The sequence below is a fragment of the Methylobacterium sp. Leaf118 genome, from assembly GCF_920984675.1.
Classification (GTDB): Bacteria; Pseudomonadota; Alphaproteobacteria; order Rhizobiales; family Beijerinckiaceae; genus Methylobacterium.
This window is the reverse complement of record NZ_CAKLBV010000020.1, coordinates 1-55,792: the sequence shown is the minus strand read 5'-3', so window position 1 is coordinate 55,792 and position 55,792 is coordinate 1. Positions and strand designations below refer to the sequence as shown.

The window sequence follows — 55,792 nt, the reverse complement described above, 5'->3', positions numbered from 1 at the left end:
CTCGGTGAAGGAAGCCATCGGCAAGCTGACGGGCGACGCCCGGATCGAAGCCGAGGGCAAGCGCCAGAAGCGCCAGGAGCCGCCGCCCAAGGCGACGCCGCGCAGCGACTGACGAACCCAACCGGCGCCATCCAAGAGCGCCGCTCCCCAAACCGACACGTCTCAGGAGAACGACATGGTCGATACGGACAGGATCACCGGGGCCGCCAAGGACATCGGCGGCCGGGTACAGAGCGCGGTCGGCGACCTCACCGGCTCGAAGAGCGATTCGGTCGAGGGCCGTTTCCGCGAAGCCCAGGGCACCGCCGAGAACCTCTACGGCCAGGCCAAGGACGCCGTCCGCCACGCCGCGGACGAGGCCTACGACTACGCCGAGGATGCCTACGAGCAGGGCCGCCGCACCCTGCGCGAGGGCCACGAGCGTTCCACCGAGTGGCCGCACACCTCGCTCGTCGTCGCCGGTCTCGTCGGCTTCGGCCTCGGCCTCCTCGTCAGCAAGCTCTGACCCCCGTCCTTCCCCGCCTTGATCATCGGAGTATCAGAGTGACCTCGACTTCCAGCATTTCCCCCATCGCCGCGGGCGACACCCGGGCGGTTCTCCTCAACGAGGTATCCTGGGGCGCCATCTTCGCCGGCGCCGTCACCGCCCTCGTGGCCCAGGTCGTCATCAACCTCGTCGGCGTCGGCGCGGGGCTTGCCAGCGTCGGGGTCAACGCCTCCGACAACCCGGACGCCTCCACGCTCTCGATCGGCGCGGGCGTGTGGTTCGTCGCCTCGGGCATTCTCGCCTCGCTGATCGGCGGTGCCGTCGCGGGCCGTCTGTCGGGCAAGCCGCTTCCGGGCGTCGCCGGCCTGCACGGTCTGGTCTCCTGGGCGGTGACCACCCTGATCGTGCTCTACCTCCTGACCTCCGCCGCCAGCGGCCTCATCGGCGGGACCCTCAACACGGTCTCGGGCGCCCTCGGCGGCGCGGGCAACCTCGTCGGCGGCACGGTCCAGACCGCCGCCCAGGCGGCGGCGCCCTCGCTGTCCAAGATCTCGAACCCGCTCGACGGGATCGAGCAGAAGGTCCGTGAGCAGTCGGCGGGCCAGGACCCGCAGGCCGCCCGTGACGCCGCGGTCGCCGCGGTGCGGGCCCTGCTGTCGGGGGATGCGTCCCAGAACCAGCAGGCCGAGGACCGGGCCGCCGACGCGCTGGCCAAGGCGCAGGGCATCCCGGCCGATCAGGCCCGCCAGCAGCTGAAGGACTACCAGAAGCAGTACGAGCAGGCCGTCGCGACGGCCAAGCAGAAGGCGGAGGCCACGGCCGTCGCCGCGAAGTCGGCCGCCACCCAGGGCGCCCTCTACGCCGCGCTCGCACTGCTCCTCGGGGCGCTCGCCGCCTTCCTCGGCGGCCGCCTCGGCGCCCCGAAGCCGGCGACGCTCCTCGGCGCCTACGACGCCCGCCGCGTCTGATTGCCCCCGGGGCTCCGGCCCCGGGTCACCCAAGGCGCCCGCGCGTCCGCGCGGACGCCGCTCCGGCCGGCACAGGCGCCGACCGGCCTCTCTCAACCTCGCAACAGGAGACACCCGATGAGCAGCACCACCGACAAGATCAAGGGCCTGGCGAACGAAGCCGCCGGCAACGTCAAGCAGGCGGTCGGCAACGCGACCGGCAACGACAAGCTCGTGGCCGAGGGCAAGGCGCAGGAGCTGAAGGGCGAGGCGCAGAAGACCGTCGGCGACGTCAAGGACGGCGCCAAGTCCCTCGCCGACAAGGTCACCGGCAAGCACTGAACCGTTGTCCGGGACCGCGCCCCGCGGTCCCGGATCCCTCGAACACCCAACTGGATTCCCCGCACAACCAAGGAGTAGCGCATGAACCGCGACCAGTTCCGTGGCGCGTCCCGTCACCTCAAGGGCCGCGCCGAGACCGCCCTCGGCGGCATCACCGGCGACCCGGGCCGTCAGCTGCGCGGCGCCGCGAACCAGGTGGCCGGCGGTGCGCAATACGCCTACGGCCGTGCCCGCGACCGCGCCGAGGATCTCGCCCGCGACGGGCGCCACCTCGCCCATGCCGCCCGCGAGCGCGCCGACGACTGGCTCGAGGACGGGCGCGACCTCGCCGACGAGGCCCGGCGCCGGGGCCGCGACGTCGGCCGACGCGCCGTCCGCTACGCCGACGCCAACCGCACCTCGACGCTGCTCGGTGTCGTCGCGGCGGCCTTCGCTCTCGGCTGGCTCGCCCGGCCGTCACGCTGACGCCCTTCAACTCGGGAGACCCGAATGATCCGCAAGCTTCTCACCGCGTTGGTGCTGCCGCGCCTGATCGCCTTCGTCAGCCGCCGCCTCACCGGCCGGACCGCGGCCCCACCGCCCCGCCGTTACTGACCCCCCGCTCTCGCACGGCAGGATCGGACGCCCCGATCCGTCGCGCCGCCCGCCCCCATCCAACGAAGAGGACCACGCCATGAGCAAGGGTTATCCCTCGATGACCGCCCTGCTGGGCCTGCTGGCGGTCGCCGGCTACCAGAACCGGGACAAGATCGCGGAGTTCCTGAAGGGGCATGACGCCCCGCAGGTCGGCCATTCGCCGGTCCCGCCGGTGCCGAACACGGCCTCCGGCACCGCGGGTTCGGGCGGGCTCGGCAACCTGTCGAACCTGCTCGGCGGTGTCGGCGCGGCCGGTGTCGGCGGCCTGATCGCCAGCGGGCTGAGCGAACTCGTGGAGCATTTCACCAAGGGCGGCCACGGCGAGGCGGCCCAGTCCTGGGTCGGATCCGGCGCCAACCGTGATCTCCCGGCGGCCGATCTGGAGCGCGTCATCGGCCCCGAGACGCTCGATCATCTCGCGCAGCAGACGGGCCTGAGCCGCTCGGAGCTGCTCGCCCGGCTCTCCCGCGACCTGCCCTCGGCCATCGACCGCTACACCCCGGACGGCCGCCTGCCGGCCTGATCGTCTCGGGCCGGGCGCACCGTCCGGCCCGCACGCCTTACTGCCCCTTCCCGTGCTGCCCCCTTCCCGCCACGCCATTCCGAACGAGGATCCCGACCCCATGATGCTTCGCCCGCTGTTCTGCGCCGCCCTGCTTCTGGCAAGCGCGCCGGCCCTGGCCCAGGAGCCTGCGCCCATTGCCGCCGCGCCGGCGACGCTGAACGACGACCTGCGGGCGAAATTCGTCGCCCAGGCGCCGGAGGACGTGGTCGCTTCGAAGCTGATCGGGCTGAGCATCCGCAACGGCGCCAACGAGTCCATCGGCTCGGTCGCCGACGTGGTGTTCGACGAGAAGCGGTCGGTGAAATCCTACGTCGTCAGCGTCGGCGGCTTCCTCGGCCTCAACGCGAAATACGTCGCCGTCGCGCCCGAGACCCTGACGCTCGCCCGCAAGGACGGCGGCGGCCTCGACGCGGTCATCGAGACCGATAAGGACCAGCTGCGGGCCGCGCCGGAATACGTGTATCTCGGCTCCGAGCCGAAGAAGTGAGCGGGCGGGCTCGCCCCGCCGCGCCCCGCTCCCTCACCATCCCAATCTCCACAGGAGGATGACAATGGACCGCTCCCGCATGACGGCGCTTCGCGGCGCCCTCCTCGGCCTCACCCTCGTGGCCGCAGCTCCGGCGCTGGCCGACGACACCCCGACGACGGCGGGCGCGGTCGACCGGCTCAAGGGCCTCACCAACGAGGCGGTCGGCAGCGCCAAGCGCGGCGTCGGCAACCTGACCGAGGACGAGTCCCTGAAGGCGGAGGGCCGCGCCCAGAAGCTGAAGGGCGAGGCGCAGCATGATCGCGGCCGGGCCAAGGACACCGTCGAGAACGCCCTCGACAAGTAGTCCGGATACGGGCCCCGACCGCCGGGGCCCGTATCCGCGCTCATGCACTTCCTGCGTGCCCCTGCCGCTGGACGGCGTTCGGCGCGGGGGCCGGACATGCCGCCCGCACCGTAGCGCGCGGCGCCCGGCTTCCGTATATGGCTCGGTCCGTCCCACTGGAGCCGGCCCGCCGATGATCCCCCGCTACTCCCGCCCTGAGATGACCGCGATCTGGTCGCCGGAGAGCCGCTTCCGGATCTGGTTCGAGATCGAGGCGCACGCCACCACGGCGCTGGCCCAGATCGGCGTCGTGCCGAAGGAGGCCGCCGACAAGGTCTGGGAAAAGGGCCGCGACGCCGTGTTCGACGTCGCCCGCATCGACGCGATCGAGGCGGTGACGAAGCACGACGTCATCGCCTTCCTGACGCATCTGGCCGAGATCGTCGGCCCGGAAGCGCGCTTCGTCCACCAGGGCATGACCTCGTCGGACGTGCTGGACACCTGCCTCAACGTGCAGCTGACCCAGGCCGCCGACATCCTCCTCAAGGATCTCGACGCCCTGCTCGCCGCGCTCAAGCGGCGCGCCTTCGAGCACAAGCTGACCCCGACCATCGGCCGCTCGCACGGCATCCACGCCGAGCCCGTCACCTTCGGCCTCAAGCTCGCCCAGGCCTATGCGGAATTCTCCCGCGCCCGGGAGCGGCTGGTCGCGGCGCGCAAGGAAGTCGCGACCTGCGCCATCTCGGGGGCGGTCGGCACCTTCGCCAATATCGACCCGCGGGTGGAGGAATACGTCGCCGAACAGATGGGCCTCCAGCCGGAGCCGGTCTCGACCCAGGTGATCCCGCGCGACCGCCACGCCATGTTTTTCGCGACCCTCGGCGTGATCGCCAGCTCGATGGAGCGCCTCGCCACGGAGGTGCGCCATCTCCAGCGCACGGAGGTCCTGGAAGCGGAGGAATTCTTCTCGGAGGGGCAGAAGGGCTCCTCGGCGATGCCGCACAAGCGCAACCCGGTGCTCACCGAGAACATCACCGGTCTCGCCCGGATGGTGCGCGGCTACGTCACCCCGTCGCTCGAGAATGTCGCGCTCTGGCACGAGCGGGACATCTCGCATTCCTCGGTCGAGCGGATGATCGGCCCCGACGCCACCGTGACCCTCGACTTCGCCCTGGCCCGGCTCACCGGCGTCATCGACAAGCTGCTGATCTACCCCGAGCAGATGCAGAAGAATCTCGACCGGCTCGGCGGCCTCGTCCACTCGCAGCGGGTGCTGCTGGCGTTGACCCAGGGCGGCGTCTCGCGGGAGGATTCCTACCGGCTGGTCCAGCGCAACGCGATGCCGGTCTGGCGCGGCGAGGGCGACTTCTTGACCTTGCTGAAGGCCGATCCCGAAGTGACCGCCGTCCTGAAACCGCAGCAGATCGAGGAATGCTTCGATCTCGGCTACCACCTCAAGCACGTCGACACGATTTTTTCGCGGGTGTTCGGCGCCGCCTGAGCGCCGGACCTTGTGCCTGGCGCCGTGCCGGTCGGGCGCAGCGCTGCTCGTGGGGCAGACCGAGGCTGCCTCGGAGCCCGGTCGCAGGCCGCGCCGTGAGACCGGGCTGCGGACGCGGGTTCGCGGCGCTCAGCCCCTCGGCTTGGGGTAGGAGGGAGCGCTCGCCGGCGAAGGCGGCGCCTCGCCGGCCTCACATGCCATGGGCTTGAGGACGGCGTAACCGGTTGCGCCGAGTGAAAGTGTCCAGACCAATCCGAGCACCGCAGGGATGGCGGAGGCGAGCCGCCGCCCCCTCACCTCCCCGAACAAGGTGCCGCCCCCTGTCAGCCGCGGAAGCCGCGCGGGCGACGGGTGATCGAAACAGTAGAAGAAGCGGTCCCCCTCCGCGGAGGCCGGCCGCATCCGCTCGAACGTCGCCTTCACGGCGCTGACGGCGCTCTCCGCCGCCCGGATCGAGCCGTAGGCACAGACACAGATCGTCACGCCGATGACGCAGAGAAGGACGAGGAAGAGGCCGGCTTGGTTGTGCAACGGGGCCAGGATCGGTATCCGGCCACCGGTTTCCGTGCATCGTTCGATCTCGATCATCTTGTTCAGGACCAACGCATAGGCCGCAAAAAGAAACCCCTGCACCGTCAGGGCCCAGGCGAGCCTCTGGTTGATCAACGTATCTTCATGCTTGATGTAATCTCTATACTCTTTATACAAATTCAAATCATGTTCCATCGCAGCGCAATCTCTCCATACCGACAAGCTCAATCTGCACAAGATTGGATCAGTCAAGAGCGAGTCGCAATACGCAAAGCACACTGACTGAAAGAAATCCCACATGAACGGGATCGACCCGAGTGGGACCGTGCCGGTTCGGGGCGCGCGCGTCCGACACGAGTCCGGGTGTTGGTCCTGAAGGCGCCCGCCCCGCCCGGGCCCTCTCCGGCCACGGCATCGGAGACCGGCACCGCAGACTTGCCCGGGCGTGGACATGCTTGCGCACGAAACCTGCTTGTCGCAGGGGTGACAGCCGACCCCCACGCCGGAACCAGCGTCCCGATCCCATGTCCCGCACCGCCTACCTGAACGGCCGTTTTCTCCCCCTCGACGAGGCCCGCGTGCCGGTGATGGACCGCGGCTTCCTGTTCGCCGACGGGATCTACGAGGTCGCGGCGGTGCTGCACGGGCGGCTCGTCGACAACGCGGCCCATCTCGCCCGTCTCGACCGCTCGCTCGCCGAGATCGGCATCCCCAATCCCCACACGGCCGAGGCGTGGGAGCGGCTGGAGACGGAGTTGGCGGAGCGCAACGGTCTGACCGAGGGGCTCGTCTACATCCAGGTGACGCGGGGCGTGGCCGAGCGCGATTTCTCCTTCCCGAAAGGCGATGTCGCGCCGACCGTGGTGATGTTCACCCAGGCGAAGAGCATCCTCGCCAACCCGCTGGCCGAGACCGGCGCCAGGGCGATCACCGTGCCGGACCTGCGCTGGAAGCGGCGGGACATCAAATCGGTCGCCCTGCTCGCGCAGGTCATCGCCAAGCAGCAGGCGGCGGAGGCCGGCGCGGCGGAAGCCTTCATGATCGAGGACGGCGTGGTGACGGAGGGCTCGTCCTCATCGGTCTTCATCGTGACGAAGGCCGGCGCGCTGGTGACGCGCCCGCTCTCGCACGCGCTCCTGCCCGGCATCACCCGCGCCGCCGTGCTGGCGCTGGCCGAGGAGACCGGGATCACGTTCGAGGAGCGGACCATCGGGGCCCACGAACTGCCCGAGGCGGCGGAAGCCTTCTACACCTCGGCCTCGGCCTTCGTGATGCCGGTGGTGGAGATCGACGGGACGATCCTCGGCGACGGCCGGCCCGGTCCGGTGGCGCGGCGCCTGCGCGAGCTCTACTTCGCCTTCGCCGAGGGGGCTCGGGCCCGGTAGCGGCACCCGATGCGAGAGGCCCATGAGGCCTGTTCCACCCAGGGCCCGGCTTTGGGCGGCCGCTGAATCCAGCCGAGATAGGGCCGTGGGCGGGAGACGAACGGTCGTGAGGCCCCCTCACTTCCTACGAGAGCGAGGCGCATCGGAGCTCGACCCGCGGCCTGACAGGAACGCGAAGCCGCTGGCGCCCGTTGGTTGGGGAAGGACCGACCGAGGATATGATGACGTTTGGAAAGACCATGCTTGTGGCCGCTGCGCTGCTGACGGCCTCCGCCGGCACGGTGGCGTTCGCTCAGGATCCCTCCGTGCCCCAGCGCGGCCAGGACAGCGACCTCAAGCTGCCGGCCCCCAACGACCGGGTACCGGAGAAGGTGCGGCCGGAGGGCGGTACCACCGGCAGCACCCTGAGCGACAAGCTCCAGAAGTCGGACGGCGTCATCAAGCCGCCCTCGGATGTCGACCCCGAGATCAAGACGATCCCGCCGGACCCGAGCCCGAACTCGACGCCGGTGATTCCGCCGCCGAGCAACGCCCGGTAGGGCGAGCGGGCCGCACGCCATGCGGCCCGCGCGGCGGACCGTCCCCAGCGGGTACGGCCGCTTCGCTTGACGGACCTGTCCTGATCGCCGAAGAGGCCCCGTATGCTCGATCCCCGGCGCAATGCCGGGGTTTTCGCGCGTGGCGCAACCGCTTGGCGCCCGCGCCCGCGTTTGCGAGACAGGTCAGACCGCATGGCGAACGTCGTCGTCGTAGGCGCCCAGTGGGGTGACGAGGGCAAGGGCAAGATCGTCGACTGGCTCTCGGAGCAGGCCGACATCGTGGTGCGCTTCCAGGGCGGCCACAACGCTGGCCATACACTGGTGGTCGGCAACGCCGTCTACAAGCTGTCGCTGCTGCCCTCGGGCGTGGTCCGCGAGGGCACGCTCGGCATCATCGGCAACGGCGTCGTGCTCGATCCCTACGCGCTGGCCTCCGAGATCGACCGGCTCGCCGGCCAGGGCGTCGCGATCTCCCGCGCGAACCTCCGGGTGGCCGACAATGCCACGCTGATCCTCTCGCTCCACCGCGAGCTCGACGCCCTGCGCGAGGACGGGGCGCCGGGCACCAAGATCGGCACGACCAAGCGCGGCATCGGACCGGCCTACGAGGACAAGGTCGGCCGCCGGGCCATCCGGGTGATGGACCTCGCCGAGCCCGAGACCCTGCCGCCGAAGATCGAGCGGCTGCTCGCCCACCACAACGCCCTGCGCCGCGGCTTCGGCCTGGCCGAGATCTCCGAACAGGCGGTGCTCGACGAACTGACCGCGATCGCCCACCGGGTGCTGCCCTATCAGGACACCGTCTGGCACCTGCTCGACGAGGCGCGCCGGGGCGGCAAGCGCATCCTGTTCGAGGGCGCGCAGGGCGCGCTGCTCGACGTCGATCACGGCACCTACCCGTTCGTGACCTCGTCCAACACCGTGGCGGGACAGGCCGCGACCGGCTCGGGGCTCGGCCCGCGCGCCATCGGCTACGTGCTCGGCATCGCCAAGGCCTACACCACCCGCGTCGGCGAGGGCCCGTTCCCGACCGAACTGCACGACGCGATCGGCCAGCGCATCGGCGAGCGCGGCCACGAATTCGGCACGGTGACGGGACGCAAGCGCCGCTGCGGCTGGTTCGACGCCTGCCTCGTGCGCCAGACCGTGCAGACCTCCGGCATCGACGGCATCGCCCTGACCAAGCTCGACGTGCTCGACGGCTTCGAGGAGATCCGGGTCTGCACCGCCTACGACATCGACGGGCAGCGCTTCGACCATCTTCCGGCGAGCCAGGCCGCCCAGCAGCGCGCCGTGCCGGTCTACGAGACGATTCCCGGCTGGTCGGGGACCACGGCAGGCGCCCGCTCCTGGGCAGACCTGCCGGCCCAGGCGATCAAGTATGTCCGTCGGATCGAGGAACTGATCGGCGCACCGGTGGCGCTGCTCTCGACCTCGCCCGAGCGCGACGACACCATCCTGATGCACAACCCCTTCGAGGATTGAGCGTCAGGATGGACCGATAGAGCCGGCGGACAGGACAGGCGGATCGGGCACGATGGCCGACTACTATCCGTTGCTGGCGCGCGCGCTCGGCGCCCTGCCGGACCGCACGCCGGCCTTGCGCAAGGCGGTCTACGATCGGGCGCGCAGCGCCCTGATCGCGCAGCTGCGCTCCCTCGACCCACCGGTTCCGGAAGCGGATATCGAGCTGGAGCGCAAGGCCCTCGATAAGGCGATCCAGCGCCTCGAGACCGAGTACGGCGAACCCCCGGCCGCCGCGGAACCCGAGGCCGCGAAGCCGCCGACCCCGGCGGTCTCGATCGCCAAGCCCGAGCCCCCCGTCGCCCCGCCCCCCCCTGCGCCGCCTCCCCCCGCGCCGCCGCCCGCGGCGCCCACGCCCGAGCCGTTCATGCCGCCGGCCTCGCTGCCGGATGACATGCTGCCCGAGCCCGGACCGCCGGTCGATGCGGAGCCCTTCGTGCCGCCGCCCCGGCGCCCGCGACCCGAGGACGGCCGGGAATCGCCGGAGGGCGACGCGCGTCCCGAGGAACCGGGCGCCCTCCCCCCCACGCCGCCCCCCGCCGAGGGGGAGGACGCGACCCTCGGCGAGGCCGCCAACGGCCGCCAGCGGCCCCGCATCGACGTAGTGGCCCCGCCCGCGGAGCGCTCGCGCTTCCTGCGCAACCTGTTCGTCGGGGGCGTCCTCGCCGCCGTGATCGCGCTGATCGCGGTCGCGGCCTTCTTCCTGCGCGATCAACCCGGCGACCTTCAGCGCTCGGCGGCGACCTCGCAGGAGAACCCGCCCGAGGCGCCCGACGCCAAGTTCGCGGATCGGGTCGGCGGCGAGCGCAGCGAGTCCGAGGCACGCCCGAGGACCGTGGCACCGGCTCAGCCGACGCAGCCGGAGGTGACGGTCTCGCAGCGGGCCGTGCTCTACGAAGAGAACACCGCCGATCCGCGCTCCCCGCCGGCGTCCGTGACCGGCCATGCCGTCTGGCGGCTGGAAGCCGTGAACGGCCAGCAGGGCGAACCCCTGCAGAACGCCCTGCGCACCACCATCGAATACCCGGAGGCCGGGCTCACCTTGACGATGACCATGCGCCGGAACCGGGACACGACCCTGCCCGCCTCCCACACGATCGAGCTGGCCTTCACCAATTACGGTCCCGGCGCCAAGCGCGCCGTCCAGAATATCGGCCTGCTCCAGCCCAAGGAGGAGGAATCGAGCCGCGGCGCGCCCGTCTCGGGCCTGCCGGTTCGCGTCCGCGAAAACCTGTTCCTGATCGGCCTGTCGTCGCTGAAGAGCGATGTCGATCGCAACACCGACCTGATGCTGCACCGGAACTGGTTCGATCTGCCGATCTCCTACACGAGCGGCACGCGGGCGATTCTCACCTTCGAGAAGGGCAATGCCGGCGCGAACGCCATGCAGGCGGCCTTCGACCAGTGGCGGGATTAGAGGCCCGGTCGAAGGTTCGGATCCCGTGACGCCTCAACCTTGATCGCGAGCCTGCGTCCCTCCGTCGGGCCGATGCTCCCCGCCGGTCAGACGGTTCATGCGGTCCAGACCATCGGCCGAGGACCGCCGACCCCAATGCCGGTGCCTCGGGCACGAGCCGCCTCCCCGGGACGCGGCCCGCCCGGCGGCACGACATTCGTTACAATTTGAAATCGAGGCGGCTTTCTCCCGGTTGCAGGGACGTGCCATGCTGCGGCGCACCATGGAGAACCGGACGATGATTCCGCCCGTCGCACAAACCCTGGCGAGCCTCGGGACCGTTCAGGCCGAACGCGTCAAGGTTCTGCCGGCCAAGCTCATCAAGAATCCGCTGCGCACCCTCGCGCTCGAGGCCTTCCACAGCCGCAACACCGCCCTCGACGCGGTGTTCTACGACATCGCCCGGGTCACCCCGGACGAGGCCGAGGCGCTGGCCGAAGCCTCGGTCCGCGAGGGCGACATCCTCCTCGTCCCGCCGAGCGGGTCCGGACCGTTGCGGCACTTCGGCAGCGTCGAGGACTTCCTCCGGGACGGGACCGCGGTCGGCGCGCTGGCGGTGGCCGGCGTGGGCAGCTCGTCGGTGGGCGCCGCGGCCTTCGCCCGCAACGTGGCGGATGCCCTGGGCCAGCCCGTGGCGGCCGTCGTCTCGGGCTACGGCCTCGCCGACGTGCTGACCGAGGCCCTGGGCGGCTTCTTCTTCTTCGGGGCGCTCAACAGCCTGCGGCACCTGTTCGAGAATCTCGACGTCGCCTCCCGGGCCCTCGCGGCGGATCTCGAGCGGGGCAGCCGCCTGACCTGGGCGCGGACCAGCCGGGACACGCAGACCGTCCTCGCCCTGCTCAAGGCGCCCACCTTCGCGGCCGGTCTGCTGATCGGCCACTCGAAGGGCAACCTCGTTCTGTCGGAGGCGCTCTACGCCCTCGTCTCGGATGATGCGGCCCGGGCGCAAGAACGGGCGGAGGCGACGCGCATCGTCACGGTCAGCGCCAAGATCGGGATGCCGTTGCCCTTCGCCGACGTCATCGACGTGATGGGACAGTTCGACGGCTTCGGCGCCCTCAATTCCCGCCCGGTTCTGGGAACGGAGCATGTGGTGCCGTTCGCGTGGCACAGCACCAATCCGGATTTCGCCTGGCCCGGCCTCGGGATCGGCATCCGGGTGACGGAGACGCTCAAGCGGGTGCTGGAGCGGCCGCGCTCGGCTCAGGCGGCCGCGCCGCTGCCGCCTTTCTTGCCGCCGCTGGCGCGCCCCGTCGGCGACCTGCCACAGATCCTGACGGCCGCCCTGCACAACCCGGCGGCTTTCGGGCGCCTGACCCCGCCGACCTGAGAAGGTCGCAACGGCCCCGCATCGTCCCGGACAGAAAGCCGGGACGATGGGCCGAGACGACAGCCGGGATCAGACCCGGGCTTCGGCCCGGGGCAGTTCGCGGGTGGCGAGGTTGCGCTTGACCGCCTCCTGCACCTTCTCGAAGGCCCGCACCTCGATCTGTCGGACACGCTCGCGCGAGACGCCGAACTCGCCGGAGAGATCCTCCAGGGTGATCGGGTCGTCGGCGAGGCGCCGCGCCTCGAAGATGCGCCGTTCCCGCGGGTTCAGCACCCCGAGCGCGTCGCGGAGCGCCGAGAGACGGTTGCGCCCCTCTTCGTCGCGGGCCAGCACGGTTTCCTGGCTCGGACTGTTGTCCACGAGCCAATCCTGCCATTCGCCCTCGCCCTCCTCGCGCAGGGGGGCGTTGAGCGAGGTATCGCCCGAGAGGCGGCGGTTCATGTCCACCACGTCCTGCTCGGGCACGCCGAGCGAGGTGGCGATCTGCTTGACCTGATCGGGCCGCAGGTCGCCCTCGTCGAGGGCCGAGATGCGGCCCTTGGCCTTGCGCAGGTTGAAGAACAGCTTCTTCTGGTTGGCGGTGGTGCCCATCTTCACGAGCGACCACGAGCGCAGGATGTATTCCTGGATCGCCGCCTTGATCCACCACATCGCATAGGTGGCGAGGCGGAAGCCCTTGTCCGGATCGAAGCGCTTGACCGCCTGCATCAGGCCGACATTGCCCTCGGACACCACTTCGCTGATCGGCAGGCCGTAGCCGCGATAGCCCATGGCGATCTTCGCGACGAGGCGCAGATGCGAGGTGACGAGACGGTGGGCCGCCTCGCGGTCGCCGTGCTCGCGCCAGCTCTTGGCGAGGGTGAATTCCTCCGTCGGCTCCAGCATCGGGAACTTGCGGATCTCATCGAGGTAGCGCGAAAGGCCTCCCTCGTTGGCAAGCACGGGCAGAGCGCCGGCCATGTGCACCTCCTTCAACAGCCCCCCAGACGGGCGGGCTCCACGCCTGGCCGCTCCTCTTGAGCCGGCCACGCCGCTCCCCATCTTAGGGGGAATCCGCCGTGCCCGGTAGCGACCAACGCTGTCACGCAGGGTCCAACGCGCGAAGCGGAGTCCGGGTTTAACGTGTCACGCGGGCGCACCCGTCGCGGTGCTGAAACGCACGCGTCCGGAACGCCCCGCCCTCACCCTTTCAGCGCGGCGAGCAAGCCGGCGAAATCCTCCGGCATCGGGCTCTCGAAGCGCAGGCGCTCGCTCGTGCGCGGATGCAGGAAGCCAAGTTCGACGGCGTGCAGGGCCTGCCGCCCGAGCGCGCCGAGCGCCGCGCGGGGGGCTTCGGCGAGGCGGGCCGCCTTGGTCTTGAAGGCGCCGCCATAGACGGGGTCGCCCAGCAGCGGATGCCCGCGATGGGCGAGATGCACCCGGATCTGATGGGTCCGCCCGGTCTCGAGGCGGCAGCGCAGCAATGCGGTAAGCCCCGCGGCGTCGGGCACGCCCTCGACCCGGTAATGCGTCACGGCGTGGCGCCCCTCGCCGTCGCGGACCACGGCGATCTTCTCGCGGTTGTGGCGGGAGCGGGCCAAGGCGGCCGTGACGGTGCCGGCCCGGGGCTCCGGCACGCCCCAGACCAGGGCGAGATAGGCCCGCTCCAGGGCTCCGCCGCGGCCGTGATCGGCGAACTGGGCCGAGAGGCCCTGATGGGCCAGGTCGTTCTTGGCGACGACGAGGAGCCCGCTCGTGTCCTTGTCGAGGCGGTGGACGATGCCGGGCCGGCGCACGCCGCCGATGCCCGACAGGCTCGCCCCGCAATGGGCGATCAGCCGGTTGACCAGGGTGCCGTCCTCGTGCCCCGCCGCCGGATGCACGACGAGCCCGGCGGGCTTGTCGATGACGATGAGGTCGTCGTCTTCGTGGACGACGGCGAGGGGCAGCGCCTCACCCTGCGGTTCGGCCGGCTTCGGAGCCGGCACCCGCACCTCGATCCGGCTCCCCCCGGCGACCTTGCGCGAGGGATCGCGGATCGCGACGCCGTCGCAGACCACGAAGCCGTCGCGCGCCAGCGCCTGCAGGCGGGCCCGGGAGAGATCCTCGAAGCCCCTCGCTAGAACGCGGTCGAGCCGCTCCGGCGCCGCCCCCGGCTCCACCACGAGGCTGTGGATGGTCGTCTCGTCCGTCACAGGATGTCTCGCACAGGATGTCTCGCCCCGAACTTTTCGCGCCGCGTCGCCGGAAACGGCTTGCCCGGCCGCGGAGGCCTCGCTATAGCACCCCTCGCCGGCCCGGAAGCTCCCATCGTCTAGCGGTCTAGGACGTCGCCCTCTCACGGCGAAAACAGGGGTTCGATTCCCCTTGGGAGCGCCAGCCGGATCAAGCACTTAGCTTGCGGCAGGCGCCGAGAAATTCTCTTGTACGGAAATTTTACGGAAACCACGGTTGGCCGCTAGCGCGAGCTGACGAGCCTTTCGGTTGCGGCGGACGAGCCCGATAATCCTTTCCGTCAGCCCAGCGTCGAATTGCGATGACCGCCAAACAGCGGCGCAAGCCCGCGGCCGATATCGAACGCGTGATCGCTCGGAAGCCTAGGGCCGACCCTGCATCTGGAAACGTAGGGGACTAGGGTCAAAACCCGATCAGGTTGCTTCTGTGAATGGCCGCAATGGGTGGGAAGCGGATTTATAAGCGGCGGCCACGACATCAATAGGTATGTCTGAGTGCCAGAATACGCGGGGCGGCCTCACCGGATCGCCCCGCCTCTCCAGCGAAGGGCCTCGATCAGGCTTCGCATTGCCGGGGTGACCTGCCGGTCCGGGTAGTAGAGGTGGCAGCCAGGGAACGGCGGGCACCAGGGATCAAGCACCTGAACGAGACGGCCAGCCACGATGTCGTCGGCGACCTCGTCCTCCAGCATGTAGCCGAGCCCGGCCCCGCCCCTGACGGCGGCCGCTGCTAGGTTCCCGTCGTTCGCGATCAACTGCCCGCTCGCGCGGACCCGAACCTCCCGGCCGTCGCGGGCGAACTCCCACGGCAGAAGGCCACCTCCGCCGACCAAACGGTAGTTCACGCAGCGATGCGCCTCCAAGTCTGCCGGCGTGTCCGGTCGTGGGTGACGCACGAAGTAATCCGGGGTCGCAACCACCACCGTGCGCAGGTCGGGCCCGACGCGCACTGCGACCATGTCCCGCTCGACCGTCTCACCGAACCGGATACCGGCGTCGAACCCCGCCGCCACGATGTCGGTCAGCCGGTCATCGACGTTCACCTCCACCGAGACCGCCGGGTTGTCGATAAGGAAGCGGGGCAGCCTCGGTTCGAGGATAGTCCGCGCGGCGTAAGGGAACGTCGTCAGACGCAGGCTGCCCGACGGCTCGCCCCGCCAGTCGGCCAGCGCGTCGAGGCCCCGGACGACTTCGTCGAGGGCGGGGGTGACGGAGCGCAGCAGCCGCTCGCCGGCAGGGGTCGGTGCGACGCTGCGCGTGGTGCGCGCGAGGAGCCGCACGCCGTACCGCTCTTCTAGCGCCCGCATCGCGTGGCTGAGAGCGGAGGCCGAGAGCCCCATCTCGGCCGCCGCCCGGGTGAAGCTGCGATGGCGCGCCACCGCCGCGAATGCCGCCAAATCGTCGAGTGTGCCGCGTCGCATTCCTGAGCCAAGCTCATAACCCCTTGCGATCCATAGCCGCTAATTGCGGTGCCGGTCGCGGATTACCTCTTGCCCTTCAACAGCGAGGCGAGACGATGGACCTGACGCAGTATCGGACCCTGGGACGCTCGGGCTTGGCGGTGAGTCCGCTTGCCCTCGGCACAATGACCTTCGGTGCAGGCCGGTGGGGCTGTGACGCGGCGGCCGCGGGCTCGATCCTCGACTGCTACGTCGAGGCGGGCGGCAACTTCGTCGATACGGCGGACGTCTATTCGGGCGGCACGAGCGAGACGATGCTAGGCGACTTGGTCGCGGAACGCGGGCTGCGCGACCGTCTCGTTGTCGCGACGAAGTCCGGCTTCTCCCGCGAGCAGGGAACGCCCCTCGCCGGTGGCAACAGTGCCCGCAACATCCGCGCAGGGTTGGAAGGCTCGCTGCGCCGCCTCAAGACCGGCTGGATCGATCTCTACTGGACGCATGTCTGGGACCGGACCACGCCGCCCGAAGAGGTGCTGCGCGCCCTGACCGATGCCGTGACGCGTGGCGACATCCTCTACTACGGCTTCTCGAACGCGCCGGCGTGGTACGCGGCGCAGATCGCCACCCTGGCTCGCTCCCACGGCCTGCCGGAGCCGGTCGGCCTGCAATACGCCTACTCGCTGGTCGACCGTGGGGTGGAACTCGACGTGCTGCCCGCTGGCCGGGCGCTCGGCATGGGACTAGTGCCATGGAGTCCCCTGGCGGCAGGTCTGCTGACGGGCAAGTACGGGCGCGACAAGCTCGCCGAAGCCGGCTCAGCGCGGTCGCTCCCGGACCGCGCGGGCGACGCGGCTGCCGGCGGCAGCGACGGGCGGCTGAACGGCGACAACCCATTCGGAAGCATGCTGTTTACGGAGGCCAACTTCGCGGTGGTGGACGTGCTGCGGGCCGTGGCGGAAGAGACCGGCCGCCCAATGGCACAGGTGGCACTCGCCTGGGTCGCGCGTCGACCGGGGGTCTCTTCGGTCCTCGTGGGCGCGAGCCGCCCGGAGCAACTCGTTCAGAACATCGCCGCGCTCGACGTCACGCTGTCCCCCGAGCAGCAGAGCCGCCTGGATGCGGCGGGGCGACCGCCGGGCCTTAACCCCTACTTCATCTTCGACCTGCCGATGCCGATCATCTTCGGCGGGCAGACAGTCGAGGCATGGCGGGGCTCTCCGGTGTCCTGACACACCGGCATTCCTGATGGAATGGGAGTTCCACTCCTTTCCGGACATCCGAGGCGCAGCCGCTCAAGGTCCGGATGGGGTGGAAAGCGCGCATTCAACCAAGCCATCGCAAGAGGCTACTTCTCCTCTGACAGCGGACATTCGGTGATTGAGCGTTATGGAGCGTTCCGCTGAAACAGGCTCATGCCCCTAATGTCCGCTGAACACGAGGGTTTGGATCGGCAGGACGAGCGCCTGGAGCCGCAGGATCATGGCATGCACAATCCCGACGGCATCGACCGCGTGAAGAGCCAATTTTTTGGTGGTGCTGAGCTCGCCCGACTTGATGAGATCGTGATTGCTCGTATAGGCGTTGGCGATGCAGCTGCTTCCCGGCGTCACGCCTTCCAGGCCACCTCGGTAGAGCGGCTCAAGGAAGACCAGGATCGTTCCCGGTCGAACAACCTGCTGCGCGTCGATGAGTTGCTCGCCACCTCGGAATTGGCCGGCGGCAATGAAGTCCTGCACGCTCGTCACCACCATCGGGATGACGGTCCAGGGCTTCGAGATGCAGGTGACTTCCGCCAGCATGCCTACCTTCATCACTTGCGCCTCGATCTGTCCGAAGCCTGCCGCGATTGCCTTGCGTCCGGCACCGTCGGGGATCAGCACGCCGGCCGAGCGCATGAACGGGTTGACGATGTCGCCGGGCCGCAGGGTGAATTGCTCCACCCGCCCCTTCACGCCAGCCCGGATGGTGGTCTTGGCGATCTCTACTTCAGCCTGCGCAAGCGCCGCCTGGGCGCTGGCTTTCTGGGCGGGGAGAAGCGTGCTGACCTGTGCCTCGGCCCTCAGCTTGGCAGCGGTTGCCGCCGCGACGGAGCCCTGCCGGCCCTTCACGACGTTCTGGAGCCGCTCGATCTCGCGAACGGCGACGATGCCAGCGCCACGCCTGTTCAGCTCCTGCTTCGTCTCCAGTTCGTCGATGGCCTGCTGCAGGGCGCTCCGGGCCTCCTGGGCCTTTCCTTCGGAGGCCACGATATCGGATCGTGCCGCCACCATCGCCGCCTCAACCTCGGCGATCTTGCGCCGCGCCGACTCCGCTGCGGCCTCCTGTGTCGAACTGTCCAGCCTGAAGATCGGCTTGCCCTGCTCGACCTCGCCGCTGACGCCTTGCACGTAGACTTCAGCCACACGTCCGTTGATCTCGGGAACGATTGGTACGGTTCTGTAGTATAGCGTCGCGCTGCTCGTAGAAGGATGGTAATAGAATATCATCGTGATCAGCCCAACCGTAAGCATCAGGCATGTAACGATACCCCACCTAAGCTCGAACCACACCGAGTAAAGCGTGATCTCCTTGCCAAATCGTTTGCCCTGGCCGAAGCGTCGGAAAAGATAGTCCGGCAGGATCGTCAGGAGGGAGCAGAGCAGAAGCTCAAGCATGGTCAGCTCCCCGTGCTAGTTGGAACGATCTTCGGTAAAGGCCGTGACAGTGGCTGCGCTTCAGGGAGCGCGACCACTGCAGGGGTCTGTCCTTGCGTGTCACCCGCTGCCTCGCCACGCGGGATGCCTGCCATCCGTTCAAGCGATCCCGCGATCCGGCCGAGCGTCCCCCCGAAGTTGGGGATGTCGATCAACGCCAACAGCAGGCCAATCACCCAGAAGAGATGGATGTGCGTGAAGAGGGCCAGCAGTCCGAGCACGGCGACAATCTCGAACTGGAGCTTGTGGCTCTTATGGGCAATCCGCTCCGGCAGCGTATGCAGGCGCAGGAACAAGAGCCCAATTGCAAGTACGGCGATCCCCAGGATCACGGCCGCTGCCATCAAGAAGACGTCTGTCTCCCCAGAAGCGGCGATGAACGCTGGAAGGTGATGAGGTGCGGCGGGGTTCAGCGAGGCAGTCATGCGGCCCCCAGCAAAAACGACTAAGCCATTCGGACAAGTGTGGCCGGCCCATAGAGGCGGCAGTAGGTGTCACCAGCGTCGCACACGGACCGCCCGCGGCCCGTAGTATCCGCGCCGAACGACCCCTACTGCGCGCGGTCCGTAATATCCGCGTCGCACAACCCCAACCGCACGCGGGCCGTTATATCCGCGCCGGACGGCAACCGCGCCACGAGGGCCGACGCAGCCGCCTCGATAGACGCCGCGAGCGCAGACGAGGGCATTGGCCTCCGTCGGGACGTATGCGAGCAGGCCTGCAAAGAGACCGAAAGCGACCAAGACGTACTTCATGACAGACCCTCCGCGCGTTGCCGGCTGGTTACGTCAAATGTACTATGCCGAATCATGGCAGCCATCACTGTAACACGCTGCCGAAAAAATGTTTGATTATTTATGCCAACGGCCTAGTTGTCGAAGCCGACTGCAATGATCTCAAGCGAAGATGTTACGGTGCCCACCCCATTGCCGGCACCAGCGCGCCGGTACGCTTTCGGCGCTGCTAAAGGGCTTGTCCATGTGGAACGGTCCAGTGGGGGGGCTTAGCCCATCCCAAATGGATGGTTCGACAATCTGGAACGTCCAATCCTCTGAAGCCTATGAACTATTGGAACAGCCGAGGCGCACCTGCCGTCGCTGACGAAGTACCTCGCGAAGGTCCGCTATGCCGCTGCGAGCGGACCTTCGTTGATGCCGTATTGAACGCCTTCTCAGGGTAGGATGCAGACCTACAGCCTCATGGCTTTCCGACCCTCGCGGTTACCGCTATGCGCGTCGCCATGCTGATCCGTGCTGCCCTGTCCGAAGACGCCCCACGTATCTGGTCGATCATCGAGCCGGTCATTCGCGCTGGCGAGACCTACACGCTTGATCGGGACATGACCGAGGAGCAGGCGCTCACCTACTGGATGGGATCGGATAAGGAGACCTTCGTCGCCGAGGAGGACGGGATCATCCTCGGGACCTACTACATGCGTCCGAACCAAGCGGGCGGTGGTCGCCACGTCTGCAACTGCGGTTTCATGGTAAGCGCCGCTGCCACCGGGCGCGGCGTTGCAGGACGCATGGGCGAGCATGCCTTAGCTCACGCCCGGTCTCGCAAATACCGAGGCATGCAGTTCAACTTCGTGGTGAGCACGAACGAGCGGGCGGTGCGCCTCTGGCAAAAGCTTGGGTTCGAGATCGTCGGGCGGTTGCCACTCGCCTTCCACCATCCCGCACACGGCGATGTCGATGCATTGGTGATGTTCCAGGCGCTTTGACAACATGCCGCCAGATTCTGCCATGGGTCGAAAGCGGCTGTCAGGGCCGGTTCGTCAAAGGCGACCCATATCGGACTAACAGCGCCGGTTCTCCTCTCCACACCTAAACCGAACCGAGCGTTCGCAACAGGCAAGGGGTTGAAACCACACCGGCCGGGAGGCGGTCGAAACTCATGATTTCTGGATACTAAAGGGTGGGCAGTAATAGGTTCTGCACAGTCTTTTCACCGACGACTTGGCGCATTGAGACCATCGTGCGGAAGCTGCGCACGTTCGGCTCATCCTGAAAAACGGTGCGACTAAAATCTTCGTAGGCCGCCATATTCGGCAAGCGGAGCTGTAAGAGGTAATCGGCGTCCCCGGTGACATACCACGCGGCGACGACCTCGCTGCGTGCGCGTAACGTCTTTACGAAGGCATCGAGACTGGCCGATGTTTCGCGCTCGAGGGACACCAGAACATGCAGGGTCACGGGCAGCCCAAGCACTTCGGGACTGACCACTGACACATCCGCTAAGATAACCCCCTCCTGCCGCATCCGTCGCAGCCGCCGGAGAACCGCGCTTTCCGACAACCCTACACGCTCCGCCAGCACACGAGCCGGGGTCAGGTTGTCCTGCTGCACGGCCGCAAGCAGAGCACGGTCAAAGCGGTCGAGTGTGGCGGATTTCGTCATTTCGATAGTTTATTTGCCGGAAACAGGGGCTAAGCTGGCGGAGATAGGCGGCAACCGTCAAGGCAATTCGCGCATGATCCGAGCATGCGCTCCTCGATCCAGCTCCCGCAGTCCGGCCCGGCCGCGACCCTCCTCGCCGTGTCGGCCCTGCTTTCGAGCATCATCGCCCTGGGCGTTGGTACGTCGCTCGCCAAAGGTCTTTTTCCGCTAATCGGGGCGGAAGGCACCACGGCGCTGCGGGTGTTTCTGTCGGCCGTGGTCCTCGTCGGGCTGTGGCGGCCGTGGCGGATGCGGTTGCAGCCTGCCGACATCCGCACCTTGCTTGCCTACGGTGTGGCGCTCGGTAGCATGAACCTTCTGTTCTACATGTCGCTGCGCACCCTTCCGCTCGGGATTGCCCTCGCCATCGAGTTCATAGGCCCGTTGGGGGTTGCCCTCTGCGCCTCACGCCGCGTGCTCGATTTCGCTTGGGTTGGGCTGGCCGTGTTGGGTCTCGGCCTGCTGCTGCCCATCGGGCAGGGCGCAACCGCCCTCGATCCGACCGGCGTAGCGTGCGCCTTAGGCGCTGCTGCCTGTTGGGCGCTCTATATCATCTTCGGCCAGCGAGCCGGGCGGCTGCACGGCGGGCAGGCGGTTTCTCTCGGGATGAGCATTGCGGCGTTGACGGTTCTGCCGTTCGGCGTTGCCCATGCAGGCGCGACGCTGTTCAGCCCGTCCCTTCTGCTGATCGGCCTCGGCGTCGCCATCCTGTCGAGTGCGTTGCCCTACTCGCTGGAAATGGTCGCCTTGAAGCGCCTGCCCAAACAGGTGTTCGGCGTACTCCTGAGCATGGAACCGGCCGTGGGCGCTTTGGCCGGGCTGGTGCTCCTGAGCGAACAGCTCAGCGCGGTCGAGTGGCTGGCCGTTGGCTGCATCGTCTTGGCGTCGGTGGGCACGACCCTATCGCAGCCGCGCAAGGCAGCACCGCTAAGCTCTGCCGAGCAGGTTGCCTGACGGCGTGGCGCAAAAGTCTTGATCTATGAACGGCCCGCTTGTGGTCGAAAGCAGCCCCTTGCATGGTCAAGCTGATTGAGTTTTGACCTTAGGGCGAGGCTCCCGCCTACCGGCGGGAGCACCCTGTCATCACCTCCATCGTGTTGGCGATTTCGGCCTACGACAATCAACTACCTTTATGGCCATGCTTGCCCGGTGTGCTCGCACTTGGGCGCGTCACATGTGCATCGAGCGCCTCGGCCGTGACGTATCGGCGCCGGCCGACCTTGATGAATTCGATCCGTCCCGCCGCGCATTCCTCATAGAATTTGGTCCGGCCGAGCGACAGCAAGTTGCAGGCTTCATCGACCGTGTAGCGCATCTTGGCGTGGGTGTACGACGACATAGCGGAGGTCTCCTTGTTGCTCCGCTATGGCTTTACAAACGGCCAAAACTCGTCCTTTCGCATCGGCAACCGCACGTTTACAACCGATGGAAAACGTCGTTTTTCCTCGAGAAATCTCCAAGGGCCAATTCATCCGCGCGTTTACGGCTCGCATGAAGCCGGGCGGGTGTTTCTGAAGGCGAACCGCGATGAAGGCACCCCGAATTCATTCTGCCCCGCATCCGTCACCGCCTACGATCCGTAATCCATCTGTCCAGCGTCACCCTCGACTCTATGGTTACGTTCGAAGCAGGGAGCAGCGCCCACGCAGCCCGAAAGACTCCCTCAAGCAACAGAGTGACGAACTCACCGCTTGGGCCGGACGGCGGGGCCTCGTGTTTTTTGAGGTGATGTTCGAGCAGGGCTCTGACGTACACGTCCCACTTTTCAAGCGCCCGCAAGGGAAGGCGGTGCTCGAACGGATGCAGGATGGCGATTGGCTAGTGGCGGCCCGTTTCGACCGCCTTTTCGGTCTGCCTGAGGATGCCCATGAAAGCCTCACGCTGGCACGAGAGCGGAAGTTTGAGGTTCATGCGCTCGACGTTGATGCAGGACGCTGGTGCCTTGCAAAAAGCCGCGCTCTGAACACTGTCCTGATCGCGTTCGCGGGCTACACTCGGTACGGGCAATCCCTCCAACGGAAAGCCGTGAAGGCCAATGAGGCCACGCTCGGGAAATACCGTGGTGGACGACCGCCTTTTGGATTTCAAGTTGGGCCCGCTGGCGTGCTCGAAGAAGTTGCGGATGAGCAGACATTCATCATGCAACTTCACGAGATGCGCGCTCAAAATTTTTCATATAAGAAATTGCAGCAGTTTGGGGTTGAGCGGGGCTATCACCTCACCGGGCCGGGCATTCGAAAAATTCTCATGCGAGAAAGCCTGCCATGAGCGCGGTGAACGGGCGCATCAATGTGATCAACGGCGCCGTAACCGGCCGATCAATTGCCGGGCGGGGGAATGAAAAGGATTTCAAGATCAACGTCCGGTCGGTAATCGCGGCGTCGAACCTCGAAGGAGGTAGGACCGGTCTTACGCACGCCCGTTGTGCAGAGTGATACGAGCGCATCGGCGCTTCCCTTGTCGATGACGAGAACAAATTCGCCAATCGGACCGCGCCAGGACCGTGCGGTCCGTAAGATATATTCCAGCGGCCGGGCTACGACCTCGCGGCCCCCGTTCATCCGCCGCAATGCGCGCCATGTGCCCTCATCGATGCAATAGCGCGCCAAATCCGTGTCGAACTCGGGCACCCGTCGGTCGGACGGGCCCGTGAGCTTTGCGCTGGGCGTGAGGAAGAACGCTCCCACGGACGGCGTGTAGCGATGCTGTACGCGCTTGATGGCCTTTGCCTCGAACCGCTGCGGTCGGTGGTAGACGACCTCAAGGTTCCAGGCGGGGCCATCACTTCCATCGGTGCAGCTGTCCTCGGTCACCGCTCCGGCTTGCCTCAATCGCTCGCGCGAACTGGGGCTCAATCGCTTCAACGCCGCCGGAAGGTCGTCGCCTGTCGAGGCGAAGGGCAGCTTCAGGTCGCGCAGGAGCGGAGAAATATCGCGTTCACCGACGAAGGCGCGTTCTTGCCTTTCCAGTTGGACTGGTCGCCCATCCACACGGGTTTCAAATCCGACGAAATCGGGTTTGCCTCGGAAAGGGATGCTGACATCTGAGCAGCCAAACACCTTTTTCATGTCGAGGCGCGGTAGAGGAAAGGCAGCGCGCAATTCCACCGGATCGGCCGTCACATTGCGAAAGCGGTATTCAACCTCGATAAGCTCCTGAGATACACGAAGGTCCTCACGCTCCATCGTGACTGCATCCGTGGCTGTAAACTCAAGTCCACCTGCACCGAAATAGGCGGCGCTGTCGTTGGCAGATGCGGTTCCTGTACTGGCTATCGCGATTAGGAAGAGCGCGGCCCGAACGCGCCGTCTACGGCCACCGAACCTTGTTGCTGGGCCTTCCATAAACCCTGGCTTTGGTGCGAAGAGGCGGCGAGTCACGTTCATCGGCATGCAACAAAGGCGCTGACGGATTTGGCGTGGTCGGCCAAGTCTGCGGGTGGCAACGCCGTGGTGTCCGTCCCGACCGCGACGCTCACCCCGTTGCTTTCCAGAAACGTGCCCGCAACCGCACCTTTGATCGCGAAATTGACGTTCTGCGGGATGTCACCGTTTGTCGCGACCATCACCTTTAACGCATTGAGCTTGGCCGTTACCACCCCGATGAGGTTGCCGTTGGTGTCCATCAGTGGGCCACCGGAATTACCCGGCTGCACAGGTGCCGAAATTTGGAAGTAACGCGTGTCATCCCCAATCCCGGTCAACGCCGTGACGTTGCCGAGGGTGAAGTTGCCGGAGGTGGCGAGCACGCCGGACAAAGGATAGCCGAAGACCGCGACGGCCTCGCCGAGGCGTACGCCTGACCGCAGAGCCGCAACCTTCAAAGGGGTGATCTCGGTTTTCAGCAACGCGAGATCGTTGCTCGCATCGCGCGCGGCGACCCGCGCCGGCACCGGACCGTTCGGACCGTTCACCTCGATGCTCGTGCAGTCCTTCACCACATGCGCGTTCGTCAGTAGGTGACCGTCGCGGCTCACGTAAAAGCCTGTGCCGGACGAGGCCCGAGGACGATCTTCCGGCACCTTGGGGGCGACAGCCGACGGCGTCGGGACCACGGGCTCAGGCGGGCGGGCGACGGCGACGGCTGCGGGAGGCGCCGTGAACGTCGGTGGGCTCGTGAACGGCGATCCAGTCATTGCCGCACCGAGCGAGCCGGAGACGAGGACGGCAACGCGCTCCATATGCAGGTCGGATTCAGCCGATTTCCAAATCAGGAAAAAGCCGAGGGCATTCCCGCCGTCGCGATGGAAGCGCAGGTACCAATCGTTGCCGTCTGCGCCCGAGGCCGAGATCGCGAAAAAGTCCGAGCGGATGACCTTGTAATTGACGCGAGCACCGTCCCGCTCGAACCGGGCTAGGGCGCTGCGGTAGCTCGTCTCCAGGCTGTCGGCGACGCTTGTGTAATTTAGGACGACTTTTCCGGCCGGGTCGCTCCACGACACGCTGTCGGCATTTCGACTTTCACGCAAACCGAGGCCGACCGGTATCCAGATCGGCCGACCGCGGCTCGGATGGGGAACCTCACGAAAGCCCCAGCGGCGAAGGAGTGGCGTTGCCTCGTCGAGGAGCGCGGCCGTGCCACCCGCGTCGAGCATACCCGTCACCGGCTGACCGGCCTGCGCTTGGTAGCGCATCAGCGTTTCAAACAGCCGTTTTGAGAATGCCGTGTTCGGAACCGCGACCTGATGGCCGGCGGCCGTGAGCAGTACCTGAAGCCGGAGGCGTTCGTCCAGGCTGAGGTGGTCGAAGCGGGCGGCCGCATTTTCATAAACAGAAGGCCCGGACGGCTCCGCAGGCTCCGGGGGCGGGCGCGATCCGCCGATTGCCGAGCCATAGCCGTTTTCGTCGAGGTGACGTCGGAGGGCTGTCGGAAAATCGATCTTGCGCCGCTTGTTCTCCGGGCATTTGTTCAACGGCAAGGCGACGGTACAAACCTCGTGGGTCCATTCGTCGTTCCGGTCGTAGAGTTGCAACATGCGCACCCAGGCCGCGTCGCCGCGCCCGACAAGGATGCTCTGAGCGACCCAACCGGCCAAAAAGCCGTTGTCGCGCCATCGGTCAGGGTTGAGATCAGCCCCATGCTCCATCATCGCCAATTCCTGGCGAAGATAGGCACCGAAGAACGGATGACGGGTAGCGTCTTCAATGCGACCGCCGCGCACACGCTGGACCTTGCTCGGTGCGTTGGCCGAAGCGTACGGCCCGAAGGCGTACAAAAAGCCTTGATCGCTGCTCAGCAATTCGAGGGCGCCATCCCCGTCGAGGTCCTCGAAGCTGTACCCGCCGTCGCCGTCGAGGGTATCCCCTTCGACCAAGGTCCAGCGGCCGGTTCCACTATCCTCGGTCGCGATCTTCGTGACCGTGCAGCAATGGGCACCACCCCAGAACGACGAGAAAACGAGGCTCGGTCGCGAGGAGGCCGGATCAAGCCGAACGGATTTCATTTCGGCGATCTCGGAGCCGGGCTCGTCCGGGGTTTCGCGTACGGACCGATCCAGGGTCATGCGAAAAATTTGGCGCCCGCCTTGGCGCCCGACCGCGACCGGAAATCGGCCGCCCCCGTCCGGATCAGGCAAGCTGCTGATTGCGACGGCAATGTCGCCCTGGCGCATAAGGCTGTCGCGCCGCCCGTCGTATTTCTCGCTCCCGATCTGAGAAGCAGGCTTCGGCGACCAAGCCTGCTCGACGTAGCTTTCCCCGCGGGAGAAAATGAAATCCTTCGGCAGATTGCCTTCTCGGCCCAACCGCTCGCGCACTGCCCGCGGATTTGCGACGGTCTCCGGGCCGAAAACGACAGCGAACCACCCGTTGGCAGCCCGCATCACTCGGGTGCCTGGGTGTTGCCAGCGATGGTATCGGGCGATGCCGACCGCCTCGTCGAGGTCGGCACGTGAGGCGATCACGACCCAACGCGCGGTGCCGTTCAGCGCGAATTCGGCAGCAACAAGGGGCGTGGGGCCGATCCACGAAATGAGCACTCCGGCGACTGAAGCGCCGACTCGAAGCATTTCAGCCGAAGTCCGGTGCCACGGGCGGCTAGAGAGAGCCATGGAGTTCGGCTCCCCCTTCTGACCCATCACTTAACGCGACGATTTGCACGAGTTTATTGGCCTGACTGTCGGGCACCGCGTGCCAAAAATGACCGGCTGCATTTGGCGTGCCCGCTTCATTGCACCGCTCAACCCGATAAAGCGGTCCGGCCTCGGCAACCACTTGCATTGGAATATGCAACGGCTGTCCATGAGCCGTCATCCAGCTCGGCCATTCTGATTGGCTGGTGTCAGGAGCGGTGCCGGGCGAGCACGTCAGGAAATGCGCCTGAATTGATCCAACCCGGCCATTCTCGTCGAGGATTGATCCGGTAAGGTGCCTCAGCCGGTCAACTTTGTCCCGCAGGCCCTGGCTCGCCCACGAACCAACCCCCTTCGCCTCAATGAGGATAAGGGTGGAGCCTGAGGCTAATACCAGATCGATGTCCTGCTGGCTGCCGGTCACCTGTCCGTCCTCATTTGGCTGAGGCGCCGTCGCGTCCGTCTTCGAATGAAGAACGTGCAACGCTGCTACCAGCCAGTCGATATGAAAATCGGTCGCCCAAAAAGCATCGAGCTTCATCCTAAAATTAGGATCGCGCTGCCGGACCGCGATTTCGACACGGCGCAGGAAATCGCGGTCGAGGTGCCGAGATGCGCTGCCAAGTGCGTCACGCACCAGCCAATGACGCTCTTTTCGGTTGAACCGCTGCAAAACCTCGGTAAGCGTCATGCGCCGATGCCCACACCCTGCGTTGTAACAAAGGGTACTGTTTGTTTCGTCAAAAGGCGAGAGGCCACATTGGGACACGCACAGTATGACTAACGCGTTGCCGCTCTCATAAAACCCTTTGACCAGCACTCGGACCGTCCTGACAAAAAATCCTAGATTAGCCTACGGCTAAATCCGCAATATAAATTAGCATTGGACTTGAAGTCGCAATGCAAGTGCAGCACTGTTGCGCTCTAATTCAAGATGATCCGCCGTCCAGAGTGTTGCTGGATTACTTTTGTAATGCCAAATCGATATGTAACAAGCCGGCTCAATGATGGGCGGCGGTGATTGTCACCGCCGCCGAATGTTTAGCGAAAAAAGAGTGATTCAACGCCCTTCTTATAAGTCCTGGCGAGGCATCGGAATCCGCCGCGCGCCGCGCTCATCCGTTGGGCTGTAGCCCAACATCCGTGGGCCGCCTTCCGCAACCTCAATGAGAACCATGTAAAGCCCGGGGTCGGTCAGGCGCTGCGTCAGCGTTCGATCACGCAACTGCCGCGCACATTGGCGCATCTTCGCGAGACGCTCTCGATCCTGGCGTTCGGCTCGATTGCGCTCAGGACTTGGGTGATTCTCTGCGTCCAAACGAGCGCATCGAACCATACCGCCTTGCTCCGAAATGAAGGTCAAAAAAGCGTCCGCTTGGATATCGCACTCGGCAGCGTATCGAAGAACAGCGGCGCAACGCTGCAATTGCGACTTACCAACTTCCGCAGTGGCGTTCGGTTGCCGTAGCGTCAAACGCGCAAGTCGCATAAACGGATTTCGCCCCAACTCGACCTCAGGCACCTCGTACTGTTTGTAAAGGCGATCCAATACATCTGGAAATTCTTTTGTGTGCCAATATAGACCTAACGCGTTGCCGAGTACGGCATACAGGTGTTTCTGCGCTTGGGCCATATTTTCACGGCCGGTCCGTTCCTGGGCGGCAAACGCGGCGAAGCGCCGAAAACAAGCCAGGAGCAAAGTTTCCGCCTCTGTTTCGTATTCAGCCAACGCTACGGGACGTTGCACCACTGTGGCGGTTTCGGGATTTGGCTTATCCTCGGATGGCGGAGAGTTACCGGAAGCCCCGGCGGCCTCCCGTCCTCGAACCGGTGTGGCGCGTTTGTCGGCAATGTTGAGCTGGGGCGGGCGTGAATCGATGCCTTTTCGCCTGTGCTCGGGGCCATCATTCGCTCCCCTGGTCGGGGCGAAGTGGGGTGTTGGGCTTGGGCGTCGCGGAGGCACGGTTGGCATTGGCACGCTTACGGGCCTGGGACTTTGCGGCCCTGGGTACGGACCGAAGGGCAATAATGACCGTCCCACTTGGGACGGCAACCGCGGCCCAATTGACCGAGGCGTCACTGCGGCCTCAGCAGCAACGCTGGCATTCGAATTCGGGGCGAGTTGGGGATTCTGCGTCGTCATCGGTGCACCTCTCTTCGGTTGCACTCTGACTTTACAGACGCTCGAAATACGACCGTCGTGGCTTTGGACTGGCCATACGAGCGCATTACGCTCCTGGAAATCCCAATTGATGTGGGCGATTGTGGGCCGCACCGCGGTGCGGCCCAACCAGCGTGGCGATCTTGCGATTCGCCACGCTGGTTTTACTCAGGCAGAGCCCAATTCATTGGCTCATAAAACCAAGAGGTCGTCGGCAAACCGTCGATTGCGACCGCCTTCCTTTGTCATGTAGCCCCACACCGTTCCCCAACTCCGGTCCATGGGTCTGAAGTGAATATCACGAAGTATGTCCCGCCGGCCGTCACCGGGGCAAATGTATAGGCGGTGTTTTTCAGCTTCAAAATGCGCAAGGAATCCATCGGGTAGTCGGGAAACGCGGGGTGGCGGCGTCAACAAAACAAAATGCCAGTGTTCGCCGTCGTTGGGGCGAGTTGGAGCAAGTCCGATTTCTCGCAAAACTCCTCGCCACGCCGTTTCAGGCACGCCCAACAAGATCGGTCGCCATTCCCTATTTTTTGGCTTGTTCGGGTACCGCAGGATGTGATGGCATACCTTTTCATGAAATTCCATGATTCGCCGGCACATCTGCTGATTTCGCGCTCGTGGACCGCCAGATAATTGGTTGAACAAGGCTGTGCCGAACAACCCCTGCCATCCAGAGTGCTGGCGGTCCTGAATGAAGTCGGCAAAGCCGCGGTCCACGTCTGTGCGCGGCCCCCATTTCGGTTCCCGGCGCAATTCGCCGAGACCGTAATAGTCGTCCAGAATGTTTCGGAAGTCCTCGCTGTAATTGTGGGAGCCGGGAGTGATGATCGAGCTTGCTTCCGTTATCGTTCGGCTTGGCTGCTGAACTCGGCGATCCGCGCCTTCGTCCGCATATCCACGGGGGAGTATCAGTTTCATGATGCATGATCCCTTGATTTCGACCGCAGGTCGGGGGCAAGGGGACGCTGCTTCGAAATACCCCGCGGCGTTCATCGGGCTCGCGTTCGGGTGACGGCTTGATTCAGGCCAACAAATCCCGATTAGACATAAGAGGGGGATTTAACGGCTGTTATTAACGCCGCCTTTTTAATTCCGAATTACGTCGCCGATGCCCTGGAAACCCACAGGCTCGACGCCGCAAATTAGCGTCCCACCATGATTTTACAGTTCAGTTTTTACAGAGCACCATTTGACATGCGGCGGGCCAAATGATCCTGAAAGTAATCGCAACTAATTTTCAGGTTGCGGACTGGAAACCGCGCGGAAATGAGTGGCGCCCCATTTTTTGTTGAAATTTAGGGCGCTTGTGGCACTGCACGAACGACGTAAAAATTGAAAAATTACCGCATCCGAGGCAGCGCATTTATCGACGATCACCCACTCCTGTAGGCGGCCGCCATTTCCTTCGGCCGACGAAGAATTAAATGAGGCATGGTGGTCTGACATCCCGTTCCCAGACCGACGCACGGTAAAACACTTTCTGAAAGCAGGAAGGTCCAGCTCCATGCATGCGAATTGCGACTGCTGTTCCGACACGGGCGTGCCGCGGATCGGCCGCCGACGTCTCCTGTTCGGGGCAGCAGGCATTTTTGCCGCGACCGCTCTGCCGAACGGTGTTGCACAGGCTGCATCACCAGCGGCGAAAACCTCTCTGTCCCCCGTCGATGCGCTCAAGCTCATGAAGGAAGGCAACGAGAATTTCAGGAACGAAGCTCCGTCCCTCGCCGCAAATGGGCGCGAACGCCGCCTTGAACTCGCCCGCGGTCAAGCTCCGTTTTGTGTGCTGGTGGGTTGCTCCGATAGCCGAGTTTCGCCAGAAATCCTGTTCGGGCGTGGTCTCGGTGAGCTGTTCATTGTCCGGAACGCGGGCAATACGGTTGATACAGCGGCTTTGGGTAGTATCGAATATGGCGTCGGCGTCCTTGGGGTACCGCTCGTCGTCGTGCTGGGTCATCAGTCATGCGGTGCTGTCGCCGCGGCCGTCGATGTCGTTGAGAAAAATGCGACGTTCCCAGGTGTGATCGGCGAGATGGTTCAACCCATTGTCCCCGCCGTTCTTGAGGCCAAAAGCCAAGGGGGTGACCTTCTCGAAGCGTCCGTGCGGAGCAATGCGCGCCGCGTTGCGAAACGGCTGACAACCCAAAGCTTGGTGATCAAAGATGCGCTCACCGGGGGGAAGGTGAAAGTCGTAGGGGCCCGGTACAGCTTCTCTGACGGTCAGGTCGAATGGATGGAAGATATTTGAGGCACCACGCACCGGGCAATGGTTGGCGAGGCGAATTTCCTGCCGCCAATGCCCGGGTAGATTGCTGCCTTTGTCGAAGTATCAGTACAGAGCCTTTCCCGGCGGACCGACTGTAGCGCCGAGCTTGCGCTGCGAAGTTGACGCGTGGCGAAAGTTGCCTCACCATGTTCGCGATTTGTTCAGGGGGTGCGTGACCGGAACCGAGAGAGGGGCGCCCACATTTAGTTAAATATGGTCATGGTTGGGACAAGATATGGGGGCTAGCACAGCGTCGAGGCACGTCGGGCAACGAGCCTGTCAGACGAATTACTACACCACGCAGCAGGCAGCTCGCCTCGGCTTCCCGCTCTCGCATTTTGTGACGATTAATTTTGCCCACACGGTCGTCGATCCACGCGCAGCTGTGGCCTGTTTTTCGGTGCTCAGACGCAACGACTTCAACAAATGGGCAACGCGCCCTGGCAAGGGCAGCGGCCCGGCATTTCCGCCGACCTACGCCTATGCCTTTGAAAACGCACGAGACGGCATGGCCTTCGAGACCATAGAGCCGGGTGACGATCACAATGTGCATGTGCACTGGAGCGTTCACATCCCTGCGGCACGCGCTTTTGATTTCCAGCACCAGCTTTTCCGGTGGGTTGAGGTACGCGCTGGCGGCGTCCTCGATCCGGCGCGGGTAATCGACATCCGACCGATCAGCACTGGAATGGGTGGCTACCTCATCAAAGGTGCTCGGGCCGCTGTCCTAAAAATCTACGGGCGCGGCCAAGAACCAGAGCCGCAAGGCATCATTATTGGACGACGCGCGGATACGAGCCGCAACCTTGGGCCTACGGCACGGCGCAGACTTGATGTCGAGTTGGGTATTCGTCGGCAAATGCCGAACCGCGAGATGAAGCGTCCGGAGAACCGCGTCACTTTGTAAATTCGGGAATATGCCGGGCCGCTGCCCATGCTATGGTCAAAACTCAGTTGGCTCGACCGTGTGAACGGCCGCTTCCGACCCTTTAGCGGACCGTCCATAGATCATGAGTTCTGAGCGGGCAGAGACATCATCAGCGCGGATTTAAGTCCGTCGATGAATTGCCGGACGCGCGGCGGTATGTGCTGCCGGGTGGGGAGAACGGCCCAGATGGCCAACTGCTCAGGCTCGGCATCCGTGAGGGTAATGCTCTTGAGGGTGCCGCTGGCTAAGTTCTGTGCCACATCCCAGTAGGTGAGCAGGGCAAGTCCCGCTCCGGCGGCGCAAGCGGCATGCACCGTATCAACGCTACTGGCAGCAAGCTGTCCCTCGATGCGCTTGGTAACTGCTTGTCCGTCCTGCCGAAAGCACCAAGCGTCCATCGCATGCAGCGTCAGGCAAGAGTGTGCGTCGAGGTCGGCGAGCTGTTTAGGGTGGCCGTTCGCCGCAAGATAGCTCGGCGCGGCGCAGAGGATGCGCGGATTATCCGCCAACCGCACAGCAACCAGTTCCGAAGCCTGCAAGGTCGCTACCCTAAGAGCTACGTCGATCCCGGCGGCCACAATGTCCACGATCCCATCTGAAAACGTCAGGTCTACTTTGAGCCGTGGGTTTTCAGCCATCAGGCGGACCACCAGCGGCACGACAAGAGCGCGGCCGATGCGGTGAGGCGCGGTCACGCGTAGCACCCCGCTTAGCCCCTCATGCTGTTCGGAGAAGGCCGCTGTGGCGGCTTCTCGCGCCCCGAGCATCGTTTGGGCGAGTGGCAAGAACGTCTCACCGTCCGCTGTCAGAGCAACGGAGCGGGTGGTGCGGTGGAGCAGGCGCACGCCAAGCTCCTGTTCCAGCGCCGCAAGGCGGCGGCTGACCGCCATCGGGGACATGCCGACCTGCCGCCCGGCCGCCGAGAGGCTGCCGGTCGTGACGATTGCACTGAACAAGCCCACGTCCGCGAGATTCATCGGTATAACACTGAGTGATAAAATCCTTATCGTTCATCTCAGCTAATGCACAAGCCGCCTGCCCGCTACCTTGGTGCCCATAGACAGGTAACGGCAGTTTGGAGGCCAAGCATGAACACGGACGCGAAGAACCTTTTCACGGCCACCGAGATACATGGCCTGACGCTCCGCAACCGTTTCGCGGTGGCACCGATGACGCGCGTGAGTGCGGCCGAGGACGGCACCCCCACGGAGACGATGGCACGCTACTATGAGCGGTTCGCCCGTGGCGGCTTCGGCCTGCTGATTACCGAAGGCATCTACACCGATCAGACGTTTGCGCAGGGCTACATCCACCAGCCCGGCATCACCGACGAGGCGCAGGCGCAGGCGTGGCGGCCGGTGGTCGACGCCGTACACCGGCACGGTGCGCGTATCTTCGCGCAATTGATGCACGCCGGAGCAATCAGCCAAGGCAACCGCTTCCGCGATACCTCCGTCGGACCTTCGGCCGTGCAGCCCAAAGGGAACCAAATGGAGTTCTATTACGGCAAGGGCGCTTACCCGATGCCTGCCGCTATCACCGAGGAGCAGGTTGCCGAGGCCATCGAGGGCTTTGCCTCATCGGCCGCACGGGCCGTCGCGGCTGGGTTCGACGGCATCGAAATCCACGGCGCGAATGGCTACCTCATCGACCAGTTTCTGACCGACTACGCCAACCAGCGCAGCGACCGTTGGGGCGGCGACACCCGCCAGCGCACGGCGTTCGTGCGGGCTGTGTTCGAGGCGGTGCGGGCCAAGGTGGAGGTGCCGGTCGGCGTGCGTATCTCGCAGGGCAAGGTCAACGACTTTACCCACAAGTGGGCGGGTCGTGAGCAGGATGCAGAAGCCATTTTCGGCACGCTCGCCGAGGCCGGGGTCAGCTACATCCATGTGACTGAGCACAAGGCGTGGGAGCCTGCGTTCGAGGGCGGCCAGGATAGCCTTGTGGCCTTGGCTCGCCGCTACGCACCCCACGTCCCTCTGATCGCCAACGGCGGCGTGGGGGATGCGGCGCGGGCGCAGGAGGTCTTGTCTGCGGGCGCAGACTTCGTGGCGCTCGGCAAGGCCGCGCTGGCGAACCCCGATTTCCCGAACCGCATCCAGGCCGCCCACGACGTGGCGGCGTTCGATCCCGCCATCCTCGGCCCAATCGCCAACATCAAGCCGATTGAATTGGCGGCCTAGCAGACCATCAGGAGGGAGTGCCCGCTTCGGACATCCCCTGCTTGTGCTTGCACCAGAGCACAAGTCAGCAAGGATCAGCACATCATGTCAAATCACGGTGGAAAGCAATCTTCCGCAACGCTTGCTGCTGCGGCGTTGCTTGCATCAGTTGCGGTAATCACGCCAGCCGTAGCGCAGGAGGCAATCACCCTTGAGGTAATCGGCGCTGTCCGCATGGCTAATACGCCGCCCGAGCAGAAAAATAAAACTCCGGCTGTTGCGCAGCCCAATCAAGCTCCTGAGGTGAGCCGAACGGATGTAGCTCGCAGCAGCGTTTCTGTAGAAAAATAAGGAGGCTTGTGATCCACATGAGTGAAGGTACTCAGCAAACCGTCGCGGCAAGCTCGCGCGCGAACCTCCGCATCTGGATTGATTTTGTCTGCCCCTATTGCCTGCTTGGAAAGCAAGTGGTGCAGACAGCTATCGAGGGCTTGGATTGCGCCATTACCTGGATGCCGTTCGAGCTGCGTCCTTATCCAACCCCGACGTTGCGACCCGAGGACGACTATCTGCCCACGGCGTGGCGACAGGGCGTCTATCCCGCTGCCGAGCGGATGGGCGTTGCCATCCGCCTGCCGACCATCTCACCGCAGCCCTACACCCGTAAGGCGTTCCTGGGACTGCAATACGCAGTCGAGCAGGGGCAGGGAGATGCCTACGTCGATGCCGTCCTGCGCGCCTTCTTCCAAGAGGATCGCGACATCGGGGACATCGATGTGCTAAGAGCCATCACTCAAAGGCTTGGGCTAAATCCTCACGGCCTCGATGCGGTGCTGGCCTCGCCGGTCCACGGCGCACGCCATGATGCAGCGATGCAGCAGGCGCAGGAAGTCGGCATCCGTGCTGTCCCTTCGGTTGCCGTGGGCAACCGGCTGTTTTCGGGCACACCGCAGCCCGAAGCGTTGCGGGCGGAAATTTTGCGTCAGACCGACAGCCTTCCACTCGGGGAACCCGTCTTATAGCCTGTGCACCGTGTAGGCGACGCTGGTGTACGTATCCATTGGATCGCCACCGACGCGACCACTTGGCAGCCGCCGCAGAGCTATGACGTGTGGCATGACCGGGCGACGTTCCACTTTCTGGCCGAGGACGCCGACCGGGCGGCCTACCTGTCCCGGCTGAGCCGCTTCCTCAAACCCGGCGGCTATGCCGTCATCGCCACGTTCGCCTCGGACGGGCCGGAGCGGTGCAGCGGCTTGCCGGTGGTGCGCTACGACGCGAGAGCCTAGCGCAGACCCTCGGACCTAACGTGAAAACGGCGCGCGCAGCAGAGGCCGCGACGCGCCGCAAGTAGGTTCCCGGTCTCAGGAAAGGAACTGGAGCCTCCATAGGCGATCAGGGCACACAAAAGCGTGCTCCTCCGGCCACAATTCACTCCGGGAAGACCGTCATTTGACTGTCATGCTAAACTAGGCTTTCGACCCCCCCCCCGCGCCGCCCAGGCGGTACAAGGGGCAACAGGTGCGATATGGCCTCGATTGAAGTACTCGCGAAGACCCTGCGCGGCGTCGCCGCCAGCGGTATGAAACCCAAGACGCTCCTTGCCGCTGTGCGCGAGCGACACCCTGAGGCGACCAAAAAGGAAGTCGTCCGGGCTGCGTTCTACGCGTTGGCCGAGGGTCAGAGTGGCGACCATGGCGACCTGCACAACTTCGCCCTGACGGAACGGGCCGTAGACGATGAGGAGCCGATGAAGGCGGCCAAGCTGCGCAAAAAGAAAAAGGACCAGAAGGCTTCGCCGGAGAGCAAAGCCGCTCATTGAGAGCGGCACTGCGAGCGCAGTTAGGCGGAGCGTGCCAGCTTCTCCTGGCGGCGCTCGACGCTCCCCCGGATAAACCAGCCAAAGGGTGTGCTGCCGGTCCTGCGGTTGCGGGAGACCTCCTGTAGAACCGTTTCCAGCGCCACGATGCGCTCGCTCGGTCTGCGGTACGCCTGTTCCAGCTCGTCAAGGGCGGCATCGACCCGGCTTGCGGCGGTGCTGTCAGGCACGGCGGAGAGATAATCGACCTTGCGGAGGCAGCGGCTCACGGGTGTCATGCGGACAATCATAAATTTCGAAGTTCAGCCGTCTAGCAAAATTACCCGGCTACATTAACGAGATCGAGGTGCGCGACCGCACACGAGCTTGGCTTTAGGCTGGTGGTTGAGCTACCAAACGTTGCGGGGTGGCATTCATCATGCAGAATGATGCGTATCCTCCCAAGGATTCTCCATCATCACTCGCCTCGTGCCGCAAGCGGCACGGGGCCTTTTGCATGCTAGGTGAGTGCGTCAGGGTGTGGGTACACCGTTCCCTTGAAGCTACGAGGCAGAAGGGGACAGCCATCGTGCAGTTTCCGGTGCTGTAGGCTGATCCTAGACTCGCTCGTGTAGCTGCCGGTCGTTACCACCATGCCGTGACAGCTTGGACACCGTTTCAGGCTGTCTCGATGAGCTTGGTGGGCCTTATCTGCTGGAACCCTCACCCAGGTGCTGTCGATCTTGACCTCACAAGTTGGGGCAGAGCGTTTATTCATTCCTTACCCTGCCATGCGGCGGTGCCTGCACCAAAACAGCACCCGCGTTCGTCCGGTCGAAATTTAAGACCTCCGATTTCACGCTACACCAAGATGATTTAAAGCGGCCACCAAAATCGAAACCGAATTGTTGTGTAGGTAGCCGGCGCCAGAGACGGATTTTTGTTGCCCGGCATCCTGAACGTCGTCATGCTAGGGGTCCAGTCCTCAGCCGCAGCCGGCGTCCACGAGCGCGTGTGATCAGGCGGGGAAAGTGACCGTCGCAAGAGCCGATAAGGCACCGATGGGTCTCGGGTGTTGGGCCTACAAAAAAGGCCGCTTTACCCTGAGAGGGAAGTTTTGCCCAAATTCCTGGGCTTTCGCTAACACCAGTTTCGTTCTGAGGAACGTCAAAGTTCCGCCTCCGGCACTCGACCGGAGCGGACCCGCAGCGGCGCGAGCCGACTGCTTTATGAGCCCGCTCGCTGTGAGCGGGCTTTTCGTTGGGCGAAACGCACCGAACGATGTCCGAGCAGCTTACGGGCTGGCTTCAGGTCGTCATCGGGGTCGTGGCTCTGTTGCTACCTTTCCTTCCGGTCCTGCGGAAATCGAACCAGCGCCACGTGCGCACGGTCCGGCACTCGCACTGGAAGATCGGCGGCATCGAGCGCACGCGCCTCGACCTGACCGACGACAGCCAGTCCTAGCGCGCCGCCCGCCGGCCGGCGGGCCCACCCAGTCGAAGAGAACCGCCGCAGGCACACAGGATGCACGCCGGTCTTATGTATGATAATGTCCTTTATCATACGTAAGGAGGGGGCATGCGGGTCACGTTCGACAGCAACGTATGGGAGTTTATCGTGCGACCTGAGGCGCACCGAAAAAACCCGCATTATGACGATTTTTCCACTGTCCACGGCGCTATTAAGTCGGGACGTATCAAGCCATTTATTTCTGAAACGTTTGCAACAGTTGAGGCAATTAAGCGCAGAGTTCGCTTTGAGTACCTAGAGGACCGTCCTATTCCGATCAAAATTGAACATGAGAAAAGCGACGAGCGTCGCATAAATAGCACCATATCTATTATTGCTGATCCTGATGCCCATCCGGGATTGATGCCTATTCTAAAGGATAGATTATCCGAGGCTTTTGCGCTCGGCTTCAAAATAATACCGTCAACCAGATTGGGAACGTTGCGTCCTCCCGAATTGCAGCGCGAAGAGCATCGCATTGAGCTTACGGATGAACATCGCAAAAATATATGGGTGCTTATGCAAAAGATAGATGATGCCTGTAGCGCCATCGAAAGGCGAGGTGTCGGCATGTCTCAACTTGTTGAGATAGCAAAAAGGATACAAGCCCGTCTCAATATGCAAGATGTAGCTTGGTTTGATGGCTTGAATCGTGCGCGTGACGAAGCTGAAAAGGGAAAGATCGCACTCGCGTTCTCAGAGTGGGCGGATGGTGATAGTGTTGCTTTGCATATAGGCTATGAATTGGATGTGTTCTGTACGCATGATAAGGCAAAGCCAGGGCGGCCGTCTGTTTTTGATCAACAAAATCGAGACTGGCTTTCTAAAATATATCATGTGAGATTTATGAGTATTGGTGAATTGGCGGCGGCAGTCAAAGGATGAATCAGCTCGCCACTTTCAATAGCTACCCCGCCCCTGCCCTGGTGGCAGCGGCGGGCGACCACGCCGCCTACCGCTTCCTGGAATTCTTCGCGGCGCAGATCAGGAACTCCAACACCCGCCGGGCCTACGCCAAAGCGGTTGTCGAGTTCTGCGCCTGGATGGAGGGACACGGCCTTGCGTCGATTGCCGCCGTGTCCTCGGTCCACATCGCCGCCTACGTGGAGGAATTGGGGCGCACCCAAAGTGCCCCGACCGTCAAGCTGCGTCTCGCCGCAATCCGCATGATGTTTGACTGGCTGGCGACCGGTGGCGTGTTGCCGTTCAACCCGGCGACTGCGGTACGCGGCCCGAAGCATGTGGTCAAACGGGGAAAGACGCCGGTCCTTGCGCCGGATGAGGCCCGCGCGATCCTTGATGCCATCGACACGAGCACGCCCATCGGGCTTCGAGACCGTGCGTTGATCGGATTGATGGTCTACACTTTCGCGCGGATCGGGGCCGCCACTGCGATGCGGGTCGAGGACGTCTATATCCAGCAGCGCCGCATATGGGTGCGCCTTCACGAGAAGGGCGGCAAGGCGGTTGACCTCCCCTGCCACCACAATCTCGAAACATACCTGCACGCCTACTTGGATGGGGCCGGGATCGCGAGCGACGGTGACGGGCCGTTGTTTCGTACGGTCGGTCGAGGCACGAGAATGCTGACCCGTTCAGCTCTGCCCAGCGCCAATGCATATGCGATGATTCAGCGAAGAGCGAAAGCAGCCGGGATAGAAACAAAAGTCGGCAATCATACCTTTCGGGCAACCGGGATTACCGCATATCTTAAAAACGGCGGCACATTGGAGCGGGCAGCTGTGATCGCAAATCATGCCTCGACGCGCACCACCCAACTTTATGATAGACGATCCAACGATGTGAACTTAGACGAAATTGAGCGTATTTCGATTTGATTTTGGAAATTTGCGTCATTTGGGAAATTCAAGTTCAGATAGGTGTTTTATTGAAATAATACAGTGAATCCAAGGAACTAGTATTTATATATACACAGCAATGCCGCGAAATGCAGGAAAACCGAACCGATACGTCCCAAGACGGGCTTTCAACCGGCTTCGATGTCATTGAGAGTGCAGCTTGCACGGGGAGCGTAGCCAATCTATAAGTTGCTTAGCGATACAAATTTAGACCGAGTTGGAGCAAGTCATTGTCTACCGAAGACATTGAAGCGATCAAGCAAATCATCGCTGAGTGTAAAGATAGAGATCAGAACGAAGCAACCACCCGCCATCGAATAATTGACGTGGTTTTGCATGATTATTTAAAGTGGCCGCGCAATAGAACGGCTACAGAGGAGTTTATTGCCCCTGGTTATGCGGATTACGTTTTGAAAAAAAGCAATGGAGATGATATGCTATTTATCGAGGCAAAAAAAGAAGGTGTTTATTTCGAGCTGCCACACGCCTATACGGACCATGAGACGTGTTGTTACATCAGTATTTCAAAACTCTTATCTGATGCTAATATCAAGGCCGCCATCAATCAAGTGAGAACTTACTGCTTCGATACTGGTTGTGAACATGCCTGCATCACGAATGGACACGAATGGATTTTTTTTAAAACGTTCGAAAAAGGAAAAAAATGGGATAAATCCAATGCCTTCGTCATCAGAAGCCTACATTTTTTTGTTGCCGAGCCAATAAGAGCCTATAACTCCTTTTCCTTTACATCAATCACTGAAAAGCTATCGCTCTCATCACTTTTAAATGCTAGCCCATCCTCGGATAGGCCGATCTATTTTCCGAAAGATAAAATCAATTCGTATTCCCATTCGATCAGCGCAAATAAGCTGGCGGGGACACTGAGGCCAATTGTTAACTATTATTTTGGCGTTATTAGCGACAATGATACTGAATTTATGGATAAATGTTATGTTTCTCAAAGGGATTATCAGCAGACTTCCGATGGAATGCGTACGATCTTACATGACTCTTTGACTCCTTACTTTGCCGAATATGGCGTCCAGCAATTAGACGATACTGGAAAAGGTGGCCGAATTGGTGGACGTATTACTAAAAATCTCAAGCACAGCCGCCGAAATGAGGTTCTGGTTTTGTTCGGAGGTAAGGGATCGGGAAAGTCTACCTTCTTAAAGCGTTTGTTATTCCATAAAACACCGCGGTGGCTGCATGATCACGCTGTAATCGCAATTGTTGATTTGCTTAATGTCCCAGAAGATAGAAAGCTGATACGGACGCATATTTGGACAAATCTCGTTAATCAGCTTGATAAAGACGGTATACTTTCGGATACTAGAGAGCGCCTCATCGAGCTTTTCAAAGATCGCTTCAAAATTGCAAGCAACCAAGAACTATTTGGATTGTCCCATGAATCTGAACGCTATAATATGAAATTAAACGATTTGATTTCTCGGTGGAAGGCGGATCATGCGTACTGCGCGATGTGCCTCATAAAATATTGGGAAGCAAAAGGTTGCGGCGCAGTAATTGTTGTAGATAATACGGATCAATATTCGTCCAACATTCAGGACTACTGCTTTTCATCTGCGCAGGAAATATCCGATATGCTCAAGTGCATGACGATCATATCGATGCGAGAAGAAAGATTTTACAACTCTAAAATTCACGGGTTGCTTGACGCTTTCCAAAATTCAGGATTCCATATTAGTTCGCCACGTCCTTCCGAAGTATTTAGAAAACGCCTTGAGTATACGATATTTTTGTTAGAAAGCCCAAGAAGAAGGGGTGACCGATTTGGCGAGATTGATAGTGTGCATGCGGCTGAATGTACCAAATATCTTCGTATCATTTTGCGCGAGTTCGGCAGCGAAAGGTCGCCGCTTGGCAGCTTTCTAACTGCTTGCGCCCACGGGGATACTCGTTTGTCCTTGGATTTATTCAGGAGTTTTGTTTTATCAGGCTACACGAACGTCGATGAGATGCTAGCCTCCGGACACTGGGTATTTCAAATTCATCAAGTCATCAAGCCTGTCATGATACCTACAAGGTACTTTTACGATGAAGGTTTTAGTAACATACCAAATATCTACCAAATCCGCCACGCACGCAATGGCTCCCATTATACAGCACTTCGCATATTGAGACGGCTTGCTAAATCTACGAACGCTGTGAATTATTCCTACGTTCCAATATCTGAGCTGCTTTCATACTTCATCGAAACGTTTTCAATGCCCGATGATTTCACTGCGAATGTCGATGTCTTGCTTAAGCACGGCTTTGTTGAGGCGAGTAATAGAATTGATATTTATACAGAAAACGTTGACGCTGTAAAAATCACAAATTACGGCCTGTATATGCTCAAGAGCCTGTTTTCAGATATGACATATCTCGACTTGGTCTCGACGGACTGCGGACTCTATTCTGAGCTTGCCGCCAACTCAATTATTGAAGATGCTCGAATTGAGTTTGGAATGTTTATGAGAAGGGAAAGACTTCAGAGAGTAAAAATTCGCGTTGAGCGAGTTGGCAATTTCATTGAGTATCTTGCTGAGGAGGAATCTCGTGAAAAACAGTCGTATTCGTTAGGGATGCCAGAGGAAGACATGTTTACTTATAAAATAAAAAGAGCCTATGAATTTGACAAAGAGCGCGTGCTTGAAAGTGCGCGCAAACAGCGACACTGAAAAACTTTTGCTTTAGTCTGATAGAATCGCAATAAATCGGCTTGAATTTGCTGTAATTCAATTAGGCTAAGGCAAATTTCCCGTATATAAGCGCGGAACCAGCGTTGACTCTGCGAGTCTTGCTTGTCGGGAATAAGCGTTTTGCGAACTGGCAGCTGAAGCTTGATCCGGCGATGCGAGCAGTTTCATGAGAATAAGTGCACACACTAGCGTACTACACGACAGACTTTTGCAAAACCACGTTTCTTGCGTCGCGGACACCGGAGTGGAACACATGGGGCCTTCGGGGCACCTGCATTGCGTTGTTATCGTTGGATTTTCTTGGCGTGGAGGCTAGTCCTTTCCTGGGCACCAACCGCAGAAGTCGGCCATGCTGCTATTGTCATATGCTCCCCAGAAGCAGCACTGATTCGTGGGCTGAATGACCCTGTGACATTCGTTGCGCCCTGCAGTACGTATCCTCAAGTTTCGCATCCGCTAGTGACATGCACGGACAGGTCGCGGACCGTCGTTGCGCCATGTTATCTAATTACCGCGCTTCGTTTATGCAATTCGCGATTTGCACCGGCACGATACCGTACGCGGGCAGCGCCGCCCTTATGGTGTCTGCGATGTACGAGGGTGAAAGGTGCGCATAATGGCGCTCGGTCATCCGGGTGTCGGAATGTCCGAGTTGTTTGGCGATGACGCCCATGGGCACGCCTTTCATCGCCAGGGCGCTGGCGTAGGTGTGGCGCAAGATGTGAAAAGTTACCGGCGGTTCAATTGCCGCGCTTTTCGAAGCTGCTATGAGCGGCCGCTGCTGGTGGGATGCGCCCCACGGCTTGCCATCCGAACGGGCGAATATCAACTCACCCGGTGCCCTGACCTGAATCAGGTCGGCAAACACCTGCCGCCCTTCATCGTTGAGCGTCACGTGACGTGGCTTACCCGACTTCGACTGCCGAATGACAACCGTTCCTGCCTTGGAATCGAAATCGGAAACGCGCAGACGGATCAACTCACCGTACCGGCAACCCGTCATAAGAGCCCCGTGCACGAGGGCGCGAAAGGGGGGCTCGCAGGCATTAGCCAAGCGTAGTGAATCCGCCGGATTCAAATACCGAACGACGGCTGAGTCTGCTGAGCGAAACGGCTTCACGCGGCGCCACGGTTCGTCCGACCCAACCTTTCCTTCTTGGAACGCATGATTCAACGCGGCCTTTAGGATCGTGAGCAAGCGATTGGCGGTAGAGCATCGCGCCCGAACCGCCTCCCGGTCGCTACGATCAACCGGCTCTGTGACACGCTGTAGGGCCCCTGCCTTCGTCCTTCGAAGTTTTGGCGCGTCGGCCACGTGCGCGTGCCACGCACTGATGCGTTTGGCCGTGAGGCGGCCGATCTCGATCTTACCGAGTTCGGGGGTGATTCGGGCCGCCGCCGCATAGCGGTCGGCCCGAACGCCACTTGAGCCGCGCCGCTCGCGGGCGGCGAGGTGATCGTCGATAGCCATAGCAACGGTGTATGGGCCGTCGCTTGCTTCGATGTGACCGGCGATCTCACGAGCCTTACGGGTGAAGAACTCCCGAGCCCGCTCCTGGGCCTGCGTGAAGGAGAAGACGGTTAGGCCGTCTGGGTCGCGGCTGTCGTCGGCAGCACCCAGCGACTCGTAGTGCTGCTGGGTGCCTTCACGCATGCGCGCGATCCACGTGCCCCCCTTCTTTCCCTTCCGATATCCGATGGCGCAGCCAGTCGAGATCATGGTCCAGAATGGTTCGGGTCGGACGGGCAGCTTGGAGCGGGCCGACCGGGTGTTGATCTTCGGATTGTCGATGGCGCGGGCCATGCCTCCGCCTCCGTACGGAAAATATACGGACGAGATGTAGGCGAATGCACGCGGACAGGCAAGAACTAATTCCGTTTAATTACAACGCCTTAGTCCGTCCGCCAGTGTTCGCCAACGTCCGATTTACCCCCTGATACCCCCCTCTCACGGCGAAAACAGGGGTTCGATTCCCCTTGGGAGCGCCACCGGCTTTTACAAGTCATTGCCTTGCCTCTGACTTTCGGGACAATCCCAAAACCTTCACGATGTGGTTTGGGCAGGTTTGTTCGTCGTCCACCCCTCCAGCTTTGTGATCGCGCCCGTCGATAGGCCTGCTCTGTCGGCCTCGCGGGTGTCGCGTTCGGCCTCGGCGAGGGTGCTGTGACCGAGTATGGCCATGATGTCGTGGGGAGTGCATCCCGCTTCGGGGAGACGGCGCCCGGCGGCCTTGCGAAGGCCATGCGGCTGTAGGTCGAGCGGCAAAACCGCGGCGATGATGGCGTCCCGCATGAACCCCGAATAGCCATCGACCGAGAACGGCTTGCCGTATCGGCACCGGGGCAACGGGATCGCCCCCGGCCGCGTCGCGGAGGCGCGACGACGGGTCGGGACTGAGGCTCACGCCGGGCCGCCGAACGCCGGTCGAGGGGATGCACGCGGCGGTGCTCCCGCATGGACGGTGCCCACAACGACACCCCGGCGGCGTCCCGGAGGCCGCCGGGCGAAGGGACGGGAGGATTGCGGGCGATCGTCCCTGGCCTGCGAAAATTCAGGCGGAGCACCAGTGCGCCAAGCCGAGCCTTTCCGCATCGGTGGACGGCGGTTTGACAACCGTGACCGCTTGGCCGATCCTCCATCTATCATGCCGTTTTACGTGATCCACAATCGCGGTCTGCTCCGGGCAGGCAACCTGATCGCGGGCCAGTAGCCCCGAGCCGACGGCGCGTATCCGCCCGTCCCGCTCGGGGTTGTCGGGACGGCTTCAGCGAAGCGCCCGATCGTCGGCCGAGAGGCCCGACGCCATCCCATCCAGAACCATGGAACGCAGGTCCGCGGCGCCCGATGCCGTCGGACCTCCGCGTCCGCGCGGCCACGAAGCCGCGGCGCCGGCCTCGTGGCCGCGCAGGAGGCCCCTCCATGACCGACGACCGACCCGAACCACGGCCCAGCCCGGAACCGGACACCCCGGACGCGCGGGAGCGGACGATCGTCCCTCTGCGGCGGCCGCAACCGACCCCCCCGCCCGTGCCGGCGGGCACGGACGATGACGACCCTGGCCCCCGCGCGGCCTGAGCGAGGATTGGCGAGATGGACACGATGAGGAAGGCCGCAGGCGGCAGGAGCCTGCCGAAGATCAAGGTGACGGCGGAGGACCGCGAGCGCTTGGCCGGCCTGGCATCCGCCGCCATGGACCGCATGCCGGATCTGGCGAGCTACCTGTCGGACGAACTCGACCGGGCGCAGGTCGTGCGCAGCGGACGATCGACCACCGGGTTCGTCCGGATGGGCTGCGCGGTCGAGTTCCGTGACGACACGACGGGCAAGGTCCAGGCGGTGACCCTGGTCTACCCGGGCGAGGCCGACATCGCGCAGGGGAGAATCTCGGTGCTGACGCCGGTCGGCGCCGCCCTGCTCGGCCTGAGCACGGGTCAGTCCATCGACTGGGCCACCCGTACGGGCGCGGCCAAGCGCCTGACCGTGCTCGACATACGCGAGCCGGCCTTCGCCTGAACCGCGCGGGTCCGCCCTTCCTGCCACCGCTCCCGACGAGTGTCCGATGCCCGAGCCCGCAAGCCTCGAAGATGGCCCGCCGCTGATCCTCCCGACGACGGACCTGCTGTCGCTGCGGGCGGTCGTCACCGCGACCCGGCCGCCGGATCCCCAGGCTGCGGTCGCGGCCTGGCTGGCGGAGGAACTCGACCGCGCCGCGGTGGTCGCGCCGGAGGTGTTGCCGCCGCGCGTGGTGACCCTGCACGCGACGGTCTCCCACCGGAACGACGTCACCGACCCGATCGGATGCGTGACGCGCGTCTATCACGGCGAGGAGGACGCCGACGACCATGCCGTCTCGGTCCTGTCGCCGGTCGGGGCTGCCCTCATCGGCCTGTCCGAAGGCAATCGGTCCGCTGGCGCGCCCCGTCGGGGGGCTTTCGCGGCCTGACCGCCCTGCGGGTCCTGTTCCAGCCTTATGGGGCCGCCGCGCGCAACGGTCCCTAGGACCGGGAGCGGCCGCTCCTGCGAAGCCATGCCCGGGCCGGCCCTTCCCGCTGGGCGCGGATGCTGGCCATCCGCAAGACGGCCGGCACGCGCGGCGCCGGAGCGCGACGCTCAGGGGTTGCGCGCCCGCGCCTCGTGCACGGCCCGCCGCAGGACGCGGGACAGGTCCGTCACCGAGTACGGCTTGCGCAGCAAATCGAAGCCGTGCGTGCCCTCGGCGGCGAGCACGTCGCTGTATCCGGAGGTCAGCACGACCGGAATCGCAGGGTACCTGCGACGGATCTCAGCCGCGAGTTCGACCCCGTTCATGCCCGGCATCACCACGTCCGAGAACACCACCTCGAACCCGGAGGGCGCGCGCTCGATTTCCTCGAGCGCCGCCGCAGCGTCCTTCGCCCACACCGTGGCGTATCCGAGTTCGCGCAGGGCCTGCTGCGCGAAGGCCCCGACGTCGAGGTTGTCCTCGACGACGAGGACGCGGGTGCCGTGGCCTTCGGCAAGCGCCTCCGGTTCCGCGACCGGCCCCGCGGCATCGGCGGCATCGGCCGAGACGCGGGGGAGGAAGAGCGTGAAGGTCGTGCCCTTGCCACGCTCGCTCTCGACGACGATCTCGCCGCCGGACTGCTTGGCGAACCCGAACACCTGGCTCAGCCCGAGCCCCGTGCCCTGTCCGACCCCCTTGGTCGTGAAGAAGGGCTCGAAGATCCGCTCTAAGTTCTCGGGCGCGATGCCGGCGCCGGTGTCGGAGATCGAGACCGCCACGAAGTCGCCCCAGCGGGCGAGATGCGTCCTGACGGACGGGATCCTGTCGGTGCGAGCCAGCCGGATGCGCAGGCGGCCCTCGCCGTCCATGGCGTCGCGGGCGTTGACCACGAGGTTGACCAGCGCGGTGTCGAACTGGCTCGGGTCGGCGCTGACATGGAGGTCCTGCGGCCCTCCACGCGGCAGGTCGAGCTCGATTTGGACACGCGCACCCGTGAGCGTCCTCACCATGTCGGACACCGCGACCACCGCGCGATCGGCCGCGAAGGTCTCGGGCCGGAGCGCCTGCCGACGGGCGAATGCCAGGAGCTGTGCGGTGAGCTTCGCGGCGCGGTCCACGGTGTCCGAGATGGCGCCGACATAGCGCTGCCGTCGCTCCTCGGCCAGGTTGGGCCGCTTCAAGAGGTCGGTCGAGGACTTGATGACCGTCAGCAGGTTGTTGAAATCATGGGCCACGCCCCCTGTCAGTTGCCCCACGGCCTCCAGCTTCTGCGACTGCCGCAATTGCTCCTCGAGGGCGCGGCGTTCGTTGACGTCGCGACCGGCGGCGTAGAAATGGTCGCCTCTCGGGATGGCGTTCCAGGATACCCACCGATAGCCACCGTCCCGCTGGCGGAGGCGCACGTCGACGTCGTCCAGGGCAAGGCCGGACCCGACCCGCTCGAAGGCCCTGGCGGCACTGGCCAGGTCCTCGGGGTGCACGAAGGCGTCGAAGCGCGCGCCCACGACCTCGCCGAGGTCCCAACCGAGCATCTCGGTCCAGGCGGCGTTCACCTTCCGGAACATGCCGTCGAGCCCGCAGACCGCGAAGAGGTCGCGGCTGGCGCGCCAGACCATGTCGCGCTCGTCCGCGCGTTCCTGCGCGGCGGCCTCGAGGTGGGCTTCGAGACGTCGCCGGTCCGTGATGTCGTTGAACAGGACGGCGACGCGGTGCTGCTCGGGTTCGCCCACGCGCAGGGCGTGGACGTCGTACCAGCGCCCGAGGGCCACGGCGCCGCTCTCGAACCGGACGGCCCGGCCCGTCTGGGCGACCTCCCCGTAGGTGTCGAACCACGAACGTTCATGGCCGGGCGCGAGATCGGTCATCCAGCGGCCGACGGCATCCCGCAGACCCGTCTGGGCCTCGAAGGCCGGGTTCACCTCGACGAAGCGGTAATCGACTGCCCGTCCCTCCACGTCGAAGCGCATCTCGATGATGCAGAAGCCGCTGTCGACGGCGTTGAAAAGGGCACGGTAGCGCGCCTCGCTCTCGGCGAGCACGCCCTGGGCGGTCCGGAAGCGGGTGACGTCGAGCTGGCTCGCGAAGAAGTACCGGAGATGGCCGTCGGGGTCGAAGACCGGGCTGACGTAGAGCTCGTTGCGGAAGGGCGTCCCGTCGCGGTGGTAGTTCAGGATCTCGACGACGACGTCGCGCCGGCCCGCGATGGCGTCGCGGACCTTGGCCACGTCCGCCGGGTCGGTGCCCGGCCCCTGAAGGAAGCGGCAATTGCGCCCGATCAGCGCGGCGGCGTCGTACCCGCACAGGTTCTGGAAGGCACGATTGGCGAAGACGATGGGGTTATCGGGCAGGTGGGGGTCGGTGATGATCTGCGGCATGCGGGTTTTCTCCGCCGCCGTGAACAGGAGGTCGGTCGAGGCCGCGGAGGTGCGCTGCTCCCGCTCCGGCCGGCGCAGGCCGTCTCGCCGCTCGGCCTCCAGCATCGCCACGCGGGCTTCGAGCGCGCGCTCGCGTCCTTGCAGCCTCTCGATCTCGGCGTTCATGGCCCTCCTCGGTCATTCGGGTGGATATCGGCGGCGGCGGCGAGGGACAACGCCGAACATCCGGACCGGCGCCACCGTATCGACGCAGGGCGGCTTTTCCGGAGCGAGCGCCCGCGACGCGCCGGTCTCTGCTCTCAGTCGCCGGGATTTCCTCGGTGACTTCGGCCGCCCGCCGCCCGAAGCCGCCCTGACCGTTCAACCCACTCCGTCCTGAGAGCGGACACTGGGCGTCCAGCGCGACCGTGGCCGATCCCGTCACTTCGCCGCGGGACACCGCGCGGTGAGCTTGTTGCCATCCGGATCGCGCAGATAGGCCGCGAAGGCGCCGTTCGGGCGCTCGCCGGGTGTGCCCTCGATCGCGATCCCACCCTGCGCAAGGCCGGCCTTGTGCCACGCGAGAACGTCGTCTCGGCTTGCCGCGGCGAGACCGATCGTCCCCCCATTGGCCGCGGTCGCCGGCTTGCCGTCGATCGGCCTCGTGATCATCAGCCGCCCGCCGTCGTGGGTATAGATCAACCGGCCTCTCGCATCCATCTTGCCGGGCTTGCCGCCCAACGCCGCGAATGTCGCGTCATAGAAGTCTCTGGCCCGATCGAGGTCGTTGCTGCCGATCATGATGTGCGTGAACATCGTCGTCTGTCCCTTGGCTCAGTCTCGACGGTCGTCGGACCCGCTCTCGCCGCGGATCCTCGCGGATTGATCGCGATTTCATCCCTTATCCGAACGTGAACGCAGAGGCTTTCACAGGAGGGTCTTGAAACTGTATCGCGACGCTGCGCTCCGCAACCGACCCGGACTGGCGGATCGGCGGGTAAAGCCGCGTTTCCGTCACGATGCCATCGCCGTCCGGCGTGATGTCGACGCCGTGGTCCGTCCCGGGCGGCTGTCCGTCGAGCGCTCCCCGGAAGCGAACCGGGCGCCCGTCCGCCCCGGGGCCAAGAACCGGGGCTTTGTACGCTTGGCCGAAATGGCCGAGATGGGGAAAGCCCTATCGCAGGGCCGCGTCCGTGACGGACCATGCCCCAGCGACAGCGGCCCGCAATTCGTCGTGGACCCGCTCCAGTCGCAGGTCCCGCAGAACGCTCGTCGGACTCATGCCGCGGGATGCCTGAAAGCCGCGATGGAGTGCTTTCGGGCTGATGCAGGCCGCCTGAGCCGGAGCAGGCTCGACCCCGCTCCGGCCCTTTCCCTCACACGAGGAAGATGTCGTCGAACGTGAGCGCGGCCTTGTTGTCGAGCATGGCGATCTTCACCTTGGCGCCGCTGCCCGAACCGTCGGCGTCGTAGAACAGCTCGCCGGTCGATTGCTTGTACAGGATGCGATCGTCGGCATCCGCCGTGCCGGTGGTGACGTTCTTGAACGCGTTCGGGTCGAGCGGTCCGGGGGCGAGCGTCGTGAAGAGGCTGCTCGAGAGCTGGATCGTGTCCTCGGTCGCGAAATCGGTGATGCGATCGATGTTGCCGGTGCCCGGCGCGTTGGCGAAGACGAAGGTGTCGGCCCCGCCCCGACCCGTCAGCACGTCGTTGCCCCAGCCGCCGTTGATCACGTTGGCGGCATTGTTGCCGATCAGGTTCTGGGCGAGCGCGTTGCCGGTCAGATGGATCGGGGCATCGCCCGCCGATTGGAGGATCCGCAGTTCCTCGATCTCCTGGCCGACCGACAGCGTGTAGTTCACGGTCGTCACGACCGAGTCCCAGCCGCCGCCCTTGCTCTCGACGATCTGGTCTCCGGCGTGGTCGACGAAGTAGGTGTCGCTGCCGGCGCCGCCGTGGAGGCTGTCGGCCCCGCCGCCGCCGTCGATGCGGTTGTTGCCGGCATCGCCCACGATCTTGTTCGCAAAGTCGTTGCCGGTCAGGGCGATGGTGGTCTTGGCGTCCTTGTCGACCGTCCGCAGTTCCTCGATCTCCTGACCCGCGGTCAGGGTGTGGGACACCGAGGTGATGACCAAATCCTTGCCGCCGCCCTTCGCCTCGAGCACCCGGTCACCCGCATTGTCGACGCGATAGGTGTCGCTGCCCAAGCCGCCGGACATCGTGTCGGCGCCGAGGCCGCCGTCGATGGTGTTGTTGCCCACGTTGCCGAACAACTTGTTGTTAAGCTTGTTGCCCACAAGACTCGCATTGAGCGAACCAAACAATTTGGCTTCTATGATCGCGTCCCGAGGAAGCCTCATGGATACGAAAGAAAATGCTTCTGTCTTTATGCCCGCAGCAATGTTCCATGTGGGGTTTTGCACGAAAGCGTAATTGCTAACGGATAGGTCATCATTTCTGTCGTATACATATTTTACGTATTCATCATACCTAGAAGTTCCAAAATAATCTTTCTGAGATGTGACGCGCCCAGATTGATACAAGTCGATCGCAATATGGCTCGTATCGAGATATGCATTGCCAGAAGAAATTACCCTATTCACGTCTCCGCCATTGAAAACTTGCAGAGCAAGACCCTGATACCCAGGCTCATGATTTCCGCTGTAGGTATGGTAGCGATCAAAAACGTTATTATTGACAATAATAGATCCGAATTCACTATTGTCCATCGTTCCAGCATATATGCCGCCGCTATCCAAAAACAAATTTTTGCTAATTACAGTGTTTCCGCCAGCTGGATACCATGCTCCAACTTTCTCACGCGAATTTGATATAACAGAATTGCTAAGATCAAGCGATCCATATCCCGTGCTCCCGAAGCCACCTTCATTGATTTGTGCAAATTCTATTTCTAACCGGCCGGTAAATGCGTAATTATCACTCAGATTTATTATTGTATTGTCGAGAAGTATCGGATCTATGGATGTTCCCTTAGCGATGAATCGTCCGTATGTCGCAATGCTATGACCGCCTCCCTCAATCTGAGCGCCGGGCATGATAGTCAGAGTTACTCCAGGAGCAATTTGCACGTCATCGGTGAGCGTCTTCACGCCCGGGCCCCAAACCGTATCCTTACGGATGATAATCATCTCGTCCCCGAAGCAATGCGTTTCCTGGCGCTCTCAGGCGCATCGCTCCGGTGTCGTAGACCTGTGGTTGAAAGATGGCGGCAAAAGCGTTGCCGGGGCATTCTGTGACGGCGTGACGGACGAGGCACATCGCGCGGCCGTTGACGCCCCGTCCGGTGGGTGGCCTCGACCCCGGACGTGCGATCGCCCCGGTGCTGAGCGCACATTCGCCGCCGGCCTCGCTCTTCGGCGGCGACCTTCGGCGGCGATGGTGCGGGGCCGGATCGGCCCCTATTCGCGGCGCATCAGCCCGTCGACGAAGAACGTCGACCAGAAGCCCGTCTTGAAGGTCGCCTTCAGGCGGTCCGGGTCGTAGTCGTGCTCGACCCAATCGATGAAGTCCTGCCCCTTCGGTTCGCCGGCCTTCAGGTATTCGGCGAAGAAGGCATCGATGATGCCGGTCTTGGCGAAGCGGAAATGCCCGTACCGCAACGACAACTGGCCGGCCGCCTCGCGCACCGGACGGCCTTCATGGAGGATCAGGAACAGGGCCGCCGCGAGGCCGGCCCGGTCGGCGCCCGATTTGCAATGCATCACCGCCGGATACGCGATGCTGTCGAAGAAGGACCGCGCGGCGAGCAGGGTCTCCTTCTTCGGGGCGTCGCGGGAATGCAGCATGAACTCGACCAGCGTGATCCCGAACCGGTCGCAGGCTTCCTTCTGGAGCTGCCAGGCGCCGTGATCGCGCACGCCGCGCAGGTTGACGATCGTGCGCACGCCCTTCGCCGCGAACTGCGCGATATGGTGCGGGGCCGGCTGCGCCGAACGCCAGAGCCGGCCCTCACACACGGTATGGAGGTTCAGATAGGCGAGGCGAAACACCCCGTAATCGACGAAGAGCATGTTGAACCAAGCACTGATCCGCCCGCGCATCCCCTCGATCGGACGATCCCAGCGGGCCACGCGCTGCAGCCGCAGGGCCGTGCGCGTCTCGGAGGACCGGAAGTGCTTGAGGAGGGACATGACGGGGGGCGAGGGCTCGGCGGGCAGGGTTCAGGTTTGCATCACGGCGGCGAACTCAAGGGGAGAGCCCGCGGCGGAAGCCCGTCCGGTCGGTCCAGAGGCCCCGCGCCTCGATCTCGGTGGTGGTCTTGATGAGGTCGGCGAAGGCGACGGACATCGCGATGGCGAAGCCCTGGCTGCCCCCCAGGAAATGCCGCCGCACGAGATAGGTGCGCAGGAAGACGATCGGACCGCCGAACACCAAGCGGCCGTAGAGCGCCCAGCGGCTCCGCAGACCGAGCGATTTCGGCGATGACATCACCGAATACTGGATGTTCTTCTCGGTGAGATGGCGCAGCGAGCGGGCGGAGTAATGGTGGATCGGATGCGTGAGCGTCCCGACCGGCTCGCCCTTCGTCTCCACGCTCTCGTGCACGGGCTTGTCCGAGAAGCGGCCCCGCGCCCGATGGTAGAGACGCACGGCCCGGTCCCGCCGCGAGGGCGCCGGCGCCGAACGGCCCGGATAGACCAGGGCGCGCGGCAGGGCATAGAACGACAGCGGCGGCGCGGACCGGAAGAGGCCGCGGATCTCCTCGGCGAGCTCGGGGGTCACCACCTCGTCGGCGTCGAGGTTCAAGACCCAGTCGTGCACGCATTCCGCCTCGGCCGCGCGCTTCTGCGGGCCGAACCCTTGCCAGGATCGCTGGACGACGCGCGCGCCGTAGCGGAGGGCGATCTCGCAGGTGCGGTCGCGGCTGCCGGAATCGACCACGACGATGTCGTCGACGAGCCCCGCGACACTCGCGAGGCAGGCCTCGATCACGTCTTCCTCATTGAGGGTAATCAGAAAGCAGGACACAGGCACCGGTCGCATCTGGGCCAGCTCAGAACTCATCCCGCGGATCTCTTCCGGACACGCCTTCGACCCTCTCGTCCGGCGCACGGATCGGCCGCGGATGGGGCGGCGGCAGAGCCCAAGGACGCGATCGACCCGACCAGCCATAGCGGCGCGGCCGGGAATGCACAAACGCCGGGCCCCCTCCTCTCCCTCCCCCGCATCCCTCGCCTGCGGCGGGCGAAGGCCGCCCGGCCGCTGCGGGCGCTCGCCTCGATCGCGATCAGGCGAGCTGCTGGCGCGCGAGCGTGGCGAACAGGCCGTTCCGGGCGAGGAGATCGGCATAGCGCCCCTCCTCGGCGACGCGGCCGTGATCGAGGACGTAGATCCGGTGGGCGTTCTGGATCGTCGAGAGACGGTGGGCGATGACGATCCGGGTCGCGTCGAGGCGCTCCAGGCCCTCGGAGACGATCTGCTGGGTGCGGTTGTCGAGGGCGCTGGTCGCCTCGTCGAAGAGCAGGATGCGCGGGCGGCGCACCACCGCGCGGGCGATCAGCAGGCGCTGGCGCTGGCCGCCGGACAGGAGGGCGCCGTCCTCGCCGACGAAGGTGTGCAGGCGCATCGGCATGGCCCGGATGTCGGCATCGAGTCCGGCCATGCGGGCGGCCTCCCAGGCCTCCGCCTCCGTCAGCGGCGCGCCGTTCAGGATGTTCTCCAGGAGCGTGCCGGTCATGGCGCGGCTGCTCTGGAGCACCACGCCCATCTGGCGGCGCACCGCGCGCAGGTCGAGGCTCGCCATCTCCTGGTCGTCGAAGAAGATCGAGCCGCTGGCCGGCGTCTCGAAGCCGAGCAGCAGGCGCATCAGGGTCGATTTCCCCGAGCCCGACGTGCCGACGATGCCGACGAACTCGCCGGGCCGCACGGTGAGGGAGACACCGTCGAGGATCGTCGGGCCGTCCGGCTGGTAGCGGAACACGACGTCGCTGATCTCGATGCCCCCGCGCAGGGTCCGCACGGCCCCCGTGCCGCCGGGGCTCTCCGGGGTCGCCTGGAGCAGCGGCGCGGCGCGTTCGTAGAGGGGGCGCAGCGCCATCAGCGCGGGCAGCGCCCCGCCCAGCGCCAGGGTGGCGCCCATGAACTGCCCGTAGGCGGCGTTGAAGGCGACGAAGCGCCCGATGCCGATCTCCAGGCCGCCGAGACCGACGATGCCGATCATCACCGCCGTGGCGGCGATGCCGAAGGCCGTCCCGAAGGCCGAGAAGCCCGCCGAGAGGCTCTGCTGCCGGAAATCGAGGGAGCGCCGCTCGATGAAGAGCGGCGCCCAACGGGCGAAACCGCGCGCCTCGGCCCCCGCGACCTTGAGCTTGGCGATGCCCTGGATCAGCTGAAGGGCCGTGGCCTGCAGCCGCCCCTCCGTTTCCAGGGCCCGCCGCCTCCAGGCCAGGACGCGCAGGTTGATCGCCACCATCAGGACGAGCTGGATCGCGACGAACCCGATCGCCACCAGGGCGAGGCGCCACTCGTAATAGAGGATCAGGGCGAGGCTCGAGAGGGAGAAGACGGCCGAGAGCAGGCTGTTGATCACCGTGCCGCCCACCGCATCGCGCATCTGGTTGACGGCGGCCGCGCGCATGGCGAGGTCGCCGGCCGCGTAGCGCCGGAAGAAGCCCGCGGGCAGCCGCAGCAGCCGGTCCCAGACGGCGCCTTCCAGATCGACGTTCAGGAGCGTGGCGAGGCGCAGCAGCAGGAAGCTGCGCACCAATTCGAAGACGATGCCGCCGAGCCCGAGGGCGGCGATGCCGGCGGCGAGCTGGAGCAATTCCGGACGCGAGGAGGACGGGATCACCGTCTCGAACAGGATCTCGGTCGCCATCGGCAGGACGAGGCTGAGGGCACTGCCGGCGAGCCCGATGAGCAGCACCGCGCCGAGGATCGGCCAGGCCAGCGGCCCGGCGAAGCGCAGGAGGGCGCGCCCGTCGATCGGCCCGTCGGGCAGGCGGCGTTGCAGCACGGTGCCGTGCTCGGCCAGGGTCGCGGCCTCCCGCTCCCCCACCCGGCGGAGGACGCCGCCGTCCCACAGGCGGTAACCGGCCCGCCAGCCGGTTCCGGGAAGGAGGGCGACCGGCGTGCCGTCGGCCTTGCGGGTGGCGAGCACCGGCTGCCCGCCCCGGCGCCACCAGCCGGCGGAGAGGCGGATCCGGCGCGGCCGCACGCCGGCCCAGGCGGC

55 protein-coding genes, 1 tRNA gene and 2 pseudogenes (1 of these 58 cut by a window edge) are annotated in these 55,792 nt (G+C 64.1%); 33 read left to right on the top strand and 25 right to left on the bottom strand.

The annotated features are described in order from the left end of the window. The 9 genes from LW587_RS11025 to purB form a co-directional block, all read left to right on the top strand. Positions 1-112, top strand: the 3' portion of a protein-coding gene (locus tag LW587_RS11025) for a CsbD family protein (protein WP_232629640.1). It extends 44 nt beyond the left edge of the window; only the last 112 of its 156 coding nucleotides appear in the window; the start codon falls outside the window, past its left edge; it ends in the stop codon at positions 110-112. 63 nt (positions 113-175) lie between these two features. Next, positions 176-505 (top strand): CsbD family protein, encoded by a 330-nt coding sequence (locus LW587_RS11020; RefSeq protein WP_232629639.1) that lies wholly within the window; start codon positions 176-178, stop codon positions 503-505. Between the two features lie 38 nt (positions 506-543). Beyond that, positions 544-1,455, top strand: coding sequence for a PhnA-like protein (locus LW587_RS11015; protein WP_232629638.1), 912 nt, complete (start codon positions 544-546; stop codon positions 1,453-1,455). A gap of 117 nt (positions 1,456-1,572) precedes the next feature. Beyond that, positions 1,573-1,776, top strand: coding sequence for a CsbD family protein (locus LW587_RS11010; RefSeq protein WP_232629637.1), 204 nt, complete (start codon positions 1,573-1,575; stop codon positions 1,774-1,776). An 81-nt stretch (positions 1,777-1,857) separates the two neighbouring features. Then, a complete protein-coding gene (locus LW587_RS11005) occupies positions 1,858-2,241 on the top strand; it encodes a CsbD family protein (RefSeq protein WP_232629636.1) in 384 nt (127 codons plus the stop codon). A 208-nt stretch (positions 2,242-2,449) separates the two neighbouring features. Then, positions 2,450-2,935: a YidB family protein gene (locus LW587_RS11000; RefSeq protein ID WP_232629635.1), complete on the top strand. Its 486-nt coding sequence runs from the start codon at positions 2,450-2,452 to the stop codon at positions 2,933-2,935. Between the two features lie 100 nt (positions 2,936-3,035). Further along, positions 3,036-3,464 (top strand): PRC-barrel domain-containing protein, encoded by a 429-nt coding sequence (locus LW587_RS10995; RefSeq protein ID WP_232629634.1) that lies wholly within the window; start codon positions 3,036-3,038, stop codon positions 3,462-3,464. A gap of 64 nt (positions 3,465-3,528) precedes the next feature. After that, positions 3,529-3,810 (top strand): CsbD family protein, encoded by a 282-nt coding sequence (locus LW587_RS10990; RefSeq protein ID WP_442919118.1) that lies wholly within the window; start codon positions 3,529-3,531, stop codon positions 3,808-3,810. 172 nt (positions 3,811-3,982) lie between these two features. Further along, entirely contained in the window at positions 3,983-5,290 is a 1,308-nt protein-coding gene (purB, locus tag LW587_RS10985) for an adenylosuccinate lyase (protein WP_232629633.1), read from the top strand. 129 nt (positions 5,291-5,419) lie between these two features. Here the strand turns inward: purB and LW587_RS10980 are convergent, their stop codons facing one another. Further along, positions 5,420-6,016 carry a hypothetical protein gene (locus LW587_RS10980; RefSeq protein WP_232629632.1) on the bottom strand — a complete coding sequence of 199 codons (597 nt, stop codon included), beginning with the start codon at positions 6,014-6,016 and terminating at the stop codon, positions 5,420-5,422. A gap of 329 nt (positions 6,017-6,345) precedes the next feature. Here LW587_RS10980 and LW587_RS10975 point away from each other — a divergent pair, with 329 nt between their 5' ends. The 5 genes from LW587_RS10975 (at position 6,346) to LW587_RS10955 (ending at position 12,055) form a co-directional block, all read left to right on the top strand. Beyond that, positions 6,346-7,206 (top strand): D-amino-acid transaminase, encoded by an 861-nt coding sequence (locus LW587_RS10975; RefSeq protein ID WP_232629631.1) that lies wholly within the window; start codon positions 6,346-6,348, stop codon positions 7,204-7,206. A gap of 239 nt (positions 7,207-7,445) precedes the next feature. Then, a complete protein-coding gene (locus LW587_RS10970) occupies positions 7,446-7,745 on the top strand; it encodes a hypothetical protein (protein ID WP_232629630.1) in 300 nt (99 codons plus the stop codon). Between the two features lie 192 nt (positions 7,746-7,937). Continuing rightward, a complete protein-coding gene (locus LW587_RS10965; RefSeq protein WP_232629629.1) occupies positions 7,938-9,230 on the top strand; it encodes an adenylosuccinate synthase in 1,293 nt (430 codons plus the stop codon). Between the two features lie 52 nt (positions 9,231-9,282). Further along, positions 9,283-10,686 carry a histidine kinase gene (locus LW587_RS10960; protein WP_232629628.1) on the top strand — a complete coding sequence of 468 codons (1,404 nt, stop codon included), beginning with the start codon at positions 9,283-9,285 and terminating at the stop codon, positions 10,684-10,686. Between the two features lie 277 nt (positions 10,687-10,963). Continuing rightward, entirely contained in the window at positions 10,964-12,055 is a 1,092-nt protein-coding gene (locus tag LW587_RS10955; protein ID WP_232629627.1) for a hypothetical protein, read from the top strand. A gap of 69 nt (positions 12,056-12,124) precedes the next feature. On the opposite strand, the gene rpoH is transcribed toward LW587_RS10955, so the two are convergent. Both rpoH and LW587_RS10945 read right to left on the bottom strand, forming a co-directional pair. Further along, the gene (gene rpoH / locus LW587_RS10950) at positions 12,125-13,015 is read right to left on the bottom strand and encodes an RNA polymerase sigma factor RpoH (protein ID WP_232629626.1); all 891 of its coding nucleotides are present in this window, start codon (positions 13,013-13,015) and stop codon (positions 12,125-12,127) included. Between the two features lie 221 nt (positions 13,016-13,236). Beyond that, entirely contained in the window at positions 13,237-14,229 is a 993-nt protein-coding gene (locus LW587_RS10945; protein WP_232629625.1) for an RluA family pseudouridine synthase, read from the bottom strand. 108 nt (positions 14,230-14,337) lie between these two features. On the opposite strand from LW587_RS10945, the gene LW587_RS10940 reads away from it, so the two are divergent. Next, a tRNA-Glu gene (locus LW587_RS10940) sits at positions 14,338-14,413 on the top strand. A gap of 373 nt (positions 14,414-14,786) precedes the next feature. On the opposite strand, the gene LW587_RS10935 is transcribed toward LW587_RS10940, so the two are convergent. Next, a complete protein-coding gene (locus tag LW587_RS10935) occupies positions 14,787-15,689 on the bottom strand; it encodes a LysR family transcriptional regulator (RefSeq protein ID WP_232629624.1) in 903 nt (300 codons plus the stop codon). A 95-nt stretch (positions 15,690-15,784) separates the two neighbouring features. Between LW587_RS10935 and LW587_RS10930 the strand changes: the two genes are divergently transcribed. Then, positions 15,785-16,897, top strand: a complete 1,113-nt coding sequence (locus tag LW587_RS10930; RefSeq protein WP_232629623.1) for an aldo/keto reductase — start codon at positions 15,785-15,787, stop codon at positions 16,895-16,897. 189 nt (positions 16,898-17,086) lie between these two features. Here LW587_RS10930 and LW587_RS10925 read toward each other — a convergent pair whose 3' ends face one another. Together LW587_RS10925 and LW587_RS10920 are read right to left on the bottom strand one after the other, a co-directional pair. Next, complete coding sequence (locus LW587_RS10925; protein ID WP_232629622.1) at positions 17,087-18,322, bottom strand: HlyD family secretion protein; 1,236 nt, start codon at positions 18,320-18,322, stop codon at positions 17,087-17,089. 2 nt (positions 18,323-18,324) lie between these two features. Continuing rightward, on the bottom strand, positions 18,325-18,786 hold the full coding sequence (locus LW587_RS10920) for a hypothetical protein (RefSeq protein ID WP_056462702.1): 462 nt from the start codon (positions 18,784-18,786) through the stop codon (positions 18,325-18,327). 815 nt (positions 18,787-19,601) lie between these two features. Between LW587_RS10920 and LW587_RS10915 the strand changes: the two genes are divergently transcribed. Then, complete coding sequence (locus LW587_RS10915) at positions 19,602-20,084, top strand: GNAT family N-acetyltransferase (RefSeq protein ID WP_232629621.1); 483 nt, start codon at positions 19,602-19,604, stop codon at positions 20,082-20,084. A 187-nt stretch (positions 20,085-20,271) separates the two neighbouring features. Here LW587_RS10915 and LW587_RS10910 read toward each other — a convergent pair whose 3' ends face one another. Continuing rightward, positions 20,272-20,760 (bottom strand): Lrp/AsnC family transcriptional regulator, encoded by a 489-nt coding sequence (locus tag LW587_RS10910; protein WP_232629620.1) that lies wholly within the window; start codon positions 20,758-20,760, stop codon positions 20,272-20,274. Positions 20,761-20,844: 84 nt separating this feature from the next. Between LW587_RS10910 and LW587_RS10905 the strand changes: the two genes are divergently transcribed. Beyond that, the gene (locus LW587_RS10905) at positions 20,845-21,753 is read left to right on the top strand and encodes an EamA family transporter (RefSeq protein ID WP_232629619.1); all 909 of its coding nucleotides are present in this window, start codon (positions 20,845-20,847) and stop codon (positions 21,751-21,753) included. Between the two features lie 166 nt (positions 21,754-21,919). Here the strand turns inward: LW587_RS10905 and LW587_RS10900 are convergent, their stop codons facing one another. Next, positions 21,920-22,138: a helix-turn-helix domain-containing protein gene (locus LW587_RS10900; protein WP_232629618.1), complete on the bottom strand. Its 219-nt coding sequence runs from the start codon at positions 22,136-22,138 to the stop codon at positions 21,920-21,922. Positions 22,139-22,151: 13 nt separating this feature from the next. On the opposite strand from LW587_RS10900, the gene LW587_RS10895 reads away from it, so the two are divergent. Further along, positions 22,152-22,382 (top strand): hypothetical protein, encoded by a 231-nt coding sequence (locus LW587_RS10895; RefSeq protein ID WP_232629666.1) that lies wholly within the window; start codon positions 22,152-22,154, stop codon positions 22,380-22,382. Next, positions 22,327-23,067, top strand: a complete 741-nt coding sequence (locus LW587_RS10890; protein ID WP_232629617.1) for a recombinase family protein — start codon at positions 22,327-22,329, stop codon at positions 23,065-23,067. Before LW587_RS10895 ends, LW587_RS10890 begins: the two co-directional genes overlap by 56 nt. Positions 23,068-23,117: 50 nt before the next feature. On the opposite strand, the gene LW587_RS10885 is transcribed toward LW587_RS10890, so the two are convergent. The 5 genes from LW587_RS10885 to LW587_RS10865 all read right to left on the bottom strand — a co-directional run bounded on the left by LW587_RS10885 (position 23,118) and on the right by LW587_RS10865 (position 29,954). Beyond that, positions 23,118-24,143, bottom strand: coding sequence for a DUF4424 family protein (locus LW587_RS10885; protein WP_232629662.1), 1,026 nt, complete (start codon positions 24,141-24,143; stop codon positions 23,118-23,120). 38 nt (positions 24,144-24,181) lie between these two features. Continuing rightward, a complete protein-coding gene (locus tag LW587_RS10880) occupies positions 24,182-26,848 on the bottom strand; it encodes a serine protease (RefSeq protein ID WP_232629616.1) in 2,667 nt (888 codons plus the stop codon). After that, on the bottom strand, positions 26,835-27,560 hold the full coding sequence (locus LW587_RS10875) for a hypothetical protein (protein WP_232629615.1): 726 nt from the start codon (positions 27,558-27,560) through the stop codon (positions 26,835-26,837). The genes LW587_RS10880 and LW587_RS10875 overlap by 14 nt, the downstream gene beginning before the upstream one ends. A 381-nt stretch (positions 27,561-27,941) precedes the next feature. Continuing rightward, a complete protein-coding gene (locus tag LW587_RS10870) occupies positions 27,942-28,598 on the bottom strand; it encodes a hypothetical protein (RefSeq protein WP_232629614.1) in 657 nt (218 codons plus the stop codon). Positions 28,599-29,222: 624 nt separating this feature from the next. After that, positions 29,223-29,954, bottom strand: coding sequence for a hypothetical protein (locus LW587_RS10865; RefSeq protein WP_232629613.1), 732 nt, complete (start codon positions 29,952-29,954; stop codon positions 29,223-29,225). A 586-nt stretch (positions 29,955-30,540) separates the two neighbouring features. Here LW587_RS10865 and LW587_RS10860 point away from each other — a divergent pair. Both LW587_RS10860 and LW587_RS10855 read left to right on the top strand, forming a co-directional pair. Continuing rightward, positions 30,541-31,281 carry a carbonic anhydrase gene (locus LW587_RS10860; RefSeq protein WP_232629612.1) on the top strand — a complete coding sequence of 247 codons (741 nt, stop codon included), beginning with the start codon at positions 30,541-30,543 and terminating at the stop codon, positions 31,279-31,281. A 253-nt stretch (positions 31,282-31,534) separates the two neighbouring features. Then, a complete protein-coding gene (locus LW587_RS10855) occupies positions 31,535-32,206 on the top strand; it encodes a hypothetical protein (protein ID WP_232629611.1) in 672 nt (223 codons plus the stop codon). 101 nt (positions 32,207-32,307) lie between these two features. Here the strand turns inward: LW587_RS10855 and LW587_RS10850 are convergent, their stop codons facing one another. Beyond that, complete coding sequence (locus LW587_RS10850; protein ID WP_232629610.1) at positions 32,308-33,204, bottom strand: LysR family transcriptional regulator; 897 nt, start codon at positions 33,202-33,204, stop codon at positions 32,308-32,310. A gap of 111 nt (positions 33,205-33,315) precedes the next feature. Between LW587_RS10850 and LW587_RS10845 the strand changes: the two genes are divergently transcribed. The 5 genes from LW587_RS10845 to LW587_RS10825 all read left to right on the top strand — a co-directional run bounded on the left by LW587_RS10845 (position 33,316) and on the right by LW587_RS10825 (position 36,211). Then, positions 33,316-34,410 (top strand): oxidoreductase, encoded by a 1,095-nt coding sequence (locus tag LW587_RS10845; protein ID WP_232629609.1) that lies wholly within the window; start codon positions 33,316-33,318, stop codon positions 34,408-34,410. A gap of 84 nt (positions 34,411-34,494) precedes the next feature. After that, on the top strand, positions 34,495-34,740 hold the full coding sequence (locus LW587_RS10840) for a hypothetical protein (RefSeq protein ID WP_232629608.1): 246 nt from the start codon (positions 34,495-34,497) through the stop codon (positions 34,738-34,740). A gap of 17 nt (positions 34,741-34,757) precedes the next feature. After that, positions 34,758-35,411 (top strand): DsbA family oxidoreductase, encoded by a 654-nt coding sequence (locus LW587_RS10835; RefSeq protein ID WP_232629607.1) that lies wholly within the window; start codon positions 34,758-34,760, stop codon positions 35,409-35,411. Between the two features lie 3 nt (positions 35,412-35,414). Next, a complete protein-coding gene (locus tag LW587_RS10830) occupies positions 35,415-35,678 on the top strand; it encodes a class I SAM-dependent methyltransferase (protein WP_442919117.1) in 264 nt (87 codons plus the stop codon). Positions 35,679-35,917: 239 nt separating this feature from the next. Beyond that, entirely contained in the window at positions 35,918-36,211 is a 294-nt protein-coding gene (locus LW587_RS10825) for a hypothetical protein (protein WP_232629606.1), read from the top strand. Between the two features lie 20 nt (positions 36,212-36,231). Here LW587_RS10825 and LW587_RS10820 read toward each other — a convergent pair whose 3' ends face one another. Next, positions 36,232-36,486: a hypothetical protein gene (locus LW587_RS10820; protein ID WP_232629605.1), complete on the bottom strand. Its 255-nt coding sequence runs from the start codon at positions 36,484-36,486 to the stop codon at positions 36,232-36,234. A 982-nt stretch (positions 36,487-37,468) separates the two neighbouring features. Here LW587_RS10820 and LW587_RS10815 point away from each other — a divergent pair. The 4 genes from LW587_RS10815 (at position 37,469) to LW587_RS10800 (ending at position 42,242) form a co-directional block, all read left to right on the top strand. Further along, positions 37,469-37,651 (top strand): hypothetical protein, encoded by a 183-nt coding sequence (locus LW587_RS10815; RefSeq protein WP_232629604.1) that lies wholly within the window; start codon positions 37,469-37,471, stop codon positions 37,649-37,651. A 114-nt stretch (positions 37,652-37,765) separates the two neighbouring features. Continuing rightward, the gene (locus LW587_RS10810; protein WP_232629603.1) at positions 37,766-38,581 is read left to right on the top strand and encodes a hypothetical protein; all 816 of its coding nucleotides are present in this window, start codon (positions 37,766-37,768) and stop codon (positions 38,579-38,581) included. Further along, complete coding sequence (locus LW587_RS10805) at positions 38,578-39,534, top strand: tyrosine-type recombinase/integrase (protein ID WP_232629602.1); 957 nt, start codon at positions 38,578-38,580, stop codon at positions 39,532-39,534. The genes LW587_RS10810 and LW587_RS10805 overlap by 4 nt, the downstream gene beginning before the upstream one ends. Before the next feature lie 251 nt (positions 39,535-39,785). Continuing rightward, positions 39,786-42,242, top strand: coding sequence for a hypothetical protein (locus LW587_RS10800; protein ID WP_232629601.1), 2,457 nt, complete (start codon positions 39,786-39,788; stop codon positions 42,240-42,242). A 529-nt stretch (positions 42,243-42,771) separates the two neighbouring features. On the opposite strand, the gene LW587_RS10795 is transcribed toward LW587_RS10800, so the two are convergent. Both LW587_RS10795 and LW587_RS10790 read right to left on the bottom strand, forming a co-directional pair. Next, the gene (locus LW587_RS10795) at positions 42,772-44,067 is read right to left on the bottom strand and encodes a tyrosine-type recombinase/integrase (protein ID WP_232629600.1); all 1,296 of its coding nucleotides are present in this window, start codon (positions 44,065-44,067) and stop codon (positions 42,772-42,774) included. A gap of 240 nt (positions 44,068-44,307) precedes the next feature. Further along, positions 44,308-44,556 (bottom strand): site-specific integrase, encoded by a 249-nt coding sequence (locus tag LW587_RS10790; RefSeq protein ID WP_232629599.1) that lies wholly within the window; start codon positions 44,554-44,556, stop codon positions 44,308-44,310. Between the two features lie 798 nt (positions 44,557-45,354). Between LW587_RS10790 and rnk the strand changes: the two genes are divergently transcribed. Both rnk and LW587_RS10780 read left to right on the top strand, forming a co-directional pair. Next, positions 45,355-45,777, top strand: coding sequence for a nucleoside diphosphate kinase regulator (gene rnk, locus LW587_RS10785; RefSeq protein ID WP_442919116.1), 423 nt, complete (start codon positions 45,355-45,357; stop codon positions 45,775-45,777). 46 nt (positions 45,778-45,823) lie between these two features. After that, positions 45,824-46,207 (top strand): GreA/GreB family elongation factor, encoded by a 384-nt coding sequence (locus LW587_RS10780; protein WP_232629597.1) that lies wholly within the window; start codon positions 45,824-45,826, stop codon positions 46,205-46,207. A gap of 167 nt (positions 46,208-46,374) precedes the next feature. Here the strand turns inward: LW587_RS10780 and LW587_RS10775 are convergent, their stop codons facing one another. The 8 genes and pseudogenes from LW587_RS10775 to LW587_RS10745 form a co-directional block, all read right to left on the bottom strand. Further along, positions 46,375-48,786: a hybrid sensor histidine kinase/response regulator gene (locus tag LW587_RS10775; protein WP_232629596.1), complete on the bottom strand. Its 2,412-nt coding sequence runs from the start codon at positions 48,784-48,786 to the stop codon at positions 46,375-46,377. Positions 48,787-49,041: 255 nt separating this feature from the next. Further along, positions 49,042-49,416, bottom strand: coding sequence for a VOC family protein (locus tag LW587_RS10770; RefSeq protein ID WP_232629595.1), 375 nt, complete (start codon positions 49,414-49,416; stop codon positions 49,042-49,044). A gap of 85 nt (positions 49,417-49,501) precedes the next feature. After that, positions 49,502-49,729, bottom strand: a pseudogene (locus LW587_RS10765) (cytochrome c biogenesis protein DipZ); the annotation flags it as partial. 45 nt (positions 49,730-49,774) lie between these two features. Next, positions 49,775-49,930, bottom strand: a pseudogene (locus tag LW587_RS24230) (helix-turn-helix domain-containing protein); the annotation flags it as partial. 46 nt (positions 49,931-49,976) lie between these two features. Next, positions 49,977-50,897, bottom strand: a complete 921-nt coding sequence (locus tag LW587_RS10760; protein ID WP_232629594.1) for a calcium-binding protein — start codon at positions 50,895-50,897, stop codon at positions 49,977-49,979. 1,122 nt (positions 50,898-52,019) lie between these two features. Then, on the bottom strand, positions 52,020-52,751 hold the full coding sequence (locus LW587_RS10755; protein WP_232629593.1) for a tyrosine-protein phosphatase: 732 nt from the start codon (positions 52,749-52,751) through the stop codon (positions 52,020-52,022). A gap of 55 nt (positions 52,752-52,806) precedes the next feature. Beyond that, the gene (locus LW587_RS10750; RefSeq protein ID WP_232629592.1) at positions 52,807-53,625 is read right to left on the bottom strand and encodes a glycosyltransferase family 2 protein; all 819 of its coding nucleotides are present in this window, start codon (positions 53,623-53,625) and stop codon (positions 52,807-52,809) included. A 223-nt stretch (positions 53,626-53,848) separates the two neighbouring features. Further along, positions 53,849-55,792: NHLP bacteriocin export ABC transporter permease/ATPase subunit (locus LW587_RS10745; protein WP_232629591.1), on the bottom strand; the 1,944-nt coding region annotated here is incomplete at its 5' end.

What these genes read in the sequence shown, in the direction of transcription:
- LW587_RS10965 (WP_232629629.1), top strand. Translation starts at nt 7,938, where the DNA reads ATGGCGAACGTCGTCGTCGTAGGCGCCCAGTGGGGTGACGAGGGCAAG.
- LW587_RS10910 (WP_232629620.1), bottom strand. Translation starts at nt 20,760, where the DNA reads ATGACGAAATCCGCCACACTCGACCGCTTTGACCGTGCTCTGCTTGCG.
- rpoH (WP_232629626.1), bottom strand. Translation starts at nt 13,015, where the DNA reads ATGGCCGGCGCTCTGCCCGTGCTTGCCAACGAGGGAGGCCTTTCGCGC.
- LW587_RS10975 (WP_232629631.1), top strand. Translation starts at nt 6,346, where the DNA reads ATGTCCCGCACCGCCTACCTGAACGGCCGTTTTCTCCCCCTCGACGAG.
- purB (WP_232629633.1), top strand. Translation starts at nt 3,983, where the DNA reads ATGATCCCCCGCTACTCCCGCCCTGAGATGACCGCGATCTGGTCGCCG.
- rnk (WP_442919116.1), top strand. Translation starts at nt 45,355, where the DNA reads ATGGACACGATGAGGAAGGCCGCAGGCGGCAGGAGCCTGCCGAAGATC.
- LW587_RS10825 (WP_232629606.1), top strand. Translation starts at nt 35,918, where the DNA reads ATGGCCTCGATTGAAGTACTCGCGAAGACCCTGCGCGGCGTCGCCGCC.
- LW587_RS10855 (WP_232629611.1), top strand. Translation starts at nt 31,535, where the DNA reads ATGGGGGCTAGCACAGCGTCGAGGCACGTCGGGCAACGAGCCTGTCAG.
- LW587_RS10905 (WP_232629619.1), top strand. Translation starts at nt 20,845, where the DNA reads ATGCGCTCCTCGATCCAGCTCCCGCAGTCCGGCCCGGCCGCGACCCTC.
- LW587_RS10960 (WP_232629628.1), top strand. Translation starts at nt 9,283, where the DNA reads ATGGCCGACTACTATCCGTTGCTGGCGCGCGCGCTCGGCGCCCTGCCG.
- LW587_RS10900 (WP_232629618.1), bottom strand. Translation starts at nt 22,138, where the DNA reads ATGTCGTCGTACACCCACGCCAAGATGCGCTACACGGTCGATGAAGCC.
- LW587_RS10790 (WP_232629599.1), bottom strand. Translation starts at nt 44,556, where the DNA reads ATGCGGGACGCCATCATCGCCGCGGTTTTGCCGCTCGACCTACAGCCG.
- LW587_RS10755 (WP_232629593.1), bottom strand. Translation starts at nt 52,751, where the DNA reads ATGTCCCTCCTCAAGCACTTCCGGTCCTCCGAGACGCGCACGGCCCTG.
- LW587_RS10845 (WP_232629609.1), top strand. Translation starts at nt 33,316, where the DNA reads ATGAACACGGACGCGAAGAACCTTTTCACGGCCACCGAGATACATGGC.
- LW587_RS10835 (WP_232629607.1), top strand. Translation starts at nt 34,758, where the DNA reads ATGAGTGAAGGTACTCAGCAAACCGTCGCGGCAAGCTCGCGCGCGAAC.
- LW587_RS10995 (WP_232629634.1), top strand. Translation starts at nt 3,036, where the DNA reads ATGATGCTTCGCCCGCTGTTCTGCGCCGCCCTGCTTCTGGCAAGCGCG.
- LW587_RS10850 (WP_232629610.1), bottom strand. Translation starts at nt 33,204, where the DNA reads ATGAATCTCGCGGACGTGGGCTTGTTCAGTGCAATCGTCACGACCGGC.
- LW587_RS10925 (WP_232629622.1), bottom strand. Translation starts at nt 18,322, where the DNA reads ATGCTTGAGCTTCTGCTCTGCTCCCTCCTGACGATCCTGCCGGACTAT.
- LW587_RS10875 (WP_232629615.1), bottom strand. Translation starts at nt 27,560, where the DNA reads ATGACGCTTACCGAGGTTTTGCAGCGGTTCAACCGAAAAGAGCGTCAT.
- LW587_RS10890 (WP_232629617.1), top strand. Translation starts at nt 22,327, where the DNA reads ATGAAGGCACCCCGAATTCATTCTGCCCCGCATCCGTCACCGCCTACG.
- LW587_RS10860 (WP_232629612.1), top strand. Translation starts at nt 30,541, where the DNA reads ATGCATGCGAATTGCGACTGCTGTTCCGACACGGGCGTGCCGCGGATC.
- LW587_RS10885 (WP_232629662.1), bottom strand. Translation starts at nt 24,143, where the DNA reads ATGGAAGGCCCAGCAACAAGGTTCGGTGGCCGTAGACGGCGCGTTCGG.
- LW587_RS10750 (WP_232629592.1), bottom strand. Translation starts at nt 53,625, where the DNA reads ATGAGTTCTGAGCTGGCCCAGATGCGACCGGTGCCTGTGTCCTGCTTT.
- LW587_RS10815 (WP_232629604.1), top strand. Translation starts at nt 37,469, where the DNA reads ATGTCCGAGCAGCTTACGGGCTGGCTTCAGGTCGTCATCGGGGTCGTG.
- LW587_RS11010 (WP_232629637.1), top strand. Translation starts at nt 1,573, where the DNA reads ATGAGCAGCACCACCGACAAGATCAAGGGCCTGGCGAACGAAGCCGCC.
- LW587_RS10805 (WP_232629602.1), top strand. Translation starts at nt 38,578, where the DNA reads ATGAATCAGCTCGCCACTTTCAATAGCTACCCCGCCCCTGCCCTGGTG.
- LW587_RS10810 (WP_232629603.1), top strand. Translation starts at nt 37,766, where the DNA reads ATGCGGGTCACGTTCGACAGCAACGTATGGGAGTTTATCGTGCGACCT.
- LW587_RS11005 (WP_232629636.1), top strand. Translation starts at nt 1,858, where the DNA reads ATGAACCGCGACCAGTTCCGTGGCGCGTCCCGTCACCTCAAGGGCCGC.
- LW587_RS10770 (WP_232629595.1), bottom strand. Translation starts at nt 49,416, where the DNA reads ATGTTCACGCACATCATGATCGGCAGCAACGACCTCGATCGGGCCAGA.
- LW587_RS10780 (WP_232629597.1), top strand. Translation starts at nt 45,824, where the DNA reads ATGCCCGAGCCCGCAAGCCTCGAAGATGGCCCGCCGCTGATCCTCCCG.
- LW587_RS10970 (WP_232629630.1), top strand. Translation starts at nt 7,446, where the DNA reads ATGCTTGTGGCCGCTGCGCTGCTGACGGCCTCCGCCGGCACGGTGGCG.
- LW587_RS10930 (WP_232629623.1), top strand. Translation starts at nt 15,785, where the DNA reads ATGGACCTGACGCAGTATCGGACCCTGGGACGCTCGGGCTTGGCGGTG.
- LW587_RS10840 (WP_232629608.1), top strand. Translation starts at nt 34,495, where the DNA reads ATGTCAAATCACGGTGGAAAGCAATCTTCCGCAACGCTTGCTGCTGCG.
- LW587_RS10920 (WP_056462702.1), bottom strand. Translation starts at nt 18,786, where the DNA reads ATGACTGCCTCGCTGAACCCCGCCGCACCTCATCACCTTCCAGCGTTC.
- LW587_RS11020 (WP_232629639.1), top strand. Translation starts at nt 176, where the DNA reads ATGGTCGATACGGACAGGATCACCGGGGCCGCCAAGGACATCGGCGGC.
- LW587_RS10990 (WP_442919118.1), top strand. Translation starts at nt 3,529, where the DNA reads ATGGACCGCTCCCGCATGACGGCGCTTCGCGGCGCCCTCCTCGGCCTC.
- LW587_RS10955 (WP_232629627.1), top strand. Translation starts at nt 10,964, where the DNA reads ATGATTCCGCCCGTCGCACAAACCCTGGCGAGCCTCGGGACCGTTCAG.
- LW587_RS10915 (WP_232629621.1), top strand. Translation starts at nt 19,602, where the DNA reads ATGCTGATCCGTGCTGCCCTGTCCGAAGACGCCCCACGTATCTGGTCG.
- LW587_RS10865 (WP_232629613.1), bottom strand. Translation starts at nt 29,954, where the DNA reads ATGAAACTGATACTCCCCCGTGGATATGCGGACGAAGGCGCGGATCGC.
- LW587_RS10935 (WP_232629624.1), bottom strand. Translation starts at nt 15,689, where the DNA reads ATGCGACGCGGCACACTCGACGATTTGGCGGCATTCGCGGCGGTGGCG.
- LW587_RS10820 (WP_232629605.1), bottom strand. Translation starts at nt 36,486, where the DNA reads ATGACACCCGTGAGCCGCTGCCTCCGCAAGGTCGATTATCTCTCCGCC.
- LW587_RS10980 (WP_232629632.1), bottom strand. Translation starts at nt 6,016, where the DNA reads ATGGAACATGATTTGAATTTGTATAAAGAGTATAGAGATTACATCAAG.
- LW587_RS10880 (WP_232629616.1), bottom strand. Translation starts at nt 26,848, where the DNA reads ATGGCTCTCTCTAGCCGCCCGTGGCACCGGACTTCGGCTGAAATGCTT.
- LW587_RS10795 (WP_232629600.1), bottom strand. Translation starts at nt 44,067, where the DNA reads ATGGCCCGCGCCATCGACAATCCGAAGATCAACACCCGGTCGGCCCGC.
- LW587_RS10775 (WP_232629596.1), bottom strand. Translation starts at nt 48,786, where the DNA reads ATGAACGCCGAGATCGAGAGGCTGCAAGGACGCGAGCGCGCGCTCGAA.
- LW587_RS11000 (WP_232629635.1), top strand. Translation starts at nt 2,450, where the DNA reads ATGAGCAAGGGTTATCCCTCGATGACCGCCCTGCTGGGCCTGCTGGCG.